The following is a 57,671-nucleotide window of genomic DNA, read 5'->3' as shown; positions in this document are numbered from 1 at the left end:
GCTGCGAGCGCACCCGGATCGCGCCGGCCAGCGTCTCCAGTTCCGTCTCCCGGACGCGTTGCGGAGCCAGCAATGGCGACGCGACCTCCTCGACGGGTTCCCTTCGGCCCTGCCGAAAGGACGTGAGGATGGCCGACAGCCGGTCCCCCAACAGGTCGCCACCCCAGCCCAAACGCCGAAACGCGCTCATCGCGTTGGGGCTGGCGAAGGTCACGACCCCGTCGGGGTTGATCAGCAAGGAGCCGTCGCCCACACGTGGGGTTCCCCACGGCACCGGTGTGTCGCCTGGTGTGGGGAACTGGCACACGCTGACCATGCGCATGAGGAGGGTCGCCGTCTCGAGGTAGGCGTCCTCCAGCGCACCCGGGGCGCGGACGCCCATCCGATTCGTATGCAGTTCGACGACCCCTATGGCGCGCTCGCCGCGCAGGATGGGGACGGCGTGCACGTCGACGGGAATCCCGGCATGGAGTTTGTTCCCGCTCGTGGCACAAATCTCCTGGGAGAGGTACGCCTCAATCACGAGGCTCTCGGGGTCATAGGCGATCTCCTCGCCGACCACATCGTCTTCCAGCGCTGTCGGGCCCGTCGTCGGGCGGCACTGGGCGGCAGCCCAAAACACGTTGTCGTCCTCGTCGGGAACCCACAAGATCAGGTCGCTGAAAGCGAGATCCGACAGCATGCCCCACTGATCGACCAGCCCCACCAACCACGCCGTATCGTCGTCCGAGAGTGCGGTATGGGTGGCGATCACCTCGGTCATCGAGAGCATGGCTCCCATGCTAGAGGCTGATGCTCGCTGGCGCGCCCACCACGGAACGTACGGGCACAGTTGACGCGAACTTTGGGCACACCCGCCTCAGCGTGGCAGAATGGTCGCTCGCGCCGCCCGGCGCCAATCGACGTGAGGAGATTCCCATGGGAAAGACCGGTCGCAAGCGCCGCGCTCGCCGCAAGTCCAAGGCGAACCACGGCAAGCGCCCCAACGCCTGAACCGTTGCCGGTTCACCAAGAATGCCCTCGCGTGCTCAACGCGAGGGCATTCTTCTGTTCAGGGGCGTTTAGGGGCGGTGGATCTGCACGTGCGTCACGTGCACCGAGCGTAATTGCGACACGATCCGCAGCCGCAGCGACTCAGGTGCCTGGCAGGCACAAGAACGCTGGACAAGCCGCCGGTACGTCTCGATCAGGTCAGCGCCATCGATGCAGTGTGCACACGCATCCAGGTGGAACCGGAGTTCGTCCGCCTCCTGCTCGCTGAGTTCACCGTCGAGGAAGCGTTGGACGCGCTCCTCAACGTAGGCACAATCGACCTTCTTCGGCTCACGCATCGCGCTCCCCCGTTCCGATCCCCATCGTGGCCGCGTGATCGGCAAGCATGCCTCGCAGCTGCGTGCGGCCTCTGTTCAGGCGCGACATCACGGTGCCGATGGGGGTCCCCATGATCTCGGCGATTTCCTTGTAGGAGAAGCCCTCGACGTCGGCCAGGTAGACCGCCATCCGGAAGTCGGGTGCCAGTTGGGCCATAGCGTCGGTGACGACCGTGTCGGGGATCAGATCCAAGGCGTCCATCTCCGCAGAACGCAAGCCTGTCGAGGAGTGCTGCTCGGCTCGCGCCAGTTGCCAATCCTCGACGTCTTCGCCAAAGCCCTCTTGCGGCCGACGCTGCTGCTTGCGGTAGGCGTTGATGTAGGTGTTCGTGAGGATCCGGTACAGCCACGCCTTGAGGTTGGTCCCCGGCTTGAACTGGTGAAAGGACGAGTAGGCCTTCGCGAACGTCTCTTGGACGACGTCTTCGGCATCAGACGGATTGCGCGCCATACGCAGCGCGGCACCGTACAACTGATCCAAATAGGGCAGGGCGTCACGTTCGAACCGAGCGGTACGTTCCGCATCGGTTTCGGTCGCGAGATCGACCTCGTCAGTGGAAGGCAGTTTCATCACGTACGAGAGTACCGGTGAACCGGAGCCCTCGGGCACGACAGAGGAGGCCCTCTCCCTCGTTAGTGTGTTCCCCACGCTTGTACAACCGCAGGCCCGCCGCTGCTATTCCGCGACGGCGAGGTCAAGACTGCAGTCTGTTCCCCGGCTTCGCGCGCGCATGGTAGGAATGTCGGCATGAACCTAGTGCGCGGAGTTGGACGCCTGCTGTTGGGCGGTTTCTACATTGTCAACGGGGTCAAGATGATCAAGGACCCTGGCCGCTACGCCGCCCAGGTGGAGCCGGTCGTGGAGCGCGTCACCCCGCTCCTGCGCAAGGCCAGTGTTCGGGCTGCCGGGTACGTTCCTGAGAATCCCGAGACACTCGCGCGCGTCAACGGTGGGCTGTCTTTGCTGGGTGGTCTGGGCATCGCCACCGGGATTGGTCGCCGCGCCGGTGGCGCGCTGGCCGCCACGTCCATGCTGACCCAGGTCCTGGGACGCGCCCCCGAGGGCTCCTCGGAAGTCGAGCGCGCAGAAATCAAGGTCGCACGCCTGCGCGACCTCGCCTTGCTGGGCGCCGCTTTGATCGTGACGCAGGACACCGCCGGACGCCCCAGCATTGCCTGGCGCGCCGCGGATGCCCGCCGCCGCCTGGCCTTGGAGTCGGAGCAGGCGAAGAAGCAGGCGCGGAAGGAAACCAAGCGTCTGAAGGCGCACGCCAAGCGTGGGGCCAAGCAGATCCGCGCCGGCCTGGAGGGCCCCCGCGCGTGAGCGAATGGACCGCCCCGACCCCTTCGATTCCGTTGCGGGCCACGGTGGTGGTCCCTGGCAGCAAATCGGCGACAGCGCGCGCCTACGTTTTGGCCGCGCTCGCCGATGCACCCTCCACCTTGACCGGCGCGCTCGACGCCCGCGACACCCGCCTGATGCGCGCCGCCCTGAGTGCTCTTGGAGTGAGATTCGACGACCTTCCGGGTGGTCGCGTCGTGGTCACTCCCCCGGCCCACTTCACCGCCCACGTCATTGAGGTGGGGCTGGCGGGCACGATCATGCGTTTCGTGCCGCCCCTGGCGGCCCTCGCCCACGGGCCCAGCTCGTTCCACGGTGATCCAGAAGCTGAGGCTCGACCGGTCGCCCCGCTCCTGGAGGGCCTCGCCCAGGTCGGCGTCATGATCGACCACCCGCAGGCCGTCCCTTTCACGGTGCACGGAACCGGCGAAGTCAAGGGCGGCCGCATCACGATTGATGCGTCCGGGTCAAGCCAGTTCGTCTCAGGGCTCCTCCTCGCCGGAGCGCGGTTCGCCGAGGGGCTCGAACTGCATCACCACGGCGCGGCCGTCCCGTCGCGCCCTCACATCCGGCTGACCTTGGCCATGCTGACTGACCGTGGCGTCGACGCTACCGAGCTCGCTCCTGACGCCTGGCGGGTGCGTCCTGGCACGATCGGCGCACGCGACGAGGTCATCGAACCGGATCTCGTCAATGCAGCGGTGTTCCTCGCCGCCGCCATCGCGGTCGGCGGGCGGGTCACCGTGCCCTGGCCAGACCGCACCGTTCAGGCCGAAGGCGCCATTCTGAGCGCCCTGGCGGCGTTGGGTGGCACCGTGACGCGCGGTGCGGGTTCGGTGACCGTCATGGGCAGCGGGCGCGTCACCTCAGCCGATGTTGACCTCACCGAAGCGAGCGAGTTGACGTGCATCGTGGCTGCCCTGCTGGCCCTGTCTCCTGACGGGGGCCGTATCCGCGGCGTGGGCCATATTCGCGGTCATGAAACGGACCGCCTCGCGGCCCTGGAATCAGAACTCAACGCCTGTGGCGCCCGCGTTGAACAGACCCCAGATGGCCTGCTGATCGCTCCCGGGCTACTGCAGGGCGGCATGTGGGGCACCTACGCGGATCACCGGATGGCCCACGCCGGGGCGGTCTTGGGCCTCGCCGTTCCCGGCGTCGTGTTGGAGGATGTCGGCGCGACGACGAAGACCATGGCCGATTTCCCTGGGCTGTGGGCCCAGATGGTGGGCGCATGAGCCGGCCCGGCATCACCTACGACGAGCACGACGGTTACGGGCGCCCACCCAAGCGCACCCGTCCGCGTACCAAAGACCGGCCCGACTACTCCGCAGCCGCAACCGGGCTCGTGATCACCGTCGACCGGGGTCGCTATACCGTGCATCCTGACGGGGCGGGTGCAGCTTTGGTGACCGCGACTAAAGCCCGCCAACTCGGCCGCAAGGGTGTCATCGTGGGTGATCGGGTGCGCATCGTCGGAGACACCTCCGGCGCACCCGGAACTCTGGCCCGCATTGTGGAGGCGCTCCCGCGCGAGACGGTGCTGCGGCGCACCGCCGACGACAACGACCCGCATGAGCGCCCCATCGTCGCCAACGCAGACCAACTCGCCATCGTCACCGCGCTTGCCGACCCGCCCCCGCGCATGGGGATGATCGATCGCATCCTGGTTGCCGGATATGACGCGGGCCTCACTCCGCTGCTGGTCCTCACCAAAGCGGATCTGGCCCCCCCGGACGCACTCCTCGCCGCCTACGCGGGCCTAGGAGTGGACGCCGTCGTCGTCGAACCGGATGCCGACCTGAGTCGTCTGCGCGACCTCCTCGCCGGACACCGCACCGTTTTCGTCGGGCATTCGGGAGTGGGCAAGTCCACCCTGGTCAACGCCCTCATCCCCGACGCCGATCGCGCTACCGGGCATGTGAACGAGGTCACCGGCCGCGGACGGCACACCTCGACCTCGGCCATCGCCTTGGAACTTCCCCCACCTGGGGGCTGGGTGATCGACACCCCTGGCGTCCGAAGCTTCGGGTTGTCCCATGTCACGACAGACTCCATCCTTGCGGCGTTCGACGACCTCGCAGAACTGACCGAAGGTTGTCCTCGCGGGTGCCGTCACGACTCGACCGCACCCGAATGCGCCCTGGATACCGCCGTCGCGCGCGGAGAACTGCGCCCTGACCGACTGGAGTCCTTCCGCCGCATGGAGAAGGTCTGGACCAGCCCCGCGTCCTGGGAGTAGCGCAACCACCTACGCCACTAGGGTGGCAGCATGCCTGATACCAGCTACGTCGACGATGTGCGGCTCGCCCACATCCTCGCCGACACCGCCGACGCTCTCACGCTCGCCCGTTTCAAGGCCCTCGACCTGCACGTCAGCGCAAAACCCGACATGACGGAAGTCACCGACGCCGACTTGGCCGTCGAGGACGCCATCCGAGCCACACTCAAACGTGCCCGCGCCCGCGACGCCGTCCACGGCGAGGAACGTGAGGACACCGGGTACGGTCCACGCCGCTGGGTGATCGACCCGATCGATGGCACCCGGAATTTCCTTCGCGGTGTTCCCGTGTGGGCGACGCTCATCGCCTTGATGGAGGGCGATGAGGTGGTGGTCGGGCTCGCCTCGGCGCCCGCACTGCAGCGGCGCTGGTGGGCGTCCAAGGGCAGTGGTGCCTTCACCGGCAAGACGCTCCTCAACGCGTCGCGCATGCACGTCAGCAGTGTCGCTGCCGTGGAGAACGCCTCCCTGTCCTACAGTTCGGTCGGCGGCTGGATCGCCTCGGGGCGCGGTCAAGAGTTCGTCGACCTGCTGCGCGACGCGTGGCGCACGCGTGCCTACGGGGACTTCTGGAGCTACATGCTGCTCGCCGAAGGGGCGGTCGACATCGCGACCGAACCGGACCTGGCGCTGCACGACATGGCAGCCCTGGACGTGATCGTTCGCGAAGCGGGGGGTCGCTTCACCAACCTCGATGGTGTTCCTGGCCCGGTTGGCCCCGGCGCGCTCGCCACCAACGGCCTCCTGCACGACGAACTCCTCGCCCGGCTCGCGCCGAGTGAACCCACCGAGAGCATCGACCTCGTCGACTGAGCGGAGGAACCGCCGGACGAGACGCGGTGCGCCCGGCGGTTCACCTCACGGTGTCAGTGCACCTCGACGCGAATCGTCTCCGGCATCGCGCGCAAGGCGTCCACCGCGGCAGGATCGAGATCCCCGGCGATGTCGAGCACCACGTACCCGACCTGGCCCTTCGTGGCGAGCGTCTGCCCCACGATGTTGGTGCCGTATCCGGCCAGCACAGTGTTGATCGAGGCCAAGACGCCGGGCACGTTCCGGTGAAGATGCGTGATGCGACGCTCGCTGCCGCGCTGGGCCTGGACGGGCGGAAGGTTGACGCTGAGCACGGTCGAGCCGGAGTCCACGTAATCGGCGAGCTTGCCCGCCACGAACGAGCCGATGTTCTGCTGCGCCTCTTCCGTCGATCCCGCCACGTGCGGGGTCAAGATGACGTTCGGGGTGCCCCGCAGCGGGTTCTCGAACTGTTGCCCGTTGCGCTTGGGCTCGGTCTCGAACACGTCCACGGCCGCCCCGGCGATGTGCCCGGCGTCCAATGCGGCCTTCAAGGCGGTGGTGTCGACGACGAAGCCGCGCGACAGGTTCAAAAACAGCGAACGCGGACGCATCTGCGCGAACTGTTCCGCACCGAAGAACCCACGATTGTCGGGGCGTCCATCGACGTGGAGGGAGATGGTTTCGGCCTTGGACAGCAACTCTTCCAGCGAGTCGCAGCGCTCCGCGTTGCCCAACGCGAGCCGGTCGACGAGGTCGTAGAACAACACCCGCATGCCGAGAGACTCCGCGACCACCGAGAGCTGGCTCCCGATGTTGCCGTAACCCACCAGGCCCAGCGTCCGACCGCGGATCTCGTGGCTGCCCACCGCAGACTTGACCCATTCGCCGGCATGCATCTTGGCGTTGTGGTCGGTGAGGTGGCGGGCTAACGAGATGATCTCGCCGATGGCCAGCTCCACCACCGAACGCGTATTGCTGTACGGGGCGTTGAACACGGCCACCCCGTGCTTCGTCGCCTCATCCAACGCGATCTGGTTGGTGCCGATGCAGAAGGCACCCACGGCCTGCAGCCGATCTGCCTCGGCCAGCACGCGGGGCGTGAGTTGGGTGTTGGAGCGGATGCCGAGCACGTCGACGCCGCGCAGTGCGGCGATCAGGTCGTCCTCAGACAGGGCCCCTTTGACGGTCTCCACCTCGAAACCACGTTCGGTGAGGAGGCGTACGCCGTTGGCATGGATGTTCTCAAGCAGGAGCGCTTTCACCCGCAGGAGTCTAGAGCCGTGACCGGAACCTCGGAATCGCGGCCACCAGGCGAGCGGTGTACTCGTGCGACGGCTGAGAGAACAATGCTGACGTTGGCCCGGCCTCGACGATCCGGCCCGCCTGCAGGACGACAGCATCTGGGCACAGGTGGCGCACCACGCTCAGATCGTGGCTCACGAAGATCAACGTGAGACCCCGGTCGTCCACCAGGCGCATCAACAAATTGAGCACCTGCGCACGCACCGAGACGTCCAGGGCAGACACCGCCTCGTCGGCAATCAGGACATCGGGGTTGGGCGCCAGCGCTCGCGCGATCGCGATCCGCTGCCGTTGCCCCCCGGAGAACTCGTGGGGATAGCGATCCCCCGCGTCAGGGGGCAACCCCACCTCGTCGAGCACCTCGCGGACCCGCTGGGCCCGGTCGAACTCCCCCAGTTCGCGTCGGACGATCGGGCTCACCAGGGGCTCGGCAACAATGTCGCGTGCCCGCATCCGCGGATCGAGGGACCCGCGTGGATCCTGAAACACCATTTGGACGCGCGACCGCAGAAACCCCAAACGCCTCTCGGGGACACCGGTGACCGGTAAGCCATCGAACATCACCGTCCCTGCCGTGGGGCGATCCAGGGCTGCCATGAGGCGCACCAGCGTCGATTTCCCCGAGCCAGACTCCCCGACAATCCCCAGGCGCTGCCCGGCATGCACGGTGAGGTCAAGGCTCTCCAGAGCAATGACATCTTGGCGGGAGGACCGATAGACCCGCCGCAGTCCGCGCACCTCGAACAGGCTCATGGACGCCCCTTCGCGAGATCGTCCACCGTCGGTAGCGGTGTCCCTGGTTCGAGCACGTCCAGCCGCCCGGCCCCGACCAAACCTGCTGTGTACGGGTGTTGGGGTTGGGAGAAGACCTGATCGACCGGTCCCTCCTCCACGATGCGGCCGCGCAGCATGACAGCCACCCGTGAACACACCTGGGACACCACGGCCAAGTCATGGCTGATGAACAGGCATGACGCGTTGGTGGCCGCGAGCATGCGGTCCAGGAGCGCCAGGACGCGCGCCTGCACGGTCACGTCCAGGGCCGTCGTGGGCTCGTCACACAACACCAGTGAGGGGCGGTTGATCAGCGCCATGGCGGTCACGACCCGCTGCCGCTGCCCCCCTGAGAGCTGATGGGGGTAGCTGTCGGCAACACGCTCGGGATCGGTAAAGCCCACCTCGGCGAGCATGTCCAGCACGGCCGTCCGGGCGCGGCCAGCGTTCGGATCGCGGTGCAGGCGGAAGGCCTCGGCGACCTGCCGACCGGCCGTCATCGTGGGGTCCAGTGCGGTCATGGGTTCCTGGAAGATCATGCTCAGCCGGTCGCCCCTCAGCCGCGACATGGACGCGTCGCTTCGCCCCACCAGTTCGTCCTCGCCGAGCAGAATCGAGCCTGTCACGCGGGCCGTCTCCGGTAGCAGACCCATCACCGCCAGCGACGTGACCGTCTTTCCCGATCCCGACTCACCCACCAGTCCGAGGCGTTCCCCGGGGTTCAGCCGAAGATCGATCCCCTCCACCACGGGTGCTCGGCGCCCAAACGACACCCGCAGCCCTTCGATGCTCAAGGTGCTCATGCGACCTCCCGAAGCTGCGGATCCAGCACGTCGCGCAAGCCGTCTCCTACCAGGTTGAACCCCAGCACGGTGAGCGCGATGCTCAAGCCCGGCCAGATCGCCTGCGCTGGTTGAGTGAAGAGGTACGTTTGCGCGTCGCCGAGCATCCTTCCCCACGACGGCACGGTGCTCGGCGTCCCCAAACCCAAGTAGCTCAAGGCCGCCTCAGCCAGGATCGCGAGGGCGAAACTGACCGAGACCTGCACACCGATGAGGGGGGCGATGTTCGGCAGCACGTGCAGCACCGCGATCCGCAGACGGGTTGTCCCGGACGCTTTGGCAGCCAGCACAAAGTCGGAGGCCAAGACGCTCATCGCCCCAGCTCGCGCGATGCGCAGGAACTGCGGGACCGAGGCGATCCCGATCGCCACCATGGCCGTCTCCGTCGAGGCGCCCAGCGCGCCAGCCAGCAAGATGGCCAGCAGGAGTGCCGGGAAGGCGTAGGTGATGTCGGTGATGCGCAGCACGACCTCGGCCGCCCACCGCGGCAGGCTGGCTGAGGCTACCCCGAGCGGGACGCCCACCACGGCGGCCAATCCGACGGCAATCACCCCCACATACAGCGCGGAGCGGGCCCCCACCATGATGCGGCTCAACGTGTCGATCCCCATGTGATCGCTGCCCAGCACGTGCGGCCAGCCGGGTGGCTGAAGGGGCAAGGTCGAGTTGACCGCTGTGGGGCTGAAGGGCGTCCACACGAACGACACCAAGGCCATCGCCACGATGAGGCCAACCAGGACGATCCCCACACGCAACTCTCGTCGCTTCATGCGCGCTCCTGATGCCGCAATCGTGGGTCGATCACGACGTAGGCCATGTCGACGAGGCCATTGACCACCAGCACCACCGTCGCCAGGATCATCACCACTCCGCGCACGATGGCCAGGTCGAACTGACTCACCGAATCCAGGAGCAGGGAACCGATGCCGGGCAGCACGAAGACGCGTTCGATGACGATGGCCCCGACGATCAACGCTGAGACCTGGAGGCCGATCACCGTGACCAGCGACAAGGCCGCGTTGCGCAGCCCATGACGCCACAGTGCGGCCCCCCGCGTCCAGCCGATCGAGCGTGCGGTGCGGTAGTAGTCCTCGCCGAGCACATCAAGGAAGGACGAACGCACATAGCGAATCAACACCGCCGCCTGGACCAGGCCTAACGCGATGACGGGGAGCACGAGGTGCTGGGCCCACCCCAGCAGATCACGCCCGGGGGGCACGTAACCGTTGGCGGGAAGCCACCGCAACTGGACGGCAAACAGCATCGACAGCAGGATCCCCGCCCAGAACGCCGGGATGGCCATGCCGACCTGGGCACCGGCCGATACGACGAATCCCGTGAGGCGTCGGCGGCGCAGGGCAGCCACAGCACCCAAGGGCACAGCGACCGCCACGGCCACCGTGAGCCCGCCACCGACCAGCCATGCGGTCACGGCCGCGCGTGGCGCGATCAGCGACGTCACCGGGAGGGTGGAGTACCACGAGGTTCCGAAGTCGGCGTGCAACAAGCCCGCGACCCATGCGCCGTACTGCACGAAGAACGGACGATCAGTGCCCAGTTCGGCTCGCTTGGCGGCCAACTGGGCCGGGCTTGCCCCGTCGCCCAGCATCACGCGGGCCACATCGCCCGGTAACGCCTGCGTGATCCAAAAGATCACCAGTGACGCTGCCGCGAGGCTGGCGAGCAGGATGCCGAGCCGCAGGAGCAGTCCGCGAAGCACGCGACCTCAGGCCCTGGCGATGGTGGTGACGTCGAACGACAGCGATTGCGCGTCCCGGGGCACCCCCGTGATCCCCGGCTTCGTGACGACGATGTTGGGTAGTACGTACAGCCACACCGCTGCGGCATCATCGGCCAGCAGTCGCGCAGCTTGCTTCATGCCCGAGGCGTAGTCACTCACCGTTCCGGCGTCCGCCTTCGTGACCAGGGCGTCGAAGTCGGGATTGTGGTAACGCCAGTAATAGTTGGGGTTGGCGAAGGTGTTCAGGTCGCGAGCCTCGACGTGGGCGACGATCGTCAGATCGTAATCGGCCCGGTCGTAGACGGTTTCGCGCCAGCGCGCGGGGAACTGCAACTCCTCCACTTGCACCGTGATGCCGACGTCTTGCAGTTGCGCCGCGATGAACTGGGCCGCTTTGGTCGCGTACGGGAGCGCGGCGGGCTTGAGCCGCAGGGTCAGGCGGCTGTGGCCGGACTCGGCGAGGAGGCGCTTGGCCTCGGTCGGGTTGTACGGGTAAAGCCCGGACAGGTCTTCGAAGTACGGGTCGGTGGGGACGCTCATCGAGCCGATGACCTTCCCGTGCCCGCCCCAGGTGGTGTTGACCAACGCCTGCTTGTCGATGGCCATGGTGATGGCCTTCCGGACGCGCACATCGGCCAAGGCCGGGTTGCCGGTCCCCGCAGGCACGGAGGGGTCGGTCGGGGCGCCACCGTTGTTGATCCCCATGACGACCTCGCCGTTGGTCGTCCCCTCCACCACGCTGAAGCGCGACGGGTCGGAGAACTGTGCCAAGGACTCGGGCGCTTGAAGGTTGGAGATGATGTCCAGTTGATCGCTCAGCATGGAGGCATTCATCGCATTGGGATCCTTGAAGTAACGGAACGTCACCTCATCGAACCGCACCGGCGTTCCCCAGTACCCCGGGCTCTTGCTCAAGACGATGCTGTCCCCCGGCGTCCACCCCGTTACGGTCAGCGGCCCAGAGCCCGCCGTCGCGGTCGTGGCCGTTGCGAAACCTGCGGGGTTCATCACGATCCCCGCAGTGGAGGCCATCTCGTAGAGCCAGTTGACGCTGGGACGCGACAACGTGACCGACAACGTGTCCGTGTCGATGACCTTCGTCGAGTCCACCACGGCCATCGCAGTCTTGAGCTTCGCCGCAACCGGCTCCTGCTTGATGCGGGCGATGTTGCGCGCAACGGCGTCGGCGGTGACTTGGGAGCCGTCGGAGAACTTGGCTAACGGATTCAACTGGAAGGTATAGGTCAGCCCATCCGAGGACACGTCCCATGCCTGCGCCAGCAACGGGCGCAGCTGACCTTGTGCATCCACCTTCACCAGCGTCTCGTACACGTTGTAGAGCAGAGCCTGGGAGCCCGCCGCCGCAGCGTCGGCCGTGGGATCCAGTGACGTGGGCTCGGCCGTTGCCCCGATCACGAGGGTGCGAGCCGGTGATGCTGGCGCCGTGCTGCTGGGAGACACCCCCGACGAGCAGGCAGCCGTCACGAGGGCCAGCGCGGCCACCAGCGCCACCGCACCGCGCCGAAGTACTCCGCGCGCATGGGTTGTTGACGTGCTCACTCGCCCCTCCAGAATCGCCTGCCTCGAGCCCGCCACAGCTTACTGCACCGGGCTCAGGCCTCGATTTGGGACTCGCGACCGTCTCAGCTATAGTTGATCAAGCAACGCGGGGTGGAGCAGCTCGGTAGCTCGCTAGGCTCATAACCTAGAGGTCACAGGTTCAAATCCTGTCCCCGCTACCAACGTGGCACGGTCTGGTTCCCGGGGGGAGTTCCAGACCATTGTCATATCTAGCCACGTCATCTCGATCATCCTGGTCGTCGATGGGTTACCCCTGACCGTTTTCCCACGCCGGTGTCAACACTTGCCCCGTCGGACGACACGCGTCGAGAGCTCGTTGAGGACTCTCCACGGTACCCGGCCTGTGACTTATGGTGTGTGCTGTATGTCGTGCGCGAGTGAGGGGGTGGGATGCCGGGATTGTTCCCGATGAGGCTTTCGAGTCGCGCCGCCGTGTGCCTGGCGGCCGTCACCTCCCTTGGAATTCTCGCGGTCCCCTTCGCAAGCGCCTCTGGAATGCCGGGCGAAGGCGAGGGTCCCGTCCCCACAGCCTCCGCCACGCCCAAGGCCACGGTCACTCCCACCGCGAACGGCCCGGCGACGAGCGCGCCCACCAGCACGCGTCCTTCCGCGCCTCGTCCCCCTTCGGCGACGCCTACGAACGTGCCGCAGCGCCCCCGCGTCGTCGCCGACGGCGGCGTGCAGGCCGTCGGAGCGCCCTGGCCGCTCATCACGATCGCCACGCCAGACGGCACCCCTGTGATGGACCCCTCCATCATCGACTACGTGGTGTGCGCCTCCTCCGAAACCGTTCCTCTCTTCTGCGCCACCGCCTCGGGGGCCCTCGACGTGCAGGCGCGGACCATTGTTGGCCCCAGCGATCTGCTGCGCAGGACCGTGAACCTTCCTCCAGGCCGGTATTCGCTCGTCCAGGTGAGTGTGTTCCTTACCCCCGTGGATCCCGCAGGCGGGCGAGCCGAACGAAGCCCGCTCTGGGCGTCCTTCACGCAAGCGTGGACCGACGATGATCGCCAGCCCAACGACGGGGTCATCACCTTCACCGTCACGCCATCACCCGGCGGAGAGACCCCCACACCGACGCCGACTCCCACGGCAACCCCGACACCCACGGCAACGCCAACGGCAACCCCCACGGCCACTCCGACTCCGACGCCCACACCCACGGTCACTCCCACCAGCACGCCGACCGTGACGCCGACGACGACCCCAAGCCCCACGCCGTCAGGTGGGCGAGACACCGCGACCCCGTCGCCGACACCGTCGGGCAACACCGGCCAACCCGGGACACCGTCGGAGGGGCCCACGCCGAGCGCCCCGGGGAGTCCCAACCCGAGCCAACCGCCCACGCAACCGGACCTGCCCACCCCGGCGCCAGCCCTTCCCGCCCCGACGCCGCAGCCGTCGCCCGCACCGGCTCCCGCGCGACCTTCACCCCGACGGAACGCGCCGCAGGTCACCACGCGTCCCGCGGGGGCATCACGCCACGAGACGGCAGCTCAGCAGTCACCGTCACTCCAGTCCCCCTCCTCGGCGCCTAACGACGCCCCAGATGAGTCCGCACTGGCCCCGCAATCACCGATCGCCCGGACAGGCGACGCGCCTGCGACGCCGCAGTCACGCGATACCCAGTTGTCGGCATTCACCCGGATCTTGGGGGCACCGGCCACCCCCTTGGTCCTGGGCGGTCTGGCTATCGCCGCTATCGTCGTCGCCGCCGCACCCCCGGGGGCCAAACCCCGGCCCTGATACCCAAGCGCTGGGGAGGGATGTGCTTGGATGGGCGCCGTGACGCCGCCCACAGACTTGAGCTATTCCCTGACCGAGCACGTGCTGTCTAATGGCCTGCGGGTGGTGATCAACCCCGAGCATCATGCCCCCGTCGTCGCGGTCAACCTGTGGTACGGCGTCGGCTCGCGAGACGAAACCCCGGGGCGCACCGGTCTGGCTCACCTCTTCGAGCACGTCATGTTCCAGGGATCCGAGCATGTCGCCAGCGGCGAGCATTTCGACCTCCTTCAGGCAGCCGGGGCTACCGGCAACGCCACCACCTGGTTCGACCGCACCAACTACTTCGAGGCCGTCCCCACCGGAGCCCTCGACCTCGCCCTGTGGCTGGAGGCTGATCGCATGGGTCGCCTGCTTCCTGCACTCACGCAGACGAACCTCGACACACAACGCGACGTGGTGAAGGAAGAGAAGCGGCAACGCTACGACAACGCCCCCTATGGCGACACACTGGAGCGACTCCTCCCGTTGGCCTTCCCCGCTGACCACCCCTACGGTCACACGGTCATCGGATCGATGGCGGACCTCGACGCGGCATCCCTGGAGGACGCGCACGAGTTCTTCCGCTGCTGGTACTCCCCCGCCAACGCCGTCTTGACGTTGAGTGGCGACGTCGACCCGGAGGGGGCTCTGCCGCTCATCGAGCGCTACTTCGGTCCGCTTGAGGCTGCGCACCATCCGCAGCGCGTCTCACCCGCTTCGCTCCTACCGCTGAGCGGTGTGCCCCGAGACACCGCCAGTGGCGCCGTGCCCGCGGCCCAGCTCTACTTGCAATGGCGCACCCCGCCGCGGCAGCACCCCGACGCCGACGCCGTCGACCTGGCGTTGTCGATCCTTGGTGGCAGCGAGACCTCACGCCTGTATCGCCGCCTGGTGCGCGACGCCGACCTGGCGTCCACGGCGGGAGCCGGGGCGGTGCCCTTGGCGGTCGGGAACTCCCTCAGCCACGTGTTTGCGCGTGCCCGCGAAGGCGTCGCCTTGGAACACCTCGAGGAGGTCGCCCTCGATGAGGTGCAGCGCCTCGCAGACCAAGGGCCCACGGCGGCAGAACTGCATCGAGCTCAGGTCCAGTTCGAGCGCGAATGGCTCACGGACGCGTCGCGGGTGGAATCCCGCGCCGACCTGTTGAGCGGTCTGGTGATGCTCGACGGCGACCCGCAACGCCTCAACACCCGCGTCACGCAGATCGCTGCGCTGGACGCCTCCGCCGTACAAGAAGCGGCACGCGCCTGGCTCGCCCCTCAGGCTCGAGCTGTCCTGGAGTACCGACCCGCCACGAAGGAAGCAACAGCGTGAACACCGTCCCTCAACCCGACCTCGCCCCCTCGCCTCGGTGGGAGTTCCCGCCCAGCGACAGCTTCACGCTCAGTAACGGCCTCGACGTCACCCTCTTCCATCTCCCAGGGCAATACGTCGCCTCGGTGGGGCTCCTCATCGACGCACCCCTGTCCGGAGAACCCCGCGAGATCGAGGGCGTTGCCACCGTCGTGGCCAGCGCGTTGATCGAAGGAACGCGCTCCCATCCCGGGCCGTCCTTCGCCGAAGCCATCGAGGATCAGGGGGCGGTCCTCGGCGGCGCAGTGGATTTCTCGGCAACCCAGGTGCTCCTGGACGTCCCGACACGTCACCTGGACGCTGCCCTTCCCCTCCTCGCCCAAGCAGTCGCCGAACCCACCCTCACCGACGACGCCATCGCTCGGCACGCAGCGCAGCTCACCGCTGGGCTGGAGCAGCAACTCGCCACAGGACCAGGGCGTGCAGCCCACGCGCTCCGCGCAGCCTTGATCGACCCCACCGCACGGGAAAGCCGCTCGCGGACCGGTAGCCCCACCAGCATCGCGGGCCTGCAGGGCCACGACGCGCGGGCCTACCACACCGCCACCTACGGCCCCCGCGGGGCACGTCTGATCGTCTCCGGGGATCTGGCTGACGGGATCGCCGCCAGGATCCAGAACGCGTTCGAGGGCTGGACGAATCCAGCCCAAACGCTCATCGCTCCCCAGACTCCGCGGCCCGCAACCCCTCGCGCGATCATCATTGACCGCCCCGAAGCGGTCCAAGCCGACATCCGGATGGGATGGTTCACCCTTGATCGGGCCGATCCGCGCTGGGCCGCCCTGCAACTAGCCACACACGCCCTCGGCGGGGCCTATCTCAGTCGACTGAACCGCGTCCTGCGTGAGGAGAAGGGGTTCACCTATGGCATCCACCTCGTGAACGCTCCGATGCGCCGCGGTGGTCTCAGCTACACCCAGGCAGCGTTCCGCACCGAGGTGGTCGGGGAAGCGCTCGCGTTGACGCGCAGCATCCTGCAAGGCGGAGAGTTCAGCACCCACGAGATCGACCGGGCACGCGACTACCTCACCGGGACGACCCCCCTGCGCTACGCGACGGCAGCGGGCGTGACGTCAGGCGTGTTGTCTCAGGCTGCGGCAGGCCTGCCCGCCGACTTTGTCCCTCGACAACTCGACGACTACACCCGGGTCACGCCTGAGGCCGCCTCGAAGGTCGCCGAGGAACTCCTCCTCCCGCAAGCGGCAACGCTCGTGGTCGTCGGTGACGCTCAGGCCCTCCTCACGCCCCTGCATGAGGCGGGCTTCGACGCCGAGGTGCGCGCCAGCGACGCGAACTGAGGCCCGCCTCAGCGCCCCATCTGCCGCAGCGCGTCGGCCAAGGCCTGCTTCGCTTCATTCGTCTTGGACTGATAGGTGGCCAGGTCGCCATTGCGCAAGGCTGAATCCGCATCCGTGAAGGCCTGCTGAGCGCGCTGCAAAGCAGCCACCGTCGCTGCTTCATTGACCGTGCCGCTCGGGGCTGACGGGGACGGCGTAGGCGTGGGCGTCGGCGTCGAACCACCGGGGTTCGTGGCGGGCAACTCCCCGGTATCGGCGCCGGCGTCACCGGCGAACACCTCATCGAGCGCCTCTTGCAGCGTGCTACCGATGCCAATGTGCTCACCGAACCGCACCACCACGAACGTCAAGGCTGGGTAGGCGCCCGCGTTGCCCGTCCGCTCGGTGTAGATCGGCTCCACGTACAGCAGGCCGTTGCCCATCGGCAACGTGAGGAGATTGCCGTACTTGATCGACGCGGCCCCTCGGTTCTGCTGATAGGGAAGCAGCTTGGCCGCCACCGCCTGATTCTGCGTGATCGCGTTCTGCGTCTGGCCAGGACCATCGATCTGCTGCGTGTCCGACATCCGCAAGATGCGCAGCTTGCCGTAGTCAGGTGAGGCAGCATCGGCGTTCACCGCGAGGTAGGCGGCGAGATTCTGGCGGCTGCGAGGGACAAAGACGGCCGTCTGGCTGAAGGTTGGTGATGCGTCACCGGGCCACTTGATGGACAAGTAGTAGCTGGGTTCCTTGGTGCCGTTGTTCCCCTGCACCGGGTCGACCGGAACCTCCCACATGTCCGTGCCGTTGTACCACACGCGCGCATCCGAGACGTGGTAGCGCCCCAGGAGCTGACGCTGGACCTTGAAGAGATCCTCGGGATAGCGCAAATGCTGAAGCAGATCCGGACTGATGTCGGAACGCGGCAAGACGGTCCCCGGGAAGGCATCGGAATACGTTTGCAGGAGCGGATCGGTCTCGTCCCACGCATACAGCTTCACGCTGCCGTCGTAGGCGTCCACCACGGCCTTGACCGAGTTGCGAATGTAGTTGATCGGCTGATCGGCCTGCCCACCCAGCGCCGACGACTGGGTATCAGTCGTTGCCTGATCGAGTTGGACGCGCTGACTGTTGGGGTACGTGTTCGACGTCGTGTAGGCGTCCACGATCCACACCACCCGGCCGTCGACGACCGCGGGATACAGATTCTGGTCAACGGTCAGCCACGGTGCGACCTTCTCCACCCGCTGCTTGGGGGTGCGGTCGTAGAGGATCTTCGACTCAGCGTTGACCCGATCAGACAACAAAATGTTCAGATCGGCGAAGCGCGTCGAAAATAGCAGGCGCCCCCACAGGTCACCCATGGGCACACCGCCCGTGCCGTCGTACTCGTTGTATTGTTCCCCGCCCCCCTGAGCACCGCCGGGAGTGTCGAGTTCGATCGGAGTTTGGCCGTCCAGTCGCCCCACGATGGCGTAGTTCGTCGACTGCTCGCCGAAGTAGATGCGCGACTGCGACTCCTCGATCTCGCCGACCGGCGGGATGTCCCGCGTCACCCAGACAGGCTCGCCGTTGCCCTGGCGCCGGTTGCCGTAGGCCGAGGCGAAGCCATGTCCGTGCGTGTAGACGGTGTGGAGGTTGTTCCAGTTCGGATCGGGGATCCCCGCCTGGTTCAATTCGCGGGCCGCGACCACGACATCGGTCTCTTGCCCGTCGATGGTGTAGCGGTCGATGTCGAGGATGTCGGGGAACGAGTAGTAGCCGCGCACCTGCTGCAACTGCTCGAAGGCGGGCCCGACCACCTGGGGGTCCATCAAGCGAATCCCCGGCAGGGCTGCGGCGTCCTCCTTGAGCTGCCCCGGCGCCACATGGGTCACCGCGGCATAGTCCTCAATCCGCGTGTCGGTGATGCCGTAGGCCTGCTTCGTCGCCGCCAGATGGGCCCGGATGTAGTCGTTCTCGCGGTCTGGTTCATTGGGACGGACCTGGAAGGTCTGCACGATGGCCGGGTAGATCATGCTCAAGATGAGGCTGGTGACCAGCATGAGGGCCACGCCAGCCACCGGCATGATGGTGCGGTCGACGAAGGCGTTCACCACGAAGAGGGCCGCCACGATGAAGGAGATCACGGCAAGGACGAGCTGAGCCGTCATCCGGGCATTGCCGTCGGTGTACTGCATCCCCGTGAACAGCGAACCTTGCTGCAACAGCAACCCGAAGCGATCCACCAGGCATTGCAGGCCGAAGACCACCAGGATCGCGGCCGCCAGGAGCGACAAGTGAACACGCGCCACCCGTGGCGTCCCAATGCCGCGGCGTTCCCGACTGATGACGATGTTGCCGACCGCAAAGTGGACGGCTGCGGCGGCGATCAACCCGAACACCAACCCGCCCAACAGCAGTGAAAGCACGAGCCGGATCACCGGGAAATCGATCATGTAGAACGTCGTGTCCAGACCGAAGTAGGGGTCCAGAACCCCGGACGGCTTGCGGTGCAGCCAGGCGAGGACAGGCATGACCTGCGTCGACATCGACATCCCCGCCATCACGCCAAAGACGGCCGAAGGAATGACCACCGCGGCGACGCGATTGGTCTCCAGCAGGTCGCGATAGCGGTCCAGCACCTGGGAGGAACCACGAGCACGCTGGCGGGGACGCAAGCGGAGCCCGACCGCCATGTTGAGCCCGATGAGGCCCCCGACCACGACTGCGGCCACCACGAACAAGACCACGTGCGCCACCAGTTGGGTGGTGAACACTCCGGTGAACCCCGTGGAGTCGAACCACAGCTTCTCAGTCCACACGGCGGCAAACACCAGGAAGGCTGCAATAGCGACGGCGATGATCACCGCCGTCATCAGGACAGGACTACGACGGGGGGCAACGGTGGCGGCTGGCACGTCTAGGACTCCTCGAAAGTCGTTAAGCAGTCAGGGTATGCGACAGAACCTCGCTCAGCCCCGGAACCAGGTCCGGAGCTGCGAGGAGTTCCTCGGGGCGCGTCTTCAGCCGGGCCACCCCGTACTGCGCGCCCTCACGCGTCACACCCACGACGACACGCACGTCTTGACGCTGAGGGTGATGGGCGACAAACGTCTCCGCCTCGGCCTGATCCTCAGGGAGGTCGTCTTCGACCTCGGGCGGGACGAACAGCCGCTCCATCGCGACAGCACAGCCGAACACCCCAGAGGGCCATCCAATCCCGGCCAACGCATCCACCACGTCGGTTCCGGCGTTGAAGCCGTCCTGCTCGATGGAACTCAGCGCGTCGGACGGCTGCTCCTGCGGCCGGGCCAACTGATCGGCCAGCGCAGGCTCTGCCGCCAGTAGTTCCGCCGTGGGCACCAGCGCGAACAGCCTGGCTGGCTGGTCCCAACCGCCGTGCCCGACGTGGCGCTCGATCTCCATCAACGCCGCGATCAGCGCGTCCTCACTCATGTGCATCCCTTCACGAGGCCTTCGGTTGCCGGATCCGCCAAGGCGTCCAGCGCGTTGATCGCGTCATCGAGCGTCGAGACGCTCACGATCCGTGCGTGCGAACCGACGCCGTCCATGTCGGCACAGTTACCAGAGGGCACGAAGAAGACCTCCGCTCCGGCACGCTCCGCGCTCACCAGCTTCTCCTTGATCCCGCCGACCGCGGCCACGTTGCCGACGCCGTCGATCGTGCCGGCTCCCGAGACGATGCGCCCATTGATGACGTTGTCAGCGGTGATGCGGTCATAGACCCCCAGCGCGAGGATCAGGCCCGCTGTGGAGCCTCCCAGGCTGGAGTCCAGATGAAAAGTGATGCGGGGTTCGTAGGAGTACCCCATCGTGAGGTTGCCGCCCCACACGGGCAGGCTGGCCTGCGTCTTGGAGGCGGTGGTGTCGATCTTGACGCTGAGTCGCCCGCGGGTGCCATCGGGCAGGTCACGCTGCACGGTAAAGGTCACCGGGTCGCCGATCGCGCGCTTCTCGATCTGTGCGCGAACCGCCGCCGTCGTCGCAGTCGCGACGCCATCGATCTCCAAGACGAAATCACCGGGGAACAGCTTGTCGGCGGCTGGGCCTGTCTGCGCCACCGACTGCACCATGGGCACCTGCCGGACCGGGAACCCCGCGGCACGCAACGCGGCCGCAGCGGCGTCGGATTGCGCAGCACCCAACTGTGCAACCTCCTTGCTGCGGATCTCGGCGTTGGTCGCACCTGCCGCGTACACCACGTCGCGGGGGAACACTTCGCGATCGGGAGCCGCATGGGCATAGAGCACTTCAGGTAAGGAGACAGGAGCATCGGGACGCGTGACCGAGGTGGAGGCGATGAGCAGACTGCCAGTAGCCGCGTAGCTGGGGGCGCCCGCGATGTCGATGGGCGGCTGCTGTGCGTCGGCCAGGACGTCGAAGGTCGCCCCGGGGGCATAAGTAACGAACGGAACGGGAGTCATGGCGAGCACGGCTGCCGAGATCACGAAGATCAACGCAGACACGGCGGCCGTCCATGTCTGCCTCGTCATGGCGCGAATACTACCTGCCCGCGCCTTCGCGACCCCCACCCGCTTGCCTCGTACCCCACAATGGAGGCACCAGGGAAGGGAGATCGATCATGGCAACCGGAGACGATCCGAACCCGATGGAGGAATTCCTTCGACAGTTCGGCATCACGCCTGGGCCCGACGGGACCTTCGACATCAATCAACTCGTCGGCCCGCTTCAGCAGGCGTTCGCCCAGTTCAGTCAGCAGATGTCGGCTGCAGGCGACGGCGACGGTCTGAATTGGACCCTGGTGAAGGACGTCGCCCGCAAGACCGCCGCGGCTGCGGGCCCCGACCCCACGCCGTCCGCCGCGCAGGCCGCCTCGATCCGTGACGCGGTCGCGCTGGCCGACCTGTGGCTGGACGATCATCTTGCGATGGACCGCATCGCCACCGCTCCAGCCGCCTGGAGCCGCGCCGAGTGGGTCGAACAGACGATGGGAACGTGGGAGCGCCTCACCGGGCCGGTGTCGTCCTCGTTGGCTGGTGCGGTTGCCGGGCTCATGGACCGGCCCGAGCCCGAGTTCGCCGGGATGGCGGCGATGATGGAGCCGATGATGCGTACTGCTGCGGCAGGCATGCTCGCCGCCCACGTCGGCCAGGGGATCGGCAAGCTCGGCACGGAGGTCGTGAGCACCTCGGATCTCGGGTTCCCGTTGACGGACCGTCCCGTGGTCGCGCTGCTTCCGACGAACGTAGCGGCCTTCGCGGAGGGTTCGGACGCGCCGCTGTCCGATGTCCGCATCTATCTGGCCTTGCGAGAGACGGCGCGGCAGCGCCTGTTCGGGCAGGTGACCTGGCTCGGCCCCCAGATGCTCGCCCTCATCGAGAAGTATGCCCGCGAGCTGACCTTGGACTCTGCGGCATTTGAAGAGGCCATCGAAGCGCAGATGTCGGGTGGGCTCAGCGCCGAACGGATCGAGGAGTTCGGCAACCAACTGGCAGGGAAGTTGTTCACGCCGGTCCTCACCGCAGAGCAACGTGACGTCTTGGGTCGACTGGAGACGCTCGTGGCGCTCGTGGAGGGCTGGGTGGACGATGTCGTGACCCAGGCAGGTGCGGCGTATGTGCCCCGCGCCGCGGCATTGAAGGAGCTTGTCCGGCGCCGCCGCGCCTCCGGCGCCGAATCCGCCTTGACGTCGCTGCTGAACCTGGAACTGCGTCCCCGGCGAATCCGCGATGCGGCGAACCTATGGGCGGCGGTACGTGCGAGCCGAGGCGTGGAGGGTCGAGACGCAGTGTGGGCTCATCCGGACCTCGTCCCGACGGGTGCTGACCTGGACGACCCTCTCGGCTTCGCCGAGAACGGTCACCTCTCCTCAGCGGCCGACGACGACCTGGACGCCCAACTCGCGCGGTTACTCGACGAAGAACGCGGGAAAGACGAGGACGTCTAACAGCCCAGCCTGCGGCCTAGCCCCCCGTCCGTTTGACGAAGTCGACGCCCTCCAGGAACCCGCGCGCTCGCGGCGACTCGGCATGCGCATTGACCAACCGCCAAAAGCGAGTGTTGTGCTCGCGCTCCACGAAGTGGGTGACTTCGTGGAGGAGCACGTAATCCAGAACCCACGCGGGCATGGTTTGCAACCGGTCACTGACCCGGATTTCACCGGTGCTGGGGGTGCAGGACGCCCACCGTGACGCCATCGTGGACACCCAACGGGCCCCAATGACGGGCTCCGGCTGCTCGGTGTGGGGGGCAATGTAGGAGCGATACAACTCGACCGCTCGGGCCGTGATCTCCTCGTCACCGCGAGGGGGGCGCTGTCGGGCCTCCTTGGCGAGGTACCGCTCCACGAGGCCAGGGATCAGGGCCCGGCGCTGACGCGTGGTCATGTGTTCGGGTACGACGACAACCAGGCGACCCTCTTCCCGGAAGGCGGTCATGGTGCGCGTGCGGCGACGAGAATCGCGTACCTCGTACTCCAGCGTCGGCATGGGCGACAGCCTAGGGCTCGGCCCGCACAGGACGGGCAACCACGCCGTCGGCTTTGACCAGCGAGTCGCGGGCACGCTAAGTTGTCGCCACGGCCCCCGGAGTGGTGGACGCCCGCAGGGGAAGGCAGGCGTGCGACACACCGGGGGTCTTCCTGCTCCCTGCATGAGCATCCGGGACCCTGTGACGTATGCTGAACCGGTCAGCGCCTCGACGGCCGCCCGCCGGGGTTCAGAAATCAGCCAGGAGGAAACCTGTGGCGAACGACACCTACAGCGGAAAGTTCTACTGCGTGAAGTGCAAGGATCACCGCGAAGCCGAGGGAGCCGTGTCGGTGAACGAGAAGGGCACCCGCATCGCGAAGGCCAAGTGCCCCGTGTGCGGCACCAACCTCACCCGCTTCCTGCCGAAGGCCTGAGCGCCGCAGCAAGACGTCGCGCCGGGGCATCGAGCATCACGCTCGATGCCCCGGCTGCATGTTCACCTCAGTCGTGTTGTCGGGATGTCGTCACCTGGCCTGATCGAGTGCGATCGCGGCCTCGCTCGCGCCACGCTGACACCATGACTTCACGCCTTCGGCTTCGCCCCGACGTCAGCATCTTGCGCCTGCCCGACGGCGGGATCCAGATCGGTCTCGATGTGGAGACCCCCGTGGTGCTCCCGGATGCACCCCCTCACGCCGAGGCTGCTTTGATGGGTCTGCGGCGCGGGCTCACCGCCCACGAGTTCGCAGACGTGGTTCCTGGGCTCCCCCACTCCTGGGCGAGGATCACCCTCGCAACGCTCACCCATCAGGGATTGACGACGCCCTGGCATCACGATCAGCCGTCCGCCGTCATCGTCGGCTCAGGAGCCGTGGCCGACGCCGTCGCGGCGACGCTCGAGCCCGGCACGCCCCTCGTCGCGCCGCATTCCTGGCGGCCCGAGAGCCACCCCGGCAAACTCGTCCTCGTCTGCCCTGAGACCCCTGAACCCGATCGTGTCCTGACCCGCGAACTGACGATCAGCGGACGAACGCACCTCGTCCTGCATGCCGAACCGGAACGCGCCATCGTCGGCCCCCTGGTCACCCCCGACAGCGCCTGCCTCACCTGCACCGATCTGATCCGGCGTGACCTCGATCCGGCGTGGCCCCATCTCCTTCTCCAACTCTGCCGGACCACGGCAGTGCCGCATCCCTCTCAGACCGCGTGGATCGCCGGGATGGCCGCCGCGCAGGTACGCGCCTGGTCCGCCGGCTTCGTCCCAGACACCTGGGGAACCACGATCGAACTCAGCCGGGCCGATGGATCACTGGGTACTCGGAGTTGGGCGCGCCGCCTCGACTGCGCCGCCCATGCGGCTGCCCACCGCTGCGCGGCCTGACGCCTCCATCCAGGCGTCCTTCACCCGCGATCAACGCGATCGCCACGGTGGTGCGCCACCAGTCCCAGCAGGGCATCCTGGTACCGCGCCAGCTTGGTCGCGTTAATCCCTGCGATCCGCGACAACTCCGCCACCGTGGTGGGGCAGCGTTCCGCGACAGCCCGCAACGTGGCATCGGTGAGGACCACGAACTCGGGGACACTGGCGGCCCGCGCCATATCGGAGCGCCACTCCAGGAGCGCCTCCCACAGGGCGAGGTCGAGTTCGACCTCGCACCCCACATGGCGCTGCAGTTTTCGTTCCGCACCCGACGTCAGAGTCCGCCCGCAGACCCGACACGTCTCGCTCAAAGCGGAACCACGACGTGCAGGCTGCCTGCTGAGCGCCGAGGTGTGCGTGGCAGCGCCGCGACTTCGCGCCACGCCAGCAAGGAACCGGCTGGCGTCACGCCGTGGACCGCCACCATGGCGCGACGTGGACCAGGACACGTGCAGGGCGTGCCGGGCGCGAGTGAGCCCCACGTAGAGCAGGCGTCGCTCCTCCGCGATCTGGGCAGGCGAGGTGGCCAAGGTGAACGGCACGCCGCCCTCGTGCACGCCCACGAGGGCGACGGCGTCCCATTCGAGGCCCTTCGCCGCATGCAAGGTGGCCAGTGTCACGCCCTGCCCGGTGGGTGCATGCTGTGCTGCGGCACGGTGCTCGAGTTCAACGACCAGATCCGCCGTTGTTCCCTGCGGCCGCGCACGGGAGAACTCGTCGGCTAGCCCCACCAAGGCGTCCCACGACTCCCAGCGCTCCCGGACGCTGCCCTGACCCGCGGGAGGCTCACGCGTCCAGCCGAGGCCCGCGACCGCCGCGCGCATCATCGTTGCTGCGCCGGAGTCTTCGACGCCCTTCATCGACCCGCGCAATCCACGCAGCGCCGCCTTCACTTCCACCCGCTCGAAGAAGCCGTCGCTGCCCCGGGTGAGGAACGGGATCCCCGCTTGTGAGAGGGCCGCCTCGAAGACGGGCGAATGCGCGTGAATGCGATACAGCACGGCCATCTCATTCCACGCCGTTCCTGCGGCGTGGGTGGCCGTCAGCCACTCGGCGACCCCCGCGGCCTCCTCCGCCTCGCTGTCGGCCCCCACCAAAACGGGTACCGGCCCGTCCTCGCGTTGGGCACGCAGTTCCATGGCCTCGGGTTGACCGGCCATGACGTGGTTCGCCACCGCGACGATCTGCGGCGTCGAACGGTAATCCCGGACGAGTTCGATGCGCGCCGCCCCCGGGTGCCGCTGGACGAAGCCCGTCAGGTAGTCCGCGCGGGCACCGGCGAACGAGTGGATCGTCTGGGCGGGATCTCCCACCACGCACAGTTCCTCGGAATCCCCGCGCCACAGGTCGAGCAGCGCCTGCTGCAGCGGGCTGACGTCTTGGTACTCATCGACCACGAAGTGGCGATATTGGCGACGCACCTCGCTGGCCACCTCGGCGTGCTCGGCCAGCAGCCCCGCCGTGCACAGCAGGATGTCGTCGAAGTCGATCACCCCACGGGCGGCCTTAACCGCCTCATAGTGGGCCATGATGCGGCCCACCATGTCGGGACGGTGCCCGGCCACCTCGCGCCCTGCGCGCTCGGCGATCGCCGGGTAGTCGGCCGCTCCCACGTTGCTGACCTTCGCCCACGTGATCTCGGCGGCCATGTCGCGCACCTGACTGGTGTCGGTGCCCAGCCGCTCCCGGCGTAACGCGTCGGCGACCAGCCCCATGCGCTGGTCGGTCACCGGGGGGAGCGGGTTCCCGTAGGCCTGCGGCCAGAAGTATTGAGCCTGCCGCAAGGCGGCGGAGTGGAAGGTGCGCGCCTGAATACCCCGAACCCCCAGTGCGGCGAGACGCTCGCGCAGCTCCGCGGCGGCCCGCGTCGTGAACGTGAGCGCCAGCACGGAGCGGGGGCTGAACGCCCCCGTTGCCACCCCGTAGGCCAAGCGATGCGTCATGGCCCGGGTCTTGCCGGTGCCCGCTCCCGCCAGCACCACGACGGGACCCTGGAGCGCCTGCGCGACAGCGCGCTGCTCGGGATCGAGCCCGGCAAGGATGTCCTCGGGATCGGTGGTCACGCTGCCCCACTGTAGGCGGAGCCGGTGACGTTGTTCGCCTCGGGAGCACACTGTCGGTCGCTGCCCCTACAGTGGTCGGCAATGAACCACGTGCGCCTCCACACCTCGGCCGACCCGGCCGCTTTGGCGCATGCGTTCGCCAGCGCGACGCCCAGCGACGCCGATCCGTTCGCGCGTCCGCTCCTGTTGACCTCTACACCGGGGGTACAGCGGTGGCTGTCCCAGCAGGTCGCCACGACCTCGCTGGCAGGTGCCGGGATCATGGCCGGTTACGACGTCCATCCCTGGAGTCGGCTGGAAGCGTTGTTGTCGGGCAGTCCTACCCACGAGGACGCCTGGGCACCGACGCGCATGGTGTGGGCGATCCTTGCCGCGTGCGAGCGGCACGCGCCCGGTCTGGAGGCGCTCGAGGCGCATCTCGCGTCGAACGACCAGCGCTATGCCAACGCGATGCGCCTGGCCCGCCTGCTTCATCGCTATGCCGATCACCGTCCGGCGTGGCTGAGCGCTTGGCTGGCCGACCCGCAGCTGGCCGCGCAGGGGCTGGGCGACCACGGGTGGCAGCCATGGCTGTGGCACGCCCTGCACGACGAAGTGTCGGCACCCGACCCGATCCAGCGCCGGAATGCCTTGACCGCGGCGCTGCGCGCAGGGACGCATCCCCTGCCGTGGCCCGAGGCGCATATCTTCGCCCCACGCCACGTCACCCCCGCCGCACTTGACCTCGTCGCCGCGCTGGGGTCCACGCGTCCCGTGCACGTGTGGCTGCCCGTGCACGAGTCCGGGGCCAATAGCCTCGCCACCGCTTTGGGTCGGCGCGCCGCGGCGTGGCGTTCGGCGTGGGAGGCGCTGGCCGACAGCCAGGAATCCCATCCCGCTGCCCCGCGCGCCAGGACGGTGCTGGGGCTCCTGCAGGCGTCGATCCTCTCCGGCGCACCCGTCCCCGCGTCGTTGCCGACAGACGACTCACTGAGCATCCACAGCAGCCACGCGTTGGGGCGTCAGGCCGACGTCATGCGCGAACTGTTGACCGGTGCCTTCGCCGACGATCCCACGCTCGAACCTCGCGATGCCGTCGTGCTTACTCCTGATCCTGCGGCCCTCGCCCCCCACATCACCGCCTTGTTCTCCCCTCCCGAGGATCTTCGCGACGCCGCCGCAGCGCATCCGGCCTCGCACCTGCGCGTGGCGATTCCCCGTCTCGCGGACGGCAACCAGGTGTATGCGCTCGTGCTGAACCTGCTGGGGTTGCGCACCAGTCGAGGGACCGCCTCCGAACTCCTCGATTGGGCGGCGCACCCCTTCGTTGCACGCCGTTTCGGCTTCGCCGCGGACGACATCGATCGCCTGGAGGCCCTGATCGACGCAGCGGGCATCCGCTGGGGGATCAACGCGGATCACCGCGCATGGTTCGGCGTCGAGGTGACACAGAACACCTGGCAACTCGGCGTCCAGCGCCTCATCCTCGGCGAGGCCTTCAGCGACGACACCCACACCAGCGTCGGGGTGGTGGCGACGGTCGACGATGTTTCCTCCACCGACACCGACCGCGTCGGAGCCCTCGCCGAACTCGTCAGCCGATTGTCGCGTGTCGCGCGCGAGTTCGGGTTGGACGCCCCCGTCAGTACATGGGTGGCGCGCATCCGTGACGCCGTGACCTCCCTGACCGAGGTTCCCCACCCCGAGAGCTGGCAACTGTCTCAGGTCTGGTCGGTTCTGGCCGACATCGAGGAGCGGGGCAGTTCGGCAGGGTCCTCCCTGCATGCCAGTGATGTCGTGGCACTGATGACGGACGCGTGGGGGCGGCGTCGGGAGCGTCCCGCCTTCGGCAACGGGAGCCTCGTCGTCGCCAGCGTGGATGATGTGCCGCGCATCCCTCATCGCCTGGTGTGCGTCGTGGGCCTGGACGAACGCACGTTTCCCCGTCGGAGCCTCGGCGACGGGGACGACCTTCTGGCTACGGCGCATGAGCCGCTGGATCCCTCCCCCGGCACCGATGATCGCCAGGCGATCCTGGACGCGATTCTCGCCGCGCAGGATCGGCTGATCCTCATCTATCAAGGGCAGTCCTCCCTCACCCCCGAGGACTATCCGCCCCCCGCCGGGGTGTTGGAGGTTCGTGACGCGCTCGGGGAGGACCGCGTCCATATCGAGACGCTGCAACCGTTCTCCCCCCGCAACTTCCTTCCCGACGCCAAAGGGCGTGCCCGCAGTTTCGATCGGGCGTCCTACGCTGCCGCCCGAGCCCTCAGTGCGGCCCCGCGCTCTGCTCCCCATCCGTTTGCCCTGGGCGTGCTCCCCCGCACCTCCCCGCTGCGGGAGGTGAGCGTCGAGCAACTGGGTGCCTTGCTCAAACATCCGGCACGGTTCCTGCTGCGCGAACGTGCCGACCTCACCCTCGCTACCGACGACATCGCCGAGGAGGCGATCCCGCTCGAACTGGGGTTCCGCGAAAGCTGGTCGCTGGGTGAGGCCCTCGTGGCCTCGCTGCTCGCCGGGCAGGATTCCGATCAGGCCGTCACAGCCCAATGGCTCAGCGGGCAGGTTCCTCCGCACGAACTCGGCCGCGGGCCGCTCATGGACATCGTCGGCGACGCCCACGGCATCGTCACCCGCTTCCAGCGCGAGGCCCCCGGTGAGGCACACACCGACGTCGTCGATCTCGTGGTGGACGGCGTCCGCGTCACCGGCCAGGTCGTTACCCGCGGGGGCCTCATCGCGACAGCCCAGTACGGCCGTGTCGACGCCCGCCATCTCGGCCCTGCCTGGGCTCAGATGCTCGCGCTGACGGTCGCCACGGGACGCCGCACGAACGCCGTCGTTGTGGGTCGCGGCTCGACGCTGCGGCTCACCGCGCCACCGGTCGAGCACGCCCGAGCCTTCCTGGGCGATCTCCTCGCCTTGGCCCACGACGCCACTGAGCAGGTGCTCCCCTTGCCGCCCCGGGTCGCCGAGCAGTGGGCGCGGTTCCGCGCCCAGGGCCGGGATCCGCTGAAGGAAACCGCGCTGCTGAACAAGCTGTGGCGCTACGACCGCGATCTGGTCTGGGATCGCTGGTACGGCAAAGACGAGGTGCCCTGGCGCGGCACGCCGTCCCATGGCAGCCCGTGGGCCATGCCCGGCGAAGAGCAACTCCTGGGAGCGCTGGCCGGCCGGGTGTGGGGACCGATCGTGAAGGGGCAGGGATGACGCAGCACTATCCAGAGTTTTCCCTGACCGGGGCCCTGCCCACGAACACCACTGTCTTGGAGGCGTCTGCAGGGACGGGGAAAACGTACGCGATCGCCGCCTTGGCTGTCCGCTATGTGGCGCAGGGGCGTGCGCGGATCGACGATCTCCTGCTGATCACGTTCTCGCGCGCTGCGACGGCCGAATTGCGGCTGCGCGTGCGGGAACGTCTCCACGAGGCCGCCCTTTTCCTGGAAGACCTCGTCCAGGGGCGCACGCATGCCACGCCGACCGATGCCGTCTTGATCTCGCTGGCTACCGGAACCCCCGATCAGGTCGCCGAGCGCGCCGCGCGGTTGGCGAGCGCCGTCGCAGATTTCGACCGGGCCACCATCATGACCACGCACGAGTTCTGCCACAGCATGCTGAGCGGCTTGGGCATCCTGGCCCCGCAGACCCCGTTGTCGACGCTCATCGAAGAACTCGGCCCATTGGCCGACGAAGCGTCCGCTGACGTGTACGTTTCCCAGTTCGCGCGGCGCGAGCAGGGCGCACCCTTCCCCTATGGCAGGCGGTGGAATGCCGATCCAGGGGCTCAGGAGATCGGGCGCCGTGCCGCGACCGAGGACGCCACCTTGGTCGGAGAGGACGCCTCAGGGGCCGTGGGTGATCGGGTGCGCTTCGCCCAGCAGGTCCGAGACGAGGTGGCACGGCGCAAACATGCCTTGCGCGTCTACTCGTTCGACGACCAACTCGAACGCCTCAAGGACGCCCTCAACGATGATCGCTTTGGCGCCCAGGCGCGCCAGCGGCTGTCCTCACGGTTCCCGGTGGTCCTGGTTGACGAGTTCCAAGACACTGACCCGGTGCAATGGTCGATCCTGCGCAGCGCGTTCCACGGATCCTCGACGTTGGTGCTCATCGGCGATCCCAAGCAGGCGATTTACGGGTTCCGGGGTGGGGATGTGCACACCTACACCCTCGCGGTGCAGGAGTCGACGACCACCACCACGCTGCCGGTGAACTACCGGTCAGACCCCGAGACCGTGGCGGGAGTCGCTGCATTGTTCGATGGTGTTCTCCTGGGTGAGGGCATCGTGACTCCCCCCGTCACCGCGGCTCGCCACTCGCGGCTGCAGGGCCGAGATGGCACCGCGTGGGCCCACGGCGTCCACGTGCGCAGCATCAGCGCCGACACCGCAATGACGCAGGCACAAGCGGCCAAGGCCATCGGGGATGACCTGGTGGGAGTCGTCGCCGAACTTCTGAGTGATCAGCCCCCGCTCGTGCGGCTGCCCACCGAGAACGGCATCCCGGTTCCTGGCGTGGGGAGCCCGCTGCGGGCGCGTGACATCGCCGTGCTGGTCCGCTCCAACAAGCGAGGGGCGACCCTGGCCAAGGAGTTGGCCCAGGCGGGGATCCCCGCAACCTTCACCGGATCGCGCAGCGTGTTCAGCACGACCGCTGCCGACGACTGGCTGACGTTACTTCAAGCCCTCGACGAACCGCGTCGTCCGTTTCTGCAACGCGCCTACCTCACCGACTTCATCGGGGCAACCGTGCCGGGTCTTGCCGAAGCCGACGAGGCGCAGCATTCAGCCTGGGCGATCCTCCTGCACCGATGGGCGCGGACACTGGAGCGCAGCGGCGTGCCCGCGCTGGTGGCGGCCTTCGACACCGACCATGACTTCACCGCACGGCTCTTGCAGCGCCCCGATGGGGAGCAACGCGTCACCGATCACCGCCAGATCGCCGAGTTGCTGCATCGTCACCGCGGCTCTGGGGTCACGCGGCGTCCGCGCGATCTCGCGGCCTGGTTGCACGGTCAGCGCGCCGCCCAGTCCCTCGGCGGCGAGGCGACCCGCCGCCGCGCGACCGACGCCGACGCCGTCACCGTGATGACGATCCACCGCGCCAAGGGGCTCCAATGGCCTGTCGTGCTGCTGCCCGAGTCGGGTGAAGAGTTTCCCGTCCAGCCCGATCACGGTGAGCCCCTCGTGCTCCCGGGCGGTACCGCCCGTTCGCTCGACATTGGCGGGCGACGCGGCCCCGATCGTGCCCGTCGCTGGGAGCAGCACCTGCTCGAAGACGGGGATGAGTCCTTGCGGGCCTTCTATGTGGGGTTGACGCGCGCGGAGTCCCGCGTGGTGACGTGGTGGGCACCCCAATCGCGCGTGACGGCCTCCCCGCTGCATCGACTCGTCCACGCCGACCATGACCCGCAGCACCCACGGCGTCCGCTCAGTTCCTATCCCCTCAGCGAGGTGCTCGCCGACTCGACCCCCCTCGGAGCCGGTTGGCTCCCCGCAGCGGGGATCGGCGTCGTCGAGGTGCAGGGCACCCGTGCGGTGCCCCTTCCGCGGCCACCATCCCCGGAACTCACCCTCCGTTCGTGGGATCGCACCATCGACCAGACATGGCGGCGGACCTCCTACTCGGGGCTCACCGCGGCCGCTCACGATCAGGCATCACCCGTCGATTCCCTGCTGCTCGACGACGAAGGCGGCCCCGAGGATCTCCTCGTCCCCGTCGAGGACGCCTATGCCGACCTCTCGCCGATGGCGACGCTGCCCGCCGGGGCAGCCTTCGGAACTCTCGTCCACGCTGTCTATGAGGCCACCGACGCGACCGTGCCGTCGTGGCGCGACGCCGTCGCCAACGCCACCAGGACCGCGCTGCGTCAGGTGCCGGTCGCCGATGTCAGTGCGGACGCGCTCGCCACCGCGTTGGCCCCCAGTTTCGACACCCCGCTTGGCCCCCTGCTTCCCGGCCGCACCTTGCGCGACTTCTCACCCGCGGATCGGCTCGCGGAGATGGATTTCGAGTTCGCCCTCTCCAACCCCAGCGCTACCGTGGCCGACCTGGCACACCTTCTGGAGCGTCACCTGCCTCCAGGCGACCCTCTGGCCGCTTACCCGGCTCGCCTGGCCAACCCGCTCCTGGCGGGACAGCGGCTGCACGGGTTCTTGACCGGCTCCATCGACGCCGTGTTGCGCGACGGCGATGGCGCCGCAGCACGCTTCGTCGTCGTGGATTACAAGACCAACTGGCTTGCCCCCGCCGACGAACCCTTGACGATTGGGCACTACACCCGCGCTGCCATGGCCGAAGCCATGATGGCCAGCCACTATCCCCTCCAGGCGTTGCTCTACAGCGTCGCCCTGCATCGCTTCTTGGGAACCCGGTGGCGACCCTACGAACCTGAGCGCCATCTCGGCGGTGTGGCCTACCTGTTCGTTCGCGGCATGGCCGGGGAGCACACTCCCCAACCCGACGGGCACCCCCTGGGCGTGTTCACCTGGAAGCCGAGCCCGGACCTGGTGCTCGCCACCTCCGCGCTATTGGCGGGAGAGGAGACCCCCTCGTGAGCCCTGATGCGCGCGCGGTCAGCGCCACCGGACTGTTGGCCCACTTCAACGAGGCTGGGGCCCTCACCTGGTCCGACGTCCATCCCGCCCAGCAATGGGGGTACCTCTTTGGCGAGTCGGACCCGCAGGTTCTCCTCGCCGCCGCTTTAACGGTGCGGGCACTGCGCATGGGGTCCATCTGCCTGCCGCTTGATCGGCTCCGCGAACTGGATCAACTCGAAGACACCAGCGACATCGACCCCGCCTGGTGGCCAGAGTCGGGCGCATGGGAGGAGGCTCTGCGCCACAGCCCCCTCGTGACGGTGGGGCCCCAGGACGCCCCGTCTCGGCCGCTGCGCCTCGTCGACGGTGCCCTGTACTTGGAGCGTCACTACGCCGATCAAGAAGTCGTCCGCCGTGAAATGCTCGCCAGGCTGGCGCTCGCCCCTCCGGGCGGCGCCCCGCAAGGCCAAGGCGATGCGGTGGAGTTGGCCATCGCTAGCCCGGTCACCGTCATCGCGGGAGGGCCGGGCACGGGAAAGACGTGGACGATCAAGGCGATCATGGCACGCATCCGCGCCGAGAGCCCTGACGCCCTGGTCGGCCTCGCGGCCCCCACCGGCAAGGCTGCGGCCCGCATGACCGAGTCGCTTCAAGACCCCGCCGCCCGCGCCGTGACCTTGCACGCCTTGCTGGGGTGGAGGCGCGGCTCCCGCACCCGTTTCGCGCACGATGCGACGCGACCGCTTCCTCACGATGTGGTCATCATTGACGAGATGTCGATGGTCTCGATGTCGCTGATGGCCCGTCTCCTGGAGGCACTCAAACCGGGCGCTCGTCTGGTGTTGGTGGGCGACCCGGACCAGTTGTCCTCCGTCGATGCTGGCAGTGTGCTGGCTGACATCACCCAAGCCCCGGCCAGCGCCGGGATCGTGGCGCGCCTGAGCCACAACTACCGGTTCCAGGGTGCGATCGCCACACTCGCCACAGCCATCCGCACCGGGGATGCCGACGCCGCGCTCGCCACGCTCGCCTCAGGCGACCCCAGCCTTCGCTTGCTGGACGGCGAGGCAGGCGTCGCCGCGGTCCGGGACCGTGTCGTCGCGGCAGGTCGTGACGTGGCCGAGGCCGTCCGCGACGCCGACCCCGCTCACGCGTTGGCGGCGTTGGATGCGCACCGCTTGCTGTGCGGGCATCGCAGCGGCCCCTTCGGGGTCGCCCCCTGGTCCCGTTCGGCGGTGGCCTGGCTCACCGCCGACGTTCCCGGATTCGTTCCCGAAGGCGAGGCCTACCCGGGACGCCCAGTGATGATGACCGCCAACCGACCCGAACTGGGGCTGTATAACGGCGACACCGGCGTGGTGGTGGCCGCCGGGGGCCCGCCGCAGGCCTGGTTCAGCGTGGGGGGCATCCCGCAGGCTTTCTCCCCCTTTGTGCTCGACGGGCTGACCAGCGTCCATGCGATGACCGTCCACAAGGCGCAAGGCAGCCAGTTTCGCGACGTCAGCGTGGTGCTTCCCCCCGCAGGCTCACCCTTGCTCACGCGAGAACTGCTCTACACAGCCGTCTCGCGCGCCAAGGAGTCGGTGCTTCTGGTCGGCGATGAGGCGGCCATCTCGCAGGCCATCGCCCGCCCCGCGCGCCGCATGAGCGGCCTCACCGCACGCCTGCGCTGAGGCGCCGGGTGCGGACGAGATCGCTACCGTGTCGCTGCCGGATCCAGGGTCAGGTCCCCGTCGCGCCAGGCCGCGATGATGCGTGACGCGATCGACGTGCGCATCGGGAGGGTCAAACGGCCCGCGGCGACCTCAGCCGACACCTCCTCGCGGGCGAAGAACCGCGCCCAGAGAATCTCTTCCCCATCGGGACGGACCTCCTGACCCCGCGCCTGTGCCACGAATCCCAGCATGAGGGAGCGCGGGAACGGCCACGGCTGGCTGCCCACGTAACGCAGCGAAGACAACGTGACCGCGGACTCCTCCATGATCTCGCGCCGGACGGCCTGCTCGAGGGATTCCCCGGCCTCGACGAATCCGGCCAGGATCGAAACCCGGGTGTCCTCCCAGCCAGCGTGATGCCCCAGCAGCAGCCGCCCCTGTTCGTCCAGCACCGCCACGATCACGGCCGGGTCGATGCGCGGGAACCATTGGGCCTGGCAGCCGGGGCAGGCCCGCTCGTGGCCGCCGGAGGTGACCGTCGTCGCCGTACCGCACCGGCCACAAAAGCCTGCCTCACGATGCCAGTTGACCAGCGCCACCGCGCTCATGGCCAGGTCGAGTTCGGTCTCACCCAGGACGCCTCCCAGCTCCCGCAAGGACGAGGAGAGACCGTCCGCGGACGCCTCGACAGCGAACCAGGGATCACCGTCAACGGCGCCCACCAGGTAGTGATGCTGAGGATCGAACGTGCCCCCGGGTCGGATCCCTCGCAGACCGTCGTGGTGAGGCGTCGCCGACACTCCCGAGCGCGCATCGACGCCCAGGACGCGCGCGTGCGGGTGGGCCCATTGGGCCGCTACCCAGGCGGGATCCTCCCGTGCTTCCAGCAGGCGATCCAATCCGCTGTCCGGTACCCAGGGCTCCATGGCTCCCACGCTAGTGCTGTTGCGACACCTCGCCGATCAGCCGCTCCAGTTCGGAACGCGTCGGCAACGAGGGTGGGCGAACGCTCCGGGCGCCGAGGACGTCGTAGAACACGGCATCCACCGCTCCCAGGTCGGTGCCCGTGATCTCGGACCACGCGAGCCGGTACAACGCCAACTGCAGAGGGTCTGGTTCTTGAGCGCGCCCCGTCTTCCAGTCCACCACCTGGAACCCGTCGTCGGTCGCAAACACGGCGTCGATGCGCCCGCGGACGACGTCGCCTCCCAGGAACAAGGAGAAGCCCACCTCGGTGGCAATCGGGTGACGGTCAGCGTAGGGGCCCGCTTCGAAAGCGGCGATCAGCCGTTGCAATGCGGGATCCGGTGCGGCGCCCTCAGGCTGAGGCACGAGCGCGGGCGCCTCGTTGCTGCGGCGCTCCAACCACGCATGGAACGTTTCACCGATACGGGCCGATCGCTGGGGCGGCGTCGGCATCGGCCGCAGCAGGTCGGCGCGGAACTCCTCAGGGGCCACGCGGGCGGCGATGAGGCTGGTCGCCGACCAGTAGGGCGGGGCGATGGGGCCTCCCCCTCGACCGCGCCGCAGCCGCGCCTCTGCGATCAACTGGTCAGCCGCCGCGTCCCAGCGGGAGACCACGGCTGCCTCGTCGAGGAACAGCGCTGGTTCCTCGGGGTTCGCTGGCGCGCTCTGGGCAGCCATGACTGCCTCAGCTACCTCCTGACGACGCGCCCGCTGCGCCTCATCGCTGGGAGTGGGCCACGGGAGCCCACCCCCGTGACCCAGTAAGGGATTGCTGGGTGGAACGGGCTCATGGGTCGCCTCATCGCTGAACTTCTCCAGCGTCAGGAGGTAGGGCGAGAGCTCCCGGGGTTTGAGCAGGTCACTCCATGCATGAGAGGTGGCCACCAGGTGCTGACGGGCCCGGGTCACCGCGACGTACGCCAGCCGATCATCAGCCCGTCGGGCCTCACGCTTCAGCGCTTCGGTGTAGTCCTTCACGTCCTCGTTGGAGAAGTCAGCCAACTGGGCGACATTGTCGGCGTCCCCGCGAAGGTCGGCAGGCAGCACGTCGGAGCGAGCCAACCAGTTGCCTTGGACGCGTTCGGAGGGAAAGACCTTGTCCGCCAGCGCAGGCAGGTAGACCACCTCCCACTCGAGCCCCTTGGCCCGGTGGATGGTGAGGAGTTTCACCGAATCCGACGCCGTAGGGACCGCTTGCTCGAGGCCGACGCCATGCTCCTGTTCGGCGTTGAGCCACCCCAGGAGGCCGGGCAGCGAACCGTCCCCGTCCACGTCGGCGTACCCCGCGACCTGCGCCACAAAGGCGTCGAGTTGCCGCGTCCCGTGAGGCCCGCGCATCGCCAACTCCACCTCGACGCCGAGCACGGTGATCACCCGGCGCACCAGATCCGTGACCGGTGCCCCCACGTGGGCACGCAGCGCGGACAACTCTCGGCCACAGCGCGTGAGGCGCTCGCGGCCGGCCGCGGTGTAGGGCCCCTCCCCCAGGTCGCTGAGGGCCTCGGCCAGCGACGGCGCCTGGGCTGCTTGGGTCTGGTCGATGATGGCCGCGATCTCTTGCTGCGGCGTGCGCCCGGGCTCGGGGGGTGTCTCACCGGCCAGTTCGCGGGCCCGACGGCCGAGCGTCGCCAGGTCGGTCGGCCCGATCGCCCAGCGGGGACCGGTCAGGATGCGCACCACGTCCGGGTTGGCGGTGGCGTCGCCCAGGACGCGCAACACCGCGACCACGTCGGCAACCTCGGGAACCGCCAAGAGACCATCAAGCCCCACGATCTCGACCGGGATGCCGCGGGCGAGGAGTTCCCCGTACAGCGGTCGGATGTGCTGGTTGCGGCGCGCCAAGACGGCGATATCGGACCAGCGTGGGGCCCGACCCGCATCGTGGGTGGCGGCGATGTCGTCGGCGATCCAGGCCATCTCGTCTGGCCAGGTGCCGAACGTGGCGACCCTGATGTCCCCTGGTGGGGTGTGTGGCGGGGCGACCAGATCGGTGTTGATGCCGTCCCACTGCAATTCCTCGTCGTTGCGCAGCGGGGCAGACAAGGCGTTCGCCGCGTCGAGGATGCGTTGTCCCGAACGTCGATTCACCGTGAGGGCATAGTCGACCGCCGGTGAACCGTCGCCACGGGGAAAGTGCGTGGCGAACGTGATGATGTTGGCTGCTGCCGCCCCTCGCCAGCCGTAGATGGCCTGGCACGGGTCGCCGACAGCGGTCACCGGGAAGCCGCGCCCCTGCTCCTCGTCCGACCCCGAGAACAGGGCCGAAAGCAAGGCCGCTTGCGCACTGGAGGTGTCTTGGTATTCGTCGAGGAGGACGACGCGAAACTGGTCACGCAGGGCGCGCGACACCTCAGGCACTCGGCGCGCGAGGTCGGCGGCGACGCCCATCTGGTCGGCAAACTCGACGGCACCCCGCTCCCGCTTCAGGCGCTGGTAGTCCTCCACCAGCCCCGAAAGCTCGGCTCGTTCGGCCGCCACCGCCGCTGCCTTCTTCATCGAGGCGTACAGCGCCTTCGTGCGAGTGCGGGGTGAGGACTCCACCCCGGTGATCACCTCCAGCCCATGATCGAGGAGGCGCTGCGGCGCGACCAGGTGGGAGGACAACTCGGCGTCCAGCGACAGCACCTTGTCGGTCACGGAGTCAGGACGCAGCCGTGCCAACTCCGTCCAGGGACCGGGCGCTCGAGCGACCACCGTGGAGGCGATACGGAAGCGAGAGGCCCCCGTCAGCATGCGCGCATCCCCCTCCACGCCGATGCGCAACCCGTGATCGGCGACCAGCCGCGCGGCGAACGCGTCATAGGTCATGATGACCTGCTCGCCGGCGTCGTCGTAGCCGGAGGCGTCCACGACGCCAGCACTGGTCAGGGCGGCGCGCACGCGTCCGCTCAATTCGGCGGCCGCCTTGCGGGTGAAGGTGAGCCCCAGAACTTGCTCAGGGCGGACCTGTCCCGTCCCGACCAGCCACACCACCCGCGCGGCCATCACGGTGGTCTTGCCCGACCCCGCCCCCGCGATGATGACGCCAGGCTCCAAGGGCGCGGTGATGGCCGCGATCTGCTGCGCAGAGAACGGAATGCCTAAGGCCTCAACGAGGTCACTCGGGCTGGTGAACCGGACCATGTCACATCACCTGTCCACTTCGGGCCGGACAACTCGATGCCACCGGACAATGGCGGCAAACGGGGCCAGGGCGCGCGTCGAATCGGCCGCTGGCCAGCACTGCGTGCGCTTGGGCTACGCGCTGATGGACCCACGTCGGATAGGCCAACTCGTCTGCATCGTCGGTGAGATGGGGGGCCTCGGTGAGCGACGGCTGGCGAAACTCCTTGGGCCAACCCTCGTTGTCGTCATGACGCAGGTAGACCAGGCTCGCTCCCGCCGAAGCAGCTCCTGGTGCCAGATCGTCGAAGGCACCCGCCTCGATCGCGAGTTGGTAGACGCCGATCTGTGGCATGCGCGCCACCTCGTCCTTGGTGGGGGTGGAACGGCCCGTCTTGAAGTCAATCACGCGCAGGTCTCCTCCTGCGGTGCGCTCGAGTCGGTCGACGCTGCCGCGCAGGGTCACGACGGCCCCGTCGATGTCGATCCGCACAGCGAAGGGCACCTCCACCCCCACGAGGTCGGCATGCTCGTGGCCGGCTTGCCATGCCAGGAACCGCGCCACCGCGGCGTCGGCGTCCGCTCGTTCGGACGCCGAAAGCCAGGCCGCCGCGAAGGGAATGTCGGCCCAGATCTCGTCGAGGAGCCCTTCCGCACTGTGCGCCGACAGTTCTCCGGTGGCCGCACGTTCGGCGACCGCGTGGATGACTGATCCCACCACGGTGGCGCTCCCCCGCGGCGGGTCGGCTCGAGCCTCCCTACGCAGGAAGAACTGGCGTGGGCAGGCCAAGATTCCCTCCAACTGGGAGGGGCTGAGCACCAGGCGATCTTCGGGCGTGGGCGCGGCCCAACTCGTCGGCTCGGCGAGCCCCCACCAGCGCCGCGGATCCGCATCGGGAACCAGGGGTGTCCCGCTGTCGTCGCGCTGCTGGGCGAGCGCAGCCAGCCTCCGCGTCGCCGCTTGGCGCAGGGAGGGTGGTACGGCGTCATCCTGCGCTGTCCGTCGCAGGTCGGCCACGAGTGCTCGCAGCGTGTGCAAGCGCGGTTCGGGGGCGTCGACGGTGCGGAGAGGACGCCCCAGTTCCGACAAGAACCGTGAAGGTCGGTCGTCCTCGCCGTTGGTCCCCTCCACGGCGGTGACCAGCAGACGGTGCTGGGCGCGCGAACACGCCAGGAGGAAGAGCCTGCGCTCGGTGGCGACCAACTCGCGTGTGGAGACGCCTTCCCCCAGCCCGGCAGAGGTCAGTTTGAGGGGATCGAATACTGATCCCCGGCGTTGGATGTCGGGCCAGATCCCTTCCTGAACCCCCGCGACGATGGTGAACGGCCACGCGTGCCCTTTGGCACGGTGCGCGGTAAGGACGCGGACGCCTCGGCCGAAGACGGCTGCCTCGCGCTGGCTATCCGCGGGAATTTGTTGTTGGGCAATCTCGGCAAGGAACCAGCGCACGCCCTCGTCACCGACTGGCGCAAGAGACTCACGTGCCAGCGTGAAAAGGGCGGTGACCGCGTCCAGATCACGGTGGGCTCGCGGAGCCGAATCGCCGCCGCTCAACGCCTCTTGTCGCAAGGTGGCGGGCCAGTCGGTGCCCGCCCACAGCGTCCAAAGGGCGTCCTCGGGGCGTCCGCCCGTGCGAATGGTCGTGGCGGCTGCAGCGAGGAGGTCGCGCCGTAGGGCGAGGGTCTCCTCGCCCTCGGGGATGTCCCGCAGGCCGCCCAACGCTTCCGCGATCAGCGCTTCGGCGGGGATCCCCGCCCCTTCGGCAGGCGCACCGCGAAGCCGCCGCCCCAGCCGCCGGATCGACACCGCGTCAAACCCACCCCACCCAGACAGCAGAAGACGGTGCGCCTCGTCGGGATCGGGGACGCCGCCGCGACCGGCGATCTCGAGTGCGAGCAGCAGGGGTCGGACGGCCAACTCTCCCGCAAGACCGATCTCATCGCCCGCCACCTCGACGGGGATACCGGCATCGGCCAGTTCGCGTGCCAGCGGCGGGATTTGCTGCCGGCCGGCCCGCACGAGCACCGCCATGTCTCCCCACGCCAGCCCCTGCTCGAGGTGTGCCGCACGCAGTTCCCCGGCGATGACGCGCGCCTGCGTCGCCTCGTCTGGGCAGGTCCACACATCCACCATCCCCGCCCCACCGGCGTCGGTGTCGCGGTACCGCCTGGCCACGTCGCTGTCGTGCAGCGCGGGGGCGCCGAGGCGCTGCCGGACGCTCCCCAACGCCGCAACCTGGGCCGGAGACTGCCGCCAGGCGTGCGTCAAAACGTGGATGGCCGGCGGCTTGTCTGGGGTGGCGAAGAGACGGATGAACTCCTCGGCGGCTCGGGGATGCGCCCCACGGAAGCGGTAGATGGCGGTGTCGGGATCAGCAGCGGCCACCACGGGGAACCCCTCCGGCACCAGTGCGCGGAGCAGGGAGATCTGGGCGGGATCCAGTTCGCACCATTCGTCGACATAGACCGCACCCACCCCCTGCAGCACCGCACGGCGGATGTCCTCACGCTCGATCAGGAGGCGGGCTCGATGCACGAGTTCGGCGTAGTCCAGGCGGGCTTCGGCGTCGAGCACGTCCAGGTACTCGGCCATGAACGCACCGACAGCACCCCACCCGGGCTCCCGCGCGGCCGCCCCATGAGCCAGGACGTCCTCCGGGTCGAGACCCAGTTGCCGGGCACGCGCCAAAACGGCTCGGATCTGCGCAGCAAAGGCGCGTGTTCCGACCGCATCGGCTAACTCCTGGGGCCAACTCCCCGCCCAGCCCGCGAGCAGTTCGCGGATCCGGAACTCCTGTTCGGGAGCGGTCAAGAGTTCAGGAGTGGCGTCGTCGTCGTGCCCGAAGGCGCCAATCAGTTCTCGGCAAAATGCATGGATGGTGAGGACACGCGGTGCCAGCATCGTCTGCCCACAGGCGCGCACGATGCGGTCGCGCATCTCGGAGGCGGCCTGACGCGATGCCGCGAAAACAAGCGCGGGCGGGCGCCCTTCGCGCAACCGTTGGGCTGCGGCGTCCACGAACAAGGTGGTCTTGCCCGTGCCGGAGGCGCCCAGCAAGAGCAACGGACCTTGCGCCTGCGCCACCACGTTCATCACAGGCGTCATCCCATCACACGACACCGACACTTCGAGCCACAAGACCCAGACGCATCCGATCCGATCCCGCCCGCCGATGCCGTGGGCGAGCCGACTAGCGTGAGTCCATGGCCGATGTCACCGCCGACGTGGCCGGACGCACGCTCCGGCTGACCAACCTCGACAAGGTGCTGTACCCCTGCGGATTCACCAAAGGCGAGGTGATCGAGTACTACCGGGCGATCGCCTCGGTGATGCTCCCTCACCTGAGTGGGCGCCCGGTCACCCGGGTGCGCTTCCCGCATGGAACCACGGGGCCGTCCTTCTTCGAAAAGAACGTTCCCGCCGCGGCACCCGCATGGCTTCAGCGTCAGGTGGTCGACGGGACCGATGGCGCCGTGATCTATCCCCTGATCAACGATGTGCCGACGCTGGTCTATATGGCCAACCTGGCCGCCTTGGAATTGCACACACCGCAGTGGCGCACCCCGGACGAGGGGGCCCCTGTACGCCTCTCCCCTCAGGTGCTGATCGACCAGGTCGTCATGGACCTGGACCCGGGAGCCGACGTCACGATGCCGCTGATCGCCCTAGCCGCGCTTCTGGTGGCCGGTGAGTTCGCTGAGGCCGGACTACGGGCCTACCCCAAAACGTCGGGGCGCAAGGGAATCCAGGTGTATGCGCCGGTGGCCCCCACCCCGGCGGGCTCGGCCCTGACCTACATCACCTCCGTCGCTGGCACCCTCATGACGCGGCATCCCGAACTCTTCGTGACCACGGTGAGCAAGGAGGCCCGAGCAGGCAAGATCCTGCTCGACATCAACCAGAACTTGCCCGGCAGAACGACAGTGTCGGTCTACTCTCTGCGCGCCGGCGCCACCCCCACGGTGTCCACTCCTCTCACCTGGGACGAGGTGGAGGCTGCCAGGGTGGGAGCCCCGCTCACCTTCACCGCTCCCGACGTCCTGGAGCGCGTCCATCGCGATGGGGACCTGTTCGCCGCCGTGTTGACCGATCAGCGCCCCAGCCTCCCCGCGCCGTGACCTGGCGCGTTCGCCCGCCGCGAAGTGCCCTGCGACGCCGACACGGCCCCAGGTAGGGTCGAGGACGAATCGAGCCTGCGAAGGGAAAACCCATGGAGATCAAGGTCGGAGTGCGCGACGTGCCGCGCGAAGTCGTTGTTGAGTCGCGCGAGTCGGCGGCCACGATCGAGAAGGCGCTGGCCGACGCGATCGCCAACCAGACCACCCTGGTGCTCGCCGACGAGAAGGGCCGTAAGGTCCTGATCCCGGCCGCCCAGATTGCCTATGTGGAGTTGGGTAGCGAGCACACCCGCGCCGTCGGGTTCGGCGCCGTCAGCAACTGAGCTAGAGTAGGGCGGGTACGCACGCCTTCGTGCGTCCCCGCCGCTGTGCGCACCCGCGTGCGTCGCGCCTGCGGAGGGTCCGTTCCCGGCTACGCGCCGGTGAGTAGTGAGGCACGACCCTGAGCACTTCATCTTTACCCGCACAAGCATCCGACAAGCCCACGTTCGCCGACATCGGCGTCCGCAGCGAGATCGTCGAGGCGCTGGCCGAGAAGGGCATCACTCACCCCTTCCCCATTCAGGCGATGTCGCTGCCGATCGCGATGGCGGGGACCGACATGATCGGTCAGGCACGCACCGGCACCGGCAAGACGCTGGCTTTCGGCATTGCGTTGCTGGAACGCATCACCGTGCCAACCGACCCCGGTTACGCGGACATGGCCTTCCCCGGCAAGCCGCAAGCCTTCGTGATGACGCCGACGCGTGAACTCGCCCTGCAGATCACCGAAGACCTCAAGGACGCCTCAACGGTGCGCCAGGCGCGCATCCTGACCGTCTATGGCGGAGTGGGCTACGAGCCGCAGTTGGACGCCCTCACGGCCGGTGTCGACGTGGTCGTGGGCACTCCCGGCCGCCTGCTCGACCTGGTCAATCGCCGGGCGCTGGACCTGAGCCACGTCAAGGTTCTGGTTCTCGATGAGGCCGATGAGATGCTCGATCTGGGATTCCTGCCCGATGTGGATCGCCTCATCGCCAAGACTCCCGCCTCGCGCCAGACCCTGCTGTTCTCTGCGACGATGCCGAGCGCGATCGTCTCGCTGTCACGCAGCCATCTCTCCCAGCCGGTCAACATCCGGGCCGAAGGCCACGACGAGCAGACCACCGTCCCGGCCACGACCCAGTTCGTGTACCAAGCCCACGATCTGGATAAGCCGGAGATCGTTTCGCGGATTCTGCAAGCCGATCACGCGGGCAAGGTCATGATCTTCACCCGGACCAAGCGCGCGGCCCAGCGGCTGGCCGATGATCTCGAGGAGCGCGGTTTTTCAGCGACCAGCATCCACGGTGACCTGTCGCAGGTCTTGCGCGAGAAGGCGTTGACCAAGTTCCGCGAGGATCGGGTCAAGGTTCTGGTCGCCACCGACGTTGCCGCGCGCGGTATCGATGTGGCTGACATCACTCACGTCATCAACTACGAGTGCCCCGATGACGAGAAGACCTACGTGCACCGCATTGGCCGTACGGGCCGCGCGGGCAACACCGGTGTGGCCGTGACCCTGGTCGATTGGGCCGACATCACGCGCTGGAAGGTCATCAACAAGGCCCTCGGGTTGGACTTCACCGATCCGGTGGAGACCTACTCCACCAGCGCGCACCTGTTCACCGACCTGCACATCCCTGAGGGGACGAAGGGCCGGTTGCGTGAGGCGCGTCGTGAAGAGCCCAAGGCGCGCGAGCGCAAGCCCCGGGAGGCGCGCCCGCCGCGCAACCGGACGCGTCGGCGTCTCCACAACGGTGAGGTCGTCGCCGAGCAGTCCGCCGACGAAGGCGCCTCCGCCGTCACGAGCGCTACAGCGGCTGTGACCGGCTCGTCTGCGGAGAGCGGCGACAACGACAAGCCTGCCGGCACGCGTCGCCGTCGTCGCGGCGGGCGTGGGCGGGGCAGGTCCAGCGCCGACCAGCAGACGCCTCAGCCCGAGCCGGCCCAGTCGTGAACTGACGGGCCCCTGCAACGACGAACCCCTGGCTTTTCTGCAAGCCAGGGGTTCGCTGCGTTCACCCCACGACGCGGGAGCGTCAGACCCCGAGGCGTCCGTCCACGTTCTCAGCCAGCAGATCGGCATGTCCGGCATGCCGGGCGTACTCCTCGATCAGGTGCAGCAGCACCCAGCGCAGAGACACCGCTTCGTCGGACTCCCAGCGCGGGATCCGCGTCCCCAACGCCGCATCCCCGAGGTCGAGGATCACGTCGGCAAGCTCCGTGCGGGAGCGCTCTACCGCCGCCTCCCATCCGCCACGCACCTCGGCGGCGGTGTCCCAGGCCGATGAACTCCAATCCCAGTTGGGGTCATCGCCCCACGGGGCCGACGCGAACGGTTCCGCAGGCTCTCGGCCGGTCACGGTCATCCCGATCCAGAAGTCTTCCACGAAGGCCAGGTGCTTCAGCAGTCCACCCAGCGTCATGGTGGAGGGCGGCAAGGGGGTGCGCAACTGAGCGTCGTCCAGGCCTTGCGTCTTCAGGGCGATGGTGCCGCGCTGGAACTCCAGGAATCCCAGGAGGGTGTCCAGTTCGCCTCCCTCGGTGGGGGGCAATTCGCGAACCTCGGCAGCACTCATGCGGCCACCGCGAATCGATCCGGTTCCTCAGCGTTAAACCGCAGGGGGCGTTGCCCGGGCACCTGAAGGGTCAATCGGTCGAAGCCCGCCCCCGTGTTGGGGACATGGGCCACCTCATAGTCGCCCAGCAACCAGGCGACCTGCCCTGCGGGGTCAGCGGAGCGCTTGCGATTTTGGCGCAACCAGCGCCGTCCTTCCCGCGTCACGGCCAGATCGCTGGTGCGTCGGCACAGCACCTCCACGAGGTCTCCCGCCGCGTTGGTTCCATAGTCGAGTCGGATGGCGCTCACCATTCCCGGATAGCCGTAGGCCACCCGTTCCCGGGACACCGGCGTACGACCCGACGCCGCCTCCACCACACCAGTAACCCGGTCGGCTTCGGCTTCGGCTGCGGCCCACCAGCCTTCGCTGGGGCGCAGCCCCGCAAACCCTTGCGAGTCACCCGTCCAGCGCACCATCGCCTCCACGAGGGCATCGCCATCGTCATCGGCGAACCCAGGGAACGTGTCTTGGGCTACCGGAAAGTCGCCTGGGGTGGCGAGCGCCACGACAGGGAGGCGCCGCCCGTCGACCTCGCCGAATCCGACGCCGAGCACATCCTTCCAGGCGTGGCGTGGGCGCAAGGGCATCGTGTATCCCTGCTGATCCACATGCACCATGCCCTGCATGAGCGCCTCAGCCGCCATCACGAGCGCAGCCGCGAAGAACGGCAAGGTGATGATGACCAGCATGCCTGAATCGACGTGGGGGGCGGCGATGAAGGCGACCAGGGCAGCCACGAAAGCCGCACCGAACACGAGAATCCCGAGCGCGCCCCAGACGGCGCGCCACCCGGTGCGCCGGGAGATCACCCAGCCGACCGTTCCTGAGCCGGACATCAGTACGCCATCCCCATGGCATCGCGGACTTCCCGCAGTGTCGCATCAGCGACGGCGTTGGCCTTGGCGTTGCCGGCCGCCAGGACATCAGCGAGGTAGCCGGGATCAGCGGCCAACTCTGCACGGCGGGCTCGGATCGGCGCGAGCATCTCGTTGAGCACCTCAGTGAGGTAGCGCTTGAGGCCGCCACCACCGCCGTCGCCGATCTCTTCGGCGATCGCCCGCGGATCGCGTCCCGTGGCCAGCCCGGCCAAGGTCAGCAAGTTGCTCACCTCGGGACGGTTGACCGGGTCGAAGGTGATGTGACGATCGGAGTCGGTCACGGCGCGCTTGAGCAACTTCGCGGTCTCATCGGCGGTCATCCGCAGTTCGATGGTGTTGCCGCGCGACTTGCTCATCTTGGCACCGTCCAGGCCCAGGATGAGCGATCCGGAGCTGAGGAGCGCCTCGGCCTGCGGGAAGACGGGCGCATCCGGGTTGGCTCGGCCATAGCGTTCATCGAAACGCCGGGCGATCACACGCGTCTGTTCCAGGTGCGGGAGTTGGTCCTTGCCAACAGGGACGAGGTTCGCCTTGCAGAACAAGATGTCGGCGGCCTGGTGCACGGGATAGGTGAGCAGCAGCCCCGACATGGGACGGCCGCCGGTGGCCTCGTGTTCGGCCTTGACGGTCGGGTTGCGGTACAGCTCCGAATCGCTCACCAAGGACAAGAACGGCAGCATCAGCTGATTGAGGGCAGGAACTGCGGAGTGCGTGTAGATGGTCGACTTGCCGGGGTCGATGCCCACCGCCAGGTAGTCGGTCACCAATCCCCTCACGCGCTCGGCGATGGGGCCTGTGCCGTCGCGGTCGGTGATGACCTGGTAGTCGGCGATCAGCACGAAGGTGTCGACCCCGGCGTTTTGGAGCCGCACCCGGTTCATGAGCGAACCGAAATAGTGCCCCACGTGGAGGCTGCCGGTGGGGCGGTCCCCCGTCATCACGCGGAACTTCGAGGGGTCGGCGGCGATCTGCGCCTCGATCTCGTGGCTGCGTTGCTCCGTGCGCGCCAGGCTCGCCTCCGAGGTTGAGGTGGCAAGCGCGTCGCCCACCTCGTCGGTAGGCGTCGACAGGCTGTCGTCGGTCATGGTTCTCCTCGTCGTGAAGGCCCGCGAACGTGCGAAACGGCCGCCCGCAGGACGGCCGTTACCAGGGTTGTTGCCGGGGCCGTCGTTACGACCGCCACCACCCGGTTTGCTTCATGCCCTCCATCCTAACCCGCGGGCAGGCGGCGGGCACGCGGAATGGCTCGGGCGGGCTGCGCCCCACTACAGTCCGTCGTGATTCAGGTCGCTTCCGTTGCGGTGATGATCGTCGGTGGCGTCTTGACCCCTGCCCCGGCCACCACCCCTGCAGTGCCGAGCACTCAGGTCGCGGCGACGACCACGACCCCAAGCCCGACCGCCACCGCAACCCCGACGCCGACCCCGACCCTGACGCCGAGCGTGGTCCCGGCTTCCACCCAGCCGCCCGCACCGCAAGCCCCCGCCACCGCCACCAGCCAGCCCACGATCGTGCGGTTCGCCCCGGTCCCGGCCCCGGCCACCAGCACGCGTGCCACGAGTAGCACGCGGGTGGCCAGTGGCACCACGGTGGTCGCGGCCAAGGCAGCCCCCGCGACCAAGGCCGCAGCGGCGAATCCCGCGCCCACCAAGGTCGCCGTAGCCGCCGCCTCCTACAAGAATTGCGCTGCGGTCCGTGCCGCGGGCATGGCCCCCCTGTACAAAGGGCAACCCGGCTACGCCAAGCATCTGGACCGCGACGGGGATGGGATCGCCTGCGAGAAGTAAGCCTCGTCTGATCCGGCGGGCACTACGCCAAGGAGGCGATGCGCCGCTTGAGTTCGGCGTAGACGCTCGGCTCGGTGAGCCCGGCGCCCAGGGGATTGCGCGTCTTTCCCGTCCCGTGATGGTCGCTGCCACCCGTGACGAGCAGATCGTGGCGGTGCGCCAGATCACGCAACTGTGCACGCGTCGCCTCATCGTGGTCGGGATGATTCACCTCTAGGCCATCGAGGCCAGCGGCGGCGAGGTCGGCGATCACCCCTTCGGGAAGGACCGCCCGCGATCCCCGACTCCACGGGTGGGCGATAACGCTCACTCCTCCCGCCCCCTTCACCAAGGCCAGCGCCTCCAGCAACGGGGTGGCGTACCGGTCAACGAAGCCAGGGCCGCCATCGAAGAGGAACCGTTCGAAGGCCTCATCGCGGTGCTGCACATACCCGTGCGCCACCATCGCGTCGGCGATGTGGGGCCGCCCGATGGAGGAACCATGGGCCTGCGCGGCGATGTCGGCCAACGTCAGCGGATAGCCCAAGGCCGTGAGTTTGGCGACCATCGCCGGGACGCGGGCGTCGCGGCCCTCGCGTACGCGGGCGAGTTCCGCAGTGAGCGCGGTGTCCTCGACGCGCGGCCCGTACCCCAGCAGGTGGACCGAATGGCCCTCCCATTGGGTCGAGAATTCCAACCCGCCCAGCACCTCGATGCCCTCGGTGGCGGCGGCAGCGAAGGCGTCCGGTAGCCCGTCGAAGGTGTCGTGATCGGTCAAGGCCATCGCGTCCAGCCCGGCCGCCGCAGCGTGAGCCACGAGCACGGCGGGCGTGTCGGTGCCGTCGGAGACACAACTGTGCGTGTGCAGGTCGATCCGCATGAGAGAAGTCTGCCTCATGTGCGCCCCACCAACAGGGTCCGAGCCGTCCGCACTGCCACCGACATGCGCGCCAGCGTCGCTTCCTCGCCGGTGATCTCCTCCAGCAGGGCTGCCTCGCGTCCGATGCCGCCAATGGACTCCTGCCACGCGGCCAGAATCTGCTCGGGGTCGCTCAACGCGGGCGCAGCACGCAGCGCGGCGCTCGCCAGATCGGACTGCACCGAAGTGAGGTCGTCGCGCAGCGCCGCCCGGGCCATGGTGTCCCAGCGTGTGGACCGATCCAGTGCGTTGACCCGCTCGAAGACGAGGTCGAGCCCCAGGACCCCGGCCAGACCGAAGTAGACCCCGGCCACCACGTCGAGGGGCCGCTTGAGGGTCCGGGAGAGGTCCACGATCGGCAATGCCTGGTGGGCCCACAGGGCTCGCGCGGACGCGTCCGCAATGTCGTGGGGGACCCCGGACGCCTCCAGTGCCGTGACGTCGTGCGCCATCCAGGTGCGCTGCCGCGCCGTGGCGTACTGGGTGAACGTGCGCAGCACCTCCCCCACGCCCGCAGTGAAGGTCTCGGCCTCGGCACGAATGTCGAGATCGCCGCGGCGATGGTGCAGGAGCCAACGCGTGCCTCGCTCGATCATCTGCTGTAACGCCACCCGCACGCGCACTTCGGCGGCCGCGGGCAGGTGAAGGCTGGGGAGCTTCAACTCGAAGCGCGCAACCGCGAAGATCGTGCGGGCAGCCAACTGCGCCTTGATGACCTCGGTGACGTCGGCGCCTGTCTCCTCCGACAACCTGCTGAAGGCGGTCACCCCCTGAGAGTTCACAAACCGGTTGACCGTCACCGTCGTGACGATCTCGCGCCGCAACGGATGCCGGGCCATGTCGGCGGCGAAGCGTTCACGCACCGGGGCCGGGAAATAGGAGGTCAACCGGTCCGCCAGGTACGGATCGTCGGGGAGTGCAGAGGCCGCCACCAGGCGTTCCAGATAGATCTTCGTCCAGGCCAAGATGGCGGCCAACTCGGGGCGGGTCCAGGCCACCTGGTCGTGGATGCGGCGTACCATCTCCTCCCGCCCTGGCAACCCCTCCAAGTCACGGTCCAGGCCCGCGCCGCGTTCCAGGTGCTGCAACCACGTCTCATAGGCGCCCAGCAGGGAAGGCTTCTGGGCTTGCTCAACGGACAAAGCACGGTTTTGGTCGATGTTGTGGGCCAGCACCAGGCGAGCCACGTCGTCGGACATGGACGCCAGCAGGGTGGCCCGCTCCCCCGCGCTGAGCCGCCGTTCGCTCACCGCCGGCTGGAGCAACACCTTGATGTTGACCTCGTGGTCGGACGTGTCGACTCCAGCGGAGTTGTCGATGAAGTCTGTGTTGATCCGTCCCCCTGCGCGGGCGTACTCGATGCGTCCCCGCTGCGTCCATCCAAGATTGCCGCCCTCGCCCGCCACCGTGGCCCGCACCTCGGCCCCGTTGACGCGCACCGCATCGTTGGCCTTGTCCCCGACGTCGGCATGGGTCTCACCGCTCGCCTTCACATACGTCCCGATGCCGCCGTTCCACAGGAGGTCGACCGGTGCGGTGAGGAGGGCGGAGATCAGCGCGGTCGGCGTCAGGGCGGTGACGTCGGACGCGAGCCCGAAGGCCGTGCGCATCTGCGTGCTGATCGCGATGCGCTTCGCCGCCCGGGAGAACACTCCGCCGCCCGCCGAGATGAGCGAGGGATCGTAGTCGGCCCAGGTCGTCCCGGGGGTGCGAAACAGTCGCTCCCGTTCGACGAAGGACGCCGCCGCGTCCGGGTCGGGGTCGACGAAGATGTGCTGGTGGTTGAAGGCCCCCACCAGTCGGGTGTGACGCGACAGCAGCATGCCGTTACCGAAGACGTCCCCGCCCATGTCGCCGATGCCGACGCAGGTGAAGTCTTCCTCCTGGCAGTCCAGACCCGCCTCGTAGAAGTGCCGCTTCACCGACTCCCACGCGCCGCGTGCGGTGATGCCCATGGCCTTGTGGTCGTAGCCGACCGATCCGCCCGAAGCGAATGCGTCGCCGAGCCAGAATCCGCGCCGTACCGCGATCTCGTTGGCCAGGTCGGAGAAGGCTGCGGTCCCCTTGTCGGCGGCGACGACCAGATAGGTGTCGTCCCCGTCGTAGGAGACGACACGATCCGCGGGCACGACCACGCCAGCAGCCAGGTTGTCGGTCACGCTGAGCAGGGCTTCGATGAACAGCCGATAGCACGCTTGCCCCTCGGCCAGCCACGCAGCGCGGTCCAAACGCGGGTCCGGTAGCCGTTGCGGGACGAATCCGCCCTTGGCGCCGACCGGGACGATGACCGTGTTCTTCACCATCTGCGCCTTCACCAGGCCCAAGACCTCGGTGCGGAAGTCCTCGGGGCGATCCGACCAGCGCAGTCCGCCGCGGGCCACATCGCCGAAGCGCAGGTGGACGCCTTCCACTCGCGGGCTCGCGACGAAGATCTCGTGAGCGGGACGCGGGTGCGGGAGGAGGTCCAGCGCGGTCGGGTCGAGCTTGAAGGCAAACGTTTGCTGCCCGGGGACGAAGGCGTTGGTCCGGCGCATGGCTTTGAGGACAGCCAGGAACAGGCGCGCGATGCGGTCGTGGTCCAGGTTGGTCACCTGGTCCAACGAGGCTTCGATGCCGGCGCAGGCGTCCTCGAAGGCGGCGGTCCGCTCCGTCAGGCTGCCACCGCGCGCCGGATCGAACCGCACCGCGAGCGCATCGACCAGTGCGGCCGCGATGCGCGGGTGGGCCGTGAGCGCGTCAGCGACGTAGGGCTGGCTGAAGGGGATCCCCGCCTGACGCAGATAGCGGGAGATGCCTCGCAACCACGACACCTGCTCCCAGGTCAGCCCCGCATGCATGACCAGTCGGTTGAGTTTTCCCGCGTAGGTGCGCCCCTGATAGGAGGCGGCGAAGGCGTCCGCGAACCGGGCGCGATCGGCCAGCGTCCAGTCCGCAGGGCGCTGCCCGGCCGGGAGGGTGAACCCGAAGTCGTAGACCGACACCGGGGTGCCGCGGAGATCCCACAGGAAGGGGCGTTCGTCCCACACGTCCAGGCCGAGGGCGTCCAGATGTGGCAGGACGCGGGACAGTGACATCGGCTGGGCGGTGATGATCTTGAAGCGCAGGTCGGCGGCATCCCCGGGATCATCGGGGCGATACATGACGAATCGCAGATCATCGGGGCGCGTCAACTGGTTGGCCAACTGAAGGTCGGCGACGGCTTGCCACGGTTCGTGGGCGGACTGGTAGGCCTCACCGAAAATGACCCCGCGAGCTTGGGCGGGCAGGTCCGCTGCCGCTTCGTTGAACTCTTCTGCCCAGCCTCGGGTCGCGGCAACGACCTCGGCCTCCAATGCGGCGCTGTCGAGAGGGGCGCGCACGGACTCCGGATCGGTCTTGACGACGAGCATGAGGCGCGCCATGGGGGCATCGGTCACGGCTACCTGAAACTCCAGCGATGTTCCCCCCAGGCCCGCCAGCAAGACCTTCTCCACACGTTCACGCACCGCAGTGCGGTACCCATCGCGGGGCAGGTAGATCACGGCAGTCCAAAAGCGCCCGTAGGCGCCGGGACGCAGCAGCATTCCGGCTGCGCCGCGTTCCTGGATCGCCGCGGCCTTGGCAATATCGGCGGCCAGGGTTTCGGGGTCCCCTTCGAACAGCAGGTGCCGCGGGAAGGATGCGAGGGTCTGCTCGATCACTTGCCCCGAGTGCGAGGCGGGATCGTGTCCCAGCAACTCGCGGACGCGGGACACCTTGGGGCCGAGGACGGGGACACCCGAGAGGGGCTCGCTGCTCGATCCGGGACTGGGGACACCGAGGAACCGATGCTCCCCCACGATCATGCCCGACGCGGAGAACTCGCGAATACCCAGGTAGTCCAGGAAACCGGAGCGCTGCAGCGGGGAGCGTCGTGAATCGCGGGTCACCACCAGGAGTTGGCGGTCGTCGCGCCCTGGCAGGCGGGCAAAGAACTCTGCTCCGGCGGGGTGGCGTAGCAACCCCAAGCCTGTTTCCACGTCTGGTTCGATCGCATCGCCTTCGACCCGGTAGTGGCGGTAGCCGAAGAAGGTGAAGTGTCCTTGGGTGAGCCAGGTGAGGAGTTCCCCCACCTCTTCGCCGCGTCCCTCCACCCCTGGGGGCGTGGGCCGGGTGTAGGCCACGGCAGCGACGCGCAGGGCCGCTGCGCGCAACGCGTCGGCGTCATCTTCGACGAGTCTGGACGCGGCTAGACCCGCCGAGACCGACTCCAGGAGCGCGGGAATGCGGCCGTCATCCCAGGGGCCCAGGGGCGGATACACCTCGATACTGAGCCACGACTCCTCATGCCCTCCAGGTGCAAGATCGATCAGCACACCGTCGGCGTCGCGCACCACACTCAGGATGGGGTGGGACACGCCGCGTACCGTCCACCCCATTTCCTTCACCCGGGCGAGCGCAGTATCGACCAGGAAGGGCCGATCCTCGGTGACGACGAGGAGGATGAGGGCCTCGCCCTCGACCGGCGCTCCCCCGTCAGGGGCTATCACGGCGACCTGGTCGGTGCCCGGGGGCCGTGTTCGGCCGAGCCGCAGGTGTGCGGCGCACCGAGGCCGATCTACCGGGGGTGCCGCCTGGCCTGGCAGGGTGCCCTCGCTGGTGTAGGCGGCCACAAAGCGAGCCGCCACAGCCTCACGCAGATTCGCGAAAACCTCTTCTGATTCCTCCGACAGCGACGACTTCTTCGCGTCAGCTCGCATGAATGATCGCGCTCCTTTGCGTGTGGATCGTTCACTGCCATGCTAGCCACTGGCCTGGATTCGGGGAACGGCTACCGTCGGCATGCGAGGGACCGGCGCCGCATTTGGTGGAGCGTGGCTGGGCACGGTAATCAAGGGGCATGCATCTGATCACCCGGCTCGACTTCCCGGCGTCCCCCGAGCGTGTCTTCGCGATGGTCACTGACGAGGAGTTCCTCGCCCACGCCGCGGCCGAACTCGGCTCGCCCACCTCCCGCGTCGCGGCCAGCGCGACCCGGACGGCGGTGGAGGGCGCCATCGAGACGCCCGCCCCATTGCGCAGCTTCCTGGGACCGCAGTTGAACATCACGCAGGAGACCGTCTGGGGCGAACCGGACGCGTTGGGCGCCCGGACGGGAGCGGTCACGTTGACCGTGGGCGGCGCTCCGGTGTCACTGACCGGCACGGCCGTGCTGTCCCCCGCTCAGGGCGGCAGCACGCTGACGTATGAGGCCGACCTGGTCGTGCGGGTTCCGTTGCTGGGCCCGCGCCTGGAGACGATGGCAGCGCCCCTGATCACCGACGCATTCGAGGCTCAGGGACGCGTGGGCGACGCGTGGCTCGCCACGCATCCCTGAGCTGCCGCACGCCGCAGATCAGCCCCGCGTCACCGCACAGGTCTTCACGGAGCCGTCTTCTTGATTCCATTCCACGACGCTGGTGCCGTGCGCGGCGTCCACCCCCAACTGCGCCCAGCGCTCACCCAAACGCCAGGTCATCACCAAGTCGGGCCCCTCACCGGACACGGTGAAATCGCCGCTGAAAGCGGGATGCTCACGTCGCAATCGGAGCAGATCGACCAGGGTCGCCGTGAGCGGGTCAGCCAAGGCCTCATCGACCTCGGTGTCGGTGTAGTAGTGGCGGTTGATATCGCGCCCCACACCGGTGCGGGCCAGCAGGTCCATGTCGTTGGTCCCCGCGAGCAAACCCACGTAGTAGATCTGCGGGATACCCGGGACGAACAACTGGAGGGCGCGGGCCGTCAGGTACCGTGCCCGGTCGCGGCCCAGGGCGTCGAAGAAGGTGCAGTTGACCTGGTAGACGTCCACGTTGGACGCGGCCCAGCCCGTCGCCTGGCGCGACTGCCCCGCCGACTCGGTATGGATCCGTTCGACCAGCGCATCCACCGCCTCCCGGGACAGCAGCCCCTCGCGACCAGGCTCAATCTGGTCGGGCCCCACGTCGACCACACCGATGCCGTCGTGGGTGTCCAGGACGGTCACCGCGTTACGCGGCCGGATCTCCAACCAGCGACGCAACGCCGCCGTGTCCCCGGTGTACAGCGTGTGGAGCACCAGCGGGGGCAGCGCGAAGTCGTAAACCATGTCCACACGCGAGGCGATATCGATCTGCCGATGGAAGTGGGAGTGGATTTCGACCAGGACCCGTGCCCCGCGCGCCTGTGCCGCAGCAGTCAGCGCGTCGATGAACGCGTAGGTGTCCGGCGTCATGAAGCACGATGTGCCCGCCGTCTTGACCCCGTAACCGACCGCGTCCAACCGGATCAGCGAGACCCCGGCCCCGGTGAGCGCGTCCAGGACCGAATCCAGGTAGGCCTGCCCCGCAGGGGAGTCCACGTCGATGTCGATCTGCTGCGGCGTGAACGTCGTCCAGACCAGCCGCTTGCGGTCCCCCAGCGTCATGGGGGTCAGGGGAAGCCCCGGCCGTGGGCGGTAGATCCGACACAGATCCTCCTCGCTCACCCCGTCGGGAAACACGCGATCGAGGGTCAAGAACAGGCCTGCATGCTCGGACGCGTCACCGCGAGCGACGACGTCACGAAACAGCGGGCTGTCGGCGGAGACATGGTTGACGATCATGTCCGCCATGACCGCGTGGTCGCTGGCCAGATCGGCCACGTCGGTCCACGTCCCCAGCCGCGGATCGACCTGGGTGTGATCGACGGGATCAAAACCCGCGTCGGCGCCGTCGAACGGGGTAAAGAACGGCAGCAGGTGAACTCCGTCGAAGGCGCCCGCCAGGGGGCCCCTCAGGAGTGCGGCCACCTGCGCGACGCTGCCGCCCAACCGGTCGGCGTAGGCGATCAACTGGGGCCCCGTGCGTGGCGTGGTCGAGGTCATCAGGACTCCTGAGCTGGTGAGACGGGCGCGTCACTGGCGAACGCCCCACCGGGAGCGAACACCATCGAGGCGAATCTAGCGCCCATCCTCTGGTAGATGGGCCCGTCAGGATGCAGGCCGTCGGGCAGCGGGGCGTTCACGGCATCGTCGGGGCCGTACAGGCTGCGTCCATCGAGATAGGAGATGGGCTCACCCGCTGCCGCCCGCACCCGCACCACGTGCTGCAGGTGGTCGCGTGAGGTGGCCAGCGTCAGCGCGCCGGTGGCGATGTCGTCCACGTTCCCGCAGGTGCGTACGCTCAAGGAGCCATCCTCGGCGAAGTCGACGCGGGACGGCCCAGGTACGTCCTCGCTGCCGGGCCACAGGATCGCGGAGAGCAGCACGATCGGGGTGTGGGGATGCCCCCGGCGTACCGCGTCGAGGAAGCCGTGCACGGCTGGCACGAACGTGCGTTCGTCCATGCTCCGCGCCCCGACGATGTTGACGCCAAACGACAACGAGATGACATCGGCGGGAGTCGCGGCGATGGCATCTGCCGTGAAGGGGTCGATCATCGCCTGCCCGGAGAAGCCGAGGTTGATGACCTCGTGTCGGGCCGCCTGAGCCGCCACAACCGGCCACGACGACAGCGGGTCCACCGGGCTGGCGCAATGGCTGATCGAACTGCCGTGGTGGAGCCACACCGGGCGTCCTGACGCGGGGGCGGGCACGATCGAGCCGTCCCCTTGCAACCCCAGCAGGTCCACCTCCATGCCTTGCGGAAGCCAGATCGTGACGTCCTTGACGCCCTCACCAAGCCCGTCCAGCGTCAGAGCCGAGGAGAGGCGATGGCGACGCACGACGGCAACACGCCCGCCGGGACCCACCTCCTCCACCTGGTCGACGCTGGCTCGCACCCGGGCCACGGGGAGGCCTTCGATGGTCGCGACGACGTCGTTGACCGGCCCCTCGATGGGCTGACCAGCATCGTCGCTGAAGTCGACACGCGTACACCGCACGGCCAAGGTCAGGCGCGGGGCGTCCGCGCGGACGCTGAGGCGGACCCCGGACGCCTGACTCGCCACGGTGCGCATGATCTCCGCAGCCGGGGGGAACCGGTCCCAGGACGCCACCGGCAACCGTACGGGCCGCACGCCCCCGTCGTTGCGGAGCAGGTCGAGGTGGCCACTCAACCGCACACTCGTGCCGTCGGGCAGGGAGATGACCTCACCGATGCTCGTCATGCGTGAGCCTCCCCGTGTCCGTGTCGTGCGTGGGCCAGGACCTGCGCGACGACCCGGCGGGCCACGAGTTCGCGGTGCGGGACCGTCATCCAGCCATGGTCGGCATCCGACACGACGTCGAGGGTGGCCTGCTCCAGCACCTCCAGGTAGCGCTCGGCGTAGCGGACGGGGACGAAATCGTTGGTCCCGTGCAGCAGCAGCGTCGGGCCGCGATAGGCAGCCGCCGCAGCGTACGGATCAAAGTGCCGGGCGTCCTCCACCATCGCCGGCCCCATCTTCTGACCGAGGAAGTCGAAGTACCCGACCGTATCGATGCTGGCCAGGGAGCGCCCCTGGATGAAACCTGAGCCGATCTCGTCCACGAAGATGGCTGCGGTGGACAGCATGGTCACCGACCGCAGTGTGCGGGGGCTCGACGCCGCCACAGCGATAGCCTCGACAGCCCCCAGGCTCAGACCGACCAAGTGCAGATCGTCGGCGTCCACCTCGGGGAGGGCCGCGAACGCATCGAGGACCAGGTGGGTGTGGCGGACATCCTGGGTCACGCTGGTGTCGAAGAAGCTTCCGCCACTCTCGCCATGCCCGGCGCGGTCGAAGGCGAGCACGACGACGCCGTGATCCGTCAGTGCTTGGGCAAGATCCACAAAGAACCGAGCCCCCTCGATCCGGTTCCCTCCGAAGCCGTGCAGGAGCACCACGGCGG

The 57,671-nt window shown here is 68.2% G+C and carries 44 protein-coding genes and 1 tRNA gene (2 of these 45 cut by a window edge); 20 read left to right on the top strand and 25 right to left on the bottom strand.

The genetic code is table 11. From position 1 onward, the window contains the following. A protein-coding gene (locus C1706_RS00510; protein WP_129457253.1) for a sensor histidine kinase crosses the window boundary here: on the bottom strand, nt 1–772 show its 5' portion. Its footprint begins 689 nt before the window's first position; 772 of the gene's 1,461 nt are visible here — the first part of the coding sequence; its start codon is at nt 770–772; its stop codon lies off the left edge, out of view. Nucleotides 773–918: 146 nt separating this feature from the next. On the opposite strand from C1706_RS00510, the gene C1706_RS14895 reads away from it, so the two are divergent. After that, nucleotides 919–993 (top strand): 50S ribosomal protein bL37, encoded by a 75-nt coding sequence (locus C1706_RS14895; RefSeq protein ID WP_395858221.1) that lies wholly within the window; start codon nt 919–921, stop codon nt 991–993. A 68-nt stretch (nt 994–1,061) separates the two neighbouring features. Here C1706_RS14895 and rsrA read toward each other — a convergent pair whose 3' ends face one another. Continuing rightward, the gene (rsrA, locus tag C1706_RS00505; protein ID WP_129457252.1) at nt 1,062–1,331 is read right to left on the bottom strand and encodes a mycothiol system anti-sigma-R factor; all 270 of its coding nucleotides are present in this window, start codon (nt 1,329–1,331) and stop codon (nt 1,062–1,064) included. Further along, entirely contained in the window at nt 1,324–1,941 is a 618-nt protein-coding gene (locus C1706_RS00500; RefSeq protein WP_129457251.1) for a sigma-70 family RNA polymerase sigma factor, read from the bottom strand. The genes rsrA and C1706_RS00500 overlap by 8 nt, the downstream gene beginning before the upstream one ends. Nucleotides 1,942–2,118: 177 nt before the next feature. Here C1706_RS00500 and C1706_RS00495 point away from each other — a divergent pair, with 177 nt between their 5' ends. The 4 genes from C1706_RS00495 to C1706_RS00480 are packed head-to-tail and all read left to right on the top strand — an operon-like array spanning nt 2,119 to nt 5,806. Continuing rightward, nucleotides 2,119–2,694 (top strand): DoxX family membrane protein, encoded by a 576-nt coding sequence (locus C1706_RS00495; protein WP_129457250.1) that lies wholly within the window; start codon nt 2,119–2,121, stop codon nt 2,692–2,694. Further along, nucleotides 2,691–3,950: a 3-phosphoshikimate 1-carboxyvinyltransferase gene (aroA, locus tag C1706_RS00490; protein WP_129457249.1), complete on the top strand. Its 1,260-nt coding sequence runs from the start codon at nt 2,691–2,693 to the stop codon at nt 3,948–3,950. Before C1706_RS00495 ends, aroA begins: the two co-directional genes overlap by 4 nt. Beyond that, a complete protein-coding gene (gene rsgA / locus C1706_RS00485; RefSeq protein WP_129457248.1) occupies nt 3,947–4,954 on the top strand; it encodes a ribosome small subunit-dependent GTPase A in 1,008 nt (335 codons plus the stop codon). Before aroA ends, rsgA begins: the two co-directional genes overlap by 4 nt. A gap of 30 nt (nt 4,955–4,984) precedes the next feature. After that, on the top strand, nt 4,985–5,806 hold the full coding sequence (locus C1706_RS00480) for an inositol monophosphatase family protein (RefSeq protein ID WP_129457247.1): 822 nt from the start codon (nt 4,985–4,987) through the stop codon (nt 5,804–5,806). Between the two features lie 53 nt (nt 5,807–5,859). Here C1706_RS00480 and serA read toward each other — a convergent pair whose 3' ends face one another. Genes serA through C1706_RS00450 form a run of 6 tightly spaced genes read right to left on the bottom strand, consistent with a single transcriptional unit; the run spans nt 5,860 to nt 12,007 of the window. Beyond that, nucleotides 5,860–7,050 (bottom strand): phosphoglycerate dehydrogenase, encoded by a 1,191-nt coding sequence (gene serA, locus C1706_RS00475; RefSeq protein WP_129457246.1) that lies wholly within the window; start codon nt 7,048–7,050, stop codon nt 5,860–5,862. Nucleotides 7,051–7,060: 10 nt separating this feature from the next. Continuing rightward, complete coding sequence (locus tag C1706_RS00470; RefSeq protein ID WP_129457245.1) at nt 7,061–7,843, bottom strand: ABC transporter ATP-binding protein; 783 nt, start codon at nt 7,841–7,843, stop codon at nt 7,061–7,063. Continuing rightward, nucleotides 7,840–8,667, bottom strand: coding sequence for an ABC transporter ATP-binding protein (locus tag C1706_RS00465; RefSeq protein WP_129457244.1), 828 nt, complete (start codon nt 8,665–8,667; stop codon nt 7,840–7,842). Before C1706_RS00465 ends, C1706_RS00470 begins: the two co-directional genes overlap by 4 nt. Beyond that, entirely contained in the window at nt 8,664–9,476 is an 813-nt protein-coding gene (locus C1706_RS00460; RefSeq protein ID WP_129457243.1) for an ABC transporter permease, read from the bottom strand. The genes C1706_RS00465 and C1706_RS00460 overlap by 4 nt, the downstream gene beginning before the upstream one ends. Continuing rightward, nucleotides 9,473–10,426, bottom strand: a complete 954-nt coding sequence (locus C1706_RS00455; protein WP_129457242.1) for an ABC transporter permease — start codon at nt 10,424–10,426, stop codon at nt 9,473–9,475. Before C1706_RS00455 ends, C1706_RS00460 begins: the two co-directional genes overlap by 4 nt. Nucleotides 10,427–10,432: 6 nt before the next feature. Continuing rightward, nucleotides 10,433–12,007: an ABC transporter substrate-binding protein gene (locus C1706_RS00450; protein WP_164987367.1), complete on the bottom strand. Its 1,575-nt coding sequence runs from the start codon at nt 12,005–12,007 to the stop codon at nt 10,433–10,435. A gap of 105 nt (nt 12,008–12,112) precedes the next feature. On the opposite strand from C1706_RS00450, the gene C1706_RS00445 reads away from it, so the two are divergent. The 4 genes from C1706_RS00445 (at nt 12,113) to C1706_RS00430 (ending at nt 16,446) form a co-directional block, all read left to right on the top strand. Then, nucleotides 12,113–12,189 (top strand) — tRNA-Met (locus tag C1706_RS00445). Between the two features lie 481 nt (nt 12,190–12,670). Next, entirely contained in the window at nt 12,671–13,774 is a 1,104-nt protein-coding gene (locus C1706_RS13910) for a hypothetical protein (RefSeq protein WP_164987366.1), read from the top strand. 39 nt (nt 13,775–13,813) lie between these two features. Further along, entirely contained in the window at nt 13,814–15,109 is a 1,296-nt protein-coding gene (locus C1706_RS00435) for a M16 family metallopeptidase (RefSeq protein WP_241653353.1), read from the top strand. Continuing rightward, nucleotides 15,106–16,446 carry a M16 family metallopeptidase gene (locus C1706_RS00430; RefSeq protein WP_164987365.1) on the top strand — a complete coding sequence of 447 codons (1,341 nt, stop codon included), beginning with the start codon at nt 15,106–15,108 and terminating at the stop codon, nt 16,444–16,446. Before C1706_RS00435 ends, C1706_RS00430 begins: the two co-directional genes overlap by 4 nt. 8 nt (nt 16,447–16,454) lie before the next feature. Here C1706_RS00430 and C1706_RS00425 read toward each other — a convergent pair whose 3' ends face one another. The 3 genes from C1706_RS00425 to C1706_RS00415 all read right to left on the bottom strand — a co-directional run bounded on the left by C1706_RS00425 (nt 16,455) and on the right by C1706_RS00415 (nt 20,921). After that, nucleotides 16,455–19,283 carry a UPF0182 family membrane protein gene (locus C1706_RS00425; protein WP_206660915.1) on the bottom strand — a complete coding sequence of 943 codons (2,829 nt, stop codon included), beginning with the start codon at nt 19,281–19,283 and terminating at the stop codon, nt 16,455–16,457. A gap of 64 nt (nt 19,284–19,347) precedes the next feature. Further along, nucleotides 19,348–19,863 (bottom strand): PPA1309 family protein, encoded by a 516-nt coding sequence (locus C1706_RS00420; protein ID WP_241653352.1) that lies wholly within the window; start codon nt 19,861–19,863, stop codon nt 19,348–19,350. Beyond that, nucleotides 19,860–20,921, bottom strand: coding sequence for a PDZ domain-containing protein (locus tag C1706_RS00415; RefSeq protein ID WP_129457236.1), 1,062 nt, complete (start codon nt 20,919–20,921; stop codon nt 19,860–19,862). Before C1706_RS00415 ends, C1706_RS00420 begins: the two co-directional genes overlap by 4 nt. Nucleotides 20,922–21,010: 89 nt before the next feature. Between C1706_RS00415 and C1706_RS00410 the strand changes: the two genes are divergently transcribed. Continuing rightward, nucleotides 21,011–22,336: a zinc-dependent metalloprotease gene (locus C1706_RS00410; RefSeq protein WP_164987364.1), complete on the top strand. Its 1,326-nt coding sequence runs from the start codon at nt 21,011–21,013 to the stop codon at nt 22,334–22,336. A 16-nt stretch (nt 22,337–22,352) separates the two neighbouring features. Here the strand turns inward: C1706_RS00410 and C1706_RS00405 are convergent, their stop codons facing one another. After that, nucleotides 22,353–22,877, bottom strand: coding sequence for a M48 family metallopeptidase (locus tag C1706_RS00405; RefSeq protein WP_129457234.1), 525 nt, complete (start codon nt 22,875–22,877; stop codon nt 22,353–22,355). A gap of 254 nt (nt 22,878–23,131) precedes the next feature. Between C1706_RS00405 and C1706_RS13905 the strand changes: the two genes are divergently transcribed. Further along, a complete protein-coding gene (locus C1706_RS13905; RefSeq protein WP_164987363.1) occupies nt 23,132–23,293 on the top strand; it encodes a DUF5679 domain-containing protein in 162 nt (53 codons plus the stop codon). Nucleotides 23,294–23,436: 143 nt separating this feature from the next. Next, complete coding sequence (locus C1706_RS00400) at nt 23,437–24,240, top strand: hypothetical protein (protein ID WP_129457233.1); 804 nt, start codon at nt 23,437–23,439, stop codon at nt 24,238–24,240. 20 nt (nt 24,241–24,260) lie between these two features. On the opposite strand, the gene C1706_RS00395 is transcribed toward C1706_RS00400, so the two are convergent. Further along, nucleotides 24,261–26,342 carry an ATP-dependent DNA helicase UvrD2 gene (locus C1706_RS00395; protein WP_129457232.1) on the bottom strand — a complete coding sequence of 694 codons (2,082 nt, stop codon included), beginning with the start codon at nt 26,340–26,342 and terminating at the stop codon, nt 24,261–24,263. A gap of 81 nt (nt 26,343–26,423) precedes the next feature. On the opposite strand from C1706_RS00395, the gene C1706_RS00390 reads away from it, so the two are divergent. From C1706_RS00390 to recD, 3 genes are read left to right on the top strand one after another with little or no spacing between them, the layout of a single operon-like run. Further along, a complete protein-coding gene (locus C1706_RS00390) occupies nt 26,424–29,531 on the top strand; it encodes an exodeoxyribonuclease V subunit gamma (protein WP_129457231.1) in 3,108 nt (1,035 codons plus the stop codon). Continuing rightward, nucleotides 29,528–32,878, top strand: coding sequence for a UvrD-helicase domain-containing protein (locus C1706_RS00385; protein WP_129457230.1), 3,351 nt, complete (start codon nt 29,528–29,530; stop codon nt 32,876–32,878). Before C1706_RS00390 ends, C1706_RS00385 begins: the two co-directional genes overlap by 4 nt. Next, nucleotides 32,875–34,533, top strand: coding sequence for an exodeoxyribonuclease V subunit alpha (gene recD / locus C1706_RS00380; RefSeq protein WP_129457229.1), 1,659 nt, complete (start codon nt 32,875–32,877; stop codon nt 34,531–34,533). Before C1706_RS00385 ends, recD begins: the two co-directional genes overlap by 4 nt. A 23-nt stretch (nt 34,534–34,556) precedes the next feature. Here recD and nudC read toward each other — a convergent pair whose 3' ends face one another. From nudC to C1706_RS00365, 3 genes are read right to left on the bottom strand one after another with little or no spacing between them, the layout of a single operon-like run. Then, a complete protein-coding gene (gene nudC / locus C1706_RS00375; RefSeq protein WP_129457228.1) occupies nt 34,557–35,441 on the bottom strand; it encodes an NAD(+) diphosphatase in 885 nt (294 codons plus the stop codon). Between the two features lie 10 nt (nt 35,442–35,451). Continuing rightward, on the bottom strand, nt 35,452–38,604 hold the full coding sequence (locus C1706_RS00370; RefSeq protein ID WP_129457227.1) for an ATP-dependent helicase: 3,153 nt from the start codon (nt 38,602–38,604) through the stop codon (nt 35,452–35,454). Between the two features lies 1 nt (nt 38,605). Continuing rightward, nucleotides 38,606–41,689 carry an ATP-dependent helicase gene (locus tag C1706_RS00365; RefSeq protein ID WP_129457226.1) on the bottom strand — a complete coding sequence of 1,028 codons (3,084 nt, stop codon included), beginning with the start codon at nt 41,687–41,689 and terminating at the stop codon, nt 38,606–38,608. Nucleotides 41,690–41,787: 98 nt separating this feature from the next. Between C1706_RS00365 and ligD the strand changes: the two genes are divergently transcribed. The 3 genes from ligD (at nt 41,788) to C1706_RS00350 (ending at nt 44,680) form a co-directional block, all read left to right on the top strand. Then, entirely contained in the window at nt 41,788–42,702 is a 915-nt protein-coding gene (ligD, locus tag C1706_RS00360) for a non-homologous end-joining DNA ligase (RefSeq protein WP_129457225.1), read from the top strand. Between the two features lie 92 nt (nt 42,703–42,794). Then, entirely contained in the window at nt 42,795–43,025 is a 231-nt protein-coding gene (locus C1706_RS00355) for a DUF3107 domain-containing protein (RefSeq protein WP_129457224.1), read from the top strand. Nucleotides 43,026–43,144: 119 nt separating this feature from the next. Then, on the top strand, nt 43,145–44,680 hold the full coding sequence (locus C1706_RS00350; RefSeq protein WP_431830677.1) for a DEAD/DEAH box helicase: 1,536 nt from the start codon (nt 43,145–43,147) through the stop codon (nt 44,678–44,680). 82 nt (nt 44,681–44,762) lie between these two features. On the opposite strand, the gene C1706_RS00345 is transcribed toward C1706_RS00350, so the two are convergent. Genes C1706_RS00345 through trpS form a run of 3 tightly spaced genes read right to left on the bottom strand, consistent with a single transcriptional unit; the run spans nt 44,763 to nt 47,307 of the window. Then, on the bottom strand, nt 44,763–45,302 hold the full coding sequence (locus C1706_RS00345; protein ID WP_129457222.1) for a DinB family protein: 540 nt from the start codon (nt 45,300–45,302) through the stop codon (nt 44,763–44,765). Then, the gene (locus tag C1706_RS00340) at nt 45,299–46,180 is read right to left on the bottom strand and encodes a hypothetical protein (protein WP_129457221.1); all 882 of its coding nucleotides are present in this window, start codon (nt 46,178–46,180) and stop codon (nt 45,299–45,301) included. Before C1706_RS00340 ends, C1706_RS00345 begins: the two co-directional genes overlap by 4 nt. Further along, nucleotides 46,180–47,307: a tryptophan--tRNA ligase gene (gene trpS, locus C1706_RS00335; RefSeq protein ID WP_129457220.1), complete on the bottom strand. Its 1,128-nt coding sequence runs from the start codon at nt 47,305–47,307 to the stop codon at nt 46,180–46,182. Before trpS ends, C1706_RS00340 begins: the two co-directional genes overlap by 1 nt. Nucleotides 47,308–47,499: 192 nt before the next feature. On the opposite strand from trpS, the gene C1706_RS14200 reads away from it, so the two are divergent. Then, a complete protein-coding gene (locus C1706_RS14200) occupies nt 47,500–48,009 on the top strand; it encodes an excalibur calcium-binding domain-containing protein (protein WP_241653351.1) in 510 nt (169 codons plus the stop codon). 22 nt (nt 48,010–48,031) lie between these two features. On the opposite strand, the gene C1706_RS00325 is transcribed toward C1706_RS14200, so the two are convergent. Both C1706_RS00325 and C1706_RS00320 read right to left on the bottom strand, forming a co-directional pair. Continuing rightward, nucleotides 48,032–48,868, bottom strand: a complete 837-nt coding sequence (locus C1706_RS00325; protein WP_129457219.1) for a PHP domain-containing protein — start codon at nt 48,866–48,868, stop codon at nt 48,032–48,034. A gap of 14 nt (nt 48,869–48,882) precedes the next feature. Continuing rightward, nucleotides 48,883–53,625: an NAD-glutamate dehydrogenase gene (locus tag C1706_RS00320; RefSeq protein ID WP_129457218.1), complete on the bottom strand. Its 4,743-nt coding sequence runs from the start codon at nt 53,623–53,625 to the stop codon at nt 48,883–48,885. A 140-nt stretch (nt 53,626–53,765) separates the two neighbouring features. On the opposite strand from C1706_RS00320, the gene C1706_RS00315 reads away from it, so the two are divergent. After that, nucleotides 53,766–54,242 carry a DUF2505 domain-containing protein gene (locus tag C1706_RS00315; protein WP_129457217.1) on the top strand — a complete coding sequence of 159 codons (477 nt, stop codon included), beginning with the start codon at nt 53,766–53,768 and terminating at the stop codon, nt 54,240–54,242. Nucleotides 54,243–54,260: 18 nt separating this feature from the next. On the opposite strand, the gene gtfA is transcribed toward C1706_RS00315, so the two are convergent. The 3 genes in view from gtfA to C1706_RS00300 are tightly spaced (each overlapping or abutting the next) and all read right to left on the bottom strand, a layout consistent with a single transcriptional unit that may run on beyond the window. Continuing rightward, nucleotides 54,261–55,745 (bottom strand): sucrose phosphorylase, encoded by a 1,485-nt coding sequence (gene gtfA, locus C1706_RS00310; RefSeq protein ID WP_129457216.1) that lies wholly within the window; start codon nt 55,743–55,745, stop codon nt 54,261–54,263. Further along, nucleotides 55,745–56,968, bottom strand: a complete 1,224-nt coding sequence (locus tag C1706_RS00305; RefSeq protein WP_129457215.1) for an SGNH/GDSL hydrolase family protein — start codon at nt 56,966–56,968, stop codon at nt 55,745–55,747. Before C1706_RS00305 ends, gtfA begins: the two co-directional genes overlap by 1 nt. Next, nucleotides 56,965–57,671, bottom strand: partial view of an alpha/beta hydrolase family protein gene (locus C1706_RS00300; protein ID WP_129457214.1) — the 3' portion only. It continues 88 nt past the right edge of the window; 707 of the gene's 795 nt are visible here — the last part of the coding sequence; the start codon falls outside the window, past its right edge; the stop codon is at nt 56,965–56,967. Before C1706_RS00300 ends, C1706_RS00305 begins: the two co-directional genes overlap by 4 nt.

The sequence above is a fragment of the Propioniciclava flava genome (assembly GCF_004126535.1).
In the GTDB taxonomy this organism is placed as follows: Bacteria; Actinomycetota; Actinomycetes; order Propionibacteriales; family Propionibacteriaceae; genus Propioniciclava; species Propioniciclava flava.
The sequence above is the reverse complement of the archived record's forward strand: the minus strand, read 5'-3'. Positions and strand labels throughout refer to the sequence as shown.

Bases quoted from the DNA above. Each gene is read 5' to 3' on its own strand.
- rsrA (WP_129457252.1), bottom strand. From the start codon at position 1,331: ATGCGTGAGCCGAAGAAGGTCGATTGTGCCTACGTTGAGGAGCGCGTC.
- C1706_RS00500 (WP_129457251.1), bottom strand. From the start codon at position 1,941: ATGAAACTGCCTTCCACTGACGAGGTCGATCTCGCGACCGAAACCGAT.
- C1706_RS00495 (WP_129457250.1), top strand. From the start codon at position 2,119: ATGAACCTAGTGCGCGGAGTTGGACGCCTGCTGTTGGGCGGTTTCTAC.
- rsgA (WP_129457248.1), top strand. From the start codon at position 3,947: ATGAGCCGGCCCGGCATCACCTACGACGAGCACGACGGTTACGGGCGC.
- C1706_RS00480 (WP_129457247.1), top strand. From the start codon at position 4,985: ATGCCTGATACCAGCTACGTCGACGATGTGCGGCTCGCCCACATCCTC.
- C1706_RS00470 (WP_129457245.1), bottom strand. From the start codon at position 7,843: ATGAGCCTGTTCGAGGTGCGCGGACTGCGGCGGGTCTATCGGTCCTCC.
- C1706_RS00465 (WP_129457244.1), bottom strand. From the start codon at position 8,667: ATGAGCACCTTGAGCATCGAAGGGCTGCGGGTGTCGTTTGGGCGCCGA.
- C1706_RS00460 (WP_129457243.1), bottom strand. From the start codon at position 9,476: ATGAAGCGACGAGAGTTGCGTGTGGGGATCGTCCTGGTTGGCCTCATC.
- C1706_RS00425 (WP_206660915.1), bottom strand. From the start codon at position 19,283: ATGACGGCGGTGATCATCGCCGTCGCTATTGCAGCCTTCCTGGTGTTT.
- C1706_RS00420 (WP_241653352.1), bottom strand. From the start codon at position 19,863: ATGAGTGAGGACGCGCTGATCGCGGCGTTGATGGAGATCGAGCGCCAC.
- C1706_RS00415 (WP_129457236.1), bottom strand. From the start codon at position 20,921: ATGACGAGGCAGACATGGACGGCCGCCGTGTCTGCGTTGATCTTCGTG.
- C1706_RS00410 (WP_164987364.1), top strand. From the start codon at position 21,011: ATGGCAACCGGAGACGATCCGAACCCGATGGAGGAATTCCTTCGACAG.
- C1706_RS00405 (WP_129457234.1), bottom strand. From the start codon at position 22,877: ATGCCGACGCTGGAGTACGAGGTACGCGATTCTCGTCGCCGCACGCGC.
- C1706_RS00400 (WP_129457233.1), top strand. From the start codon at position 23,437: ATGACTTCACGCCTTCGGCTTCGCCCCGACGTCAGCATCTTGCGCCTG.
- C1706_RS00390 (WP_129457231.1), top strand. From the start codon at position 26,424: ATGAACCACGTGCGCCTCCACACCTCGGCCGACCCGGCCGCTTTGGCG.
- C1706_RS00385 (WP_129457230.1), top strand. From the start codon at position 29,528: ATGACGCAGCACTATCCAGAGTTTTCCCTGACCGGGGCCCTGCCCACG.
- nudC (WP_129457228.1), bottom strand. From the start codon at position 35,441: ATGGAGCCCTGGGTACCGGACAGCGGATTGGATCGCCTGCTGGAAGCA.
- C1706_RS00370 (WP_129457227.1), bottom strand. From the start codon at position 38,604: ATGGTCCGGTTCACCAGCCCGAGTGACCTCGTTGAGGCCTTAGGCATT.
- C1706_RS00365 (WP_129457226.1), bottom strand. From the start codon at position 41,689: ATGACGCCTGTGATGAACGTGGTGGCGCAGGCGCAAGGTCCGTTGCTC.
- ligD (WP_129457225.1), top strand. From the start codon at position 41,788: ATGGCCGATGTCACCGCCGACGTGGCCGGACGCACGCTCCGGCTGACC.
- C1706_RS00355 (WP_129457224.1), top strand. From the start codon at position 42,795: ATGGAGATCAAGGTCGGAGTGCGCGACGTGCCGCGCGAAGTCGTTGTT.
- C1706_RS00345 (WP_129457222.1), bottom strand. From the start codon at position 45,302: ATGAGTGCTGCCGAGGTTCGCGAATTGCCCCCCACCGAGGGAGGCGAA.
- C1706_RS00340 (WP_129457221.1), bottom strand. From the start codon at position 46,180: ATGTCCGGCTCAGGAACGGTCGGCTGGGTGATCTCCCGGCGCACCGGG.
- trpS (WP_129457220.1), bottom strand. From the start codon at position 47,307: ATGACCGACGACAGCCTGTCGACGCCTACCGACGAGGTGGGCGACGCG.
- C1706_RS00325 (WP_129457219.1), bottom strand. From the start codon at position 48,868: ATGCGGATCGACCTGCACACGCACAGTTGTGTCTCCGACGGCACCGAC.
- C1706_RS00320 (WP_129457218.1), bottom strand. From the start codon at position 53,625: ATGCGAGCTGACGCGAAGAAGTCGTCGCTGTCGGAGGAATCAGAAGAG.
- C1706_RS00315 (WP_129457217.1), top strand. From the start codon at position 53,766: ATGCATCTGATCACCCGGCTCGACTTCCCGGCGTCCCCCGAGCGTGTC.
- gtfA (WP_129457216.1), bottom strand. From the start codon at position 55,745: ATGACCTCGACCACGCCACGCACGGGGCCCCAGTTGATCGCCTACGCC.
- C1706_RS00305 (WP_129457215.1), bottom strand. From the start codon at position 56,968: ATGACGAGCATCGGTGAGGTCATCTCCCTGCCCGACGGCACGAGTGTG.